Raw genomic sequence first — 57,671 nt, 5'->3', positions numbered from 1 at the left:
CGCCACTTTAATAAATTAGCATCATTATTTTGCCAATCTTTCATCATTGCTGCTGAAAATTCACCACTAATAATATCATCCATATGTTTTTCAAACAGAGGTGCAAAATGTTGCTTAATATGTTGTGATAAGGTGAAAGCACGTAATTTTGCTGAGTTAGAAAGGCGATCCATCATTAAAGTAATACCGCCTTGTTTTAAGGCTTCAGTAATGACTTCCCAACCATATTGAATTAATTTACCCGCATAGGCAGGCTCTTTACCTTCAGCAACTAATTTGTTATAACAAACAATAGAACCTGCTTGTAACATTCCACAAAGAATAGTTTGTTCACCCATTAAGTCTGATTTTACTTCAGCCACAAATGAAGATTCTAATACGCCTGCCTTATGACCACCAGTTGCTACTGCCCAAGCTTTGGCAATTTCAAATCCTTCTTCTTTAGGGTCATTTTCTGGATGAACCGCAATTAATGTCGGCACACCAAAGCCTCTTTTATATTCCTCACGAACTTCTGTCCCTGGACATTTTGGTGCGACCATCACAACAGTAATATCATCACGAATTTTTTCACCCACTTCTACAATATTCATACCGTGTGAATAACCAAGAGAAGCACCTTGTTTCATTAGTGGCATAATATCTGCAATTACACTGGAGTGCTGTTTATCAGGTGTTAAGTTAATGACTAAATCAGCTGTAGGAATCAATTGCTCATAAGTACCAACCTGAAATTTATGTTCAGTTGCTCGTTGAAAAGATAAACGTTTTTCATCAATAGCGGCTTGGCGTAAGGCATAACTAATATCTAAACCAGAATCACGCATATTTAACCCTTGGTTTAAACCTTGAGCTCCACAGCCAATAATGACAATTTTTTTACCCTTTAAAACATTTACACCATTTGCAAACTCATCACGCTCCATAAAACGACAGTGACCTAATTGATCTAACTGTTGACGTAAATTTAATGTATTAAAATAGTTACTCATTTTTTTCTCCTGTTAAAAGATTTGTTATTTGTTATAGATATATAGAAAATATCGTACAAATGTTGTGTTGTAAACAATAAAAGTGATTAAAACACAGAAATTTGTTTAATAACACAACAACACTAAATTTGAATGAGAGAAAATAAAAGAGTAATATTGAGAAAAACTTTCTAAAAAATAAAATGAAACCAACGATTTTAATTTATGATTCGGGAATGGGTGGTTTAACCATCTATGATGAAATTCGAAAAAAATTACCTGATGCATACTATGTGTACTGTTTTGATAATGCTTATTTTCCCTATTCTGAAAAATCTGAAATAGAGCTTATTGAAAGATCAATTCAAATAGTGCAAAAAATAGTACAAAAGATACCGCTTGATTTAATAGTTGTGGCTTGTAATACAGCAAGTACAGTGGTGCTACCTGCATTAAGAACAACATTTGATGTAGATGTAGTGGGAACTGTTCCAGCAATTAAACCTGCCACTCAGATTTCAGAAACTAAAACGATAGGATTATTGGCAACAAAAGGAACAGTAACAAGACGTTACGTGATGGATCTTATACAACAATATGCCAAAGAATGCATTGTTGAAAAAATAGGTTCTACAGATTTAGTTAAATTAGCAGAAGAAAAATTGCATAACGATAGTGTAGATATGGATATGTTACAAAAAATAATTAAACCATGGCAGAATAACCAAAGATTAGATACTATTGTTTTAGGCTGTACGCACTTTCCTTTTGTAAAAAAGGAGTTACAACAACTCCTCCCTAACGTAAAATACTTTATAGATTCAGGAAAAGCGATTGCAAATAGAGTAGAATATCTGCTAAAAGAGAAAAAAACAGCAGAAAAAACAGTTATAACTAACCTCGCCTATTGTACTCAACTTAATCAAGATACAAAAAAGAAAGAAAAAGTAATGAAACAAAAAGGCTTTAAGCGGTTAGATTTGCTCTAAAATTTACAAAAAGTATTCGAATTGAATTAAAAATGGTCGATTAAAAGAAATTTTAAAAAATTTTGCAAAAAGTACTTGCGTCGCCTTTAAAAATCTCTATAATACGCCACACACAACGACGCACTGTTGTGAAACAAAGTTTTAACTGGTGCGTCGTTGTTTTTTGCTCTTTAACAATTTATCAGACAATCTGTGTGGGCACTTGTTGATTGACTTATTTAAAAATATATATTGATTTTAAAGTCTTAATAAGTGTCACTGAAAATTTATTTAATAAAAATTCTATGTCAGTTTATTGAGCGATTAAACTTTTAATTGAAGAGTTTGATCATGGCTCAGATTGAACGCTGGCGGCAGGCTTAACACATGCAAGTCGAACGGTAACAGAAGAAAAGCTTGCTTTTCTTGCTGACGAGTGGCGGACGGGTGAGTAATGCTTGGGAATCTGCCTTATGGAGGGGGATAACTACGGGAAACTGTAGCTAATACCGCGTAATGTCTTTGGACTAAAGTATGGGATCTTCGGACCATATGCCATGAGATGAGCCCAAGTGAGATTAGGTAGTTGGTGAGGTAAAGGCTCACCAAGCTGACGATCTCTAGCTGGTTTGAGAGGATGACCAGCCACACTGGAACTGAGACACGGTCCAGACTCCTACGGGAGGCAGCAGTGGGGAATATTGCACAATGGGGGAAACCCTGATGCAGCCATGCCGCGTGAATGAAGAAGGCTTTCGGGTTGTAAAGTTCTTTCAGCGATGAGGAAGGGTTTGTATCTAATAGGTACAAACATTGACGTTAGTCGCAGAAGAAGCACCGGCTAACTCCGTGCCAGCAGCCGCGGTAATACGGAGGGTGCGAGCGTTAATCGGAATAACTGGGCGTAAAGGGCACGCAGGCGGTTGTCTAAGTGAGATGTGAAAGCCCCGAGCTTAACTTGGGAATTGCATTTCAGACTGGGCAACTAGAGTCCTCTAGGGAGGGGTAGAATTCCACGTGTAGCGGTGAAATGCGTAGAGATGTGGAGGAATACCGAAGGCGAAGGCAGCCCCTTGGAGAGAGACTGACGCTGAGGTGCGAAAGCGTGGGTAGCAAACAGGATTAGATACCCTGGTAGTCCACGCTGTAAACGATGTCAATTTGGGGGTTGGACTTTAAGTCTGGCGCCCGTAGCTAACGCGATAAATTGACCGCCTGGGGAGTACGGCCGCAAGGTTAAAACTCAAATGAATTGACGGGGGCCCGCACAAGCGGTGGAGCATGTGGTTTAATTCGATGCAACGCGAAGAACCTTACCTACTCTTGACATCCATAGAAGAGTTCAGAGATGAACTTGTGCCTTCGGGAGCTATGAGACAGGTGCTGCATGGCTGTCGTCAGCTCGTGTTGTGAAATGTTGGGTTAAGTCCCGCAACGAGCGCAACCCCTATCCTTTGTTGCTAGCAGGTAATGCTGAGAACTCAAAGGAGACTGCCAGTGATAAACTGGAGGAAGGTGGGGATGACGTCAAGTCATCATGGCCCTTACGAGTAGGGCTACACACGTGCTACAATGGCGTATACAGAGGGCGGCGAGCTAGCGATAGTGAGCGAATCTCAGAAAGTACGTCTAAGTCCGGATTGGAGTCTGCAACTCGACTCCATGAAGTCGGAATCGCTAGTAATCGCGAATCAGAATGTCGCGGTGAATACGTTCCCGGGCCTTGTACACACCGCCCGTCACACCATGGGAGTGGGTTGTACCAGAAGTAGATAGCTTAACCTTCGGGAGGGCGTTTACCACGGTATGATTCATGACTGGGGTGAAGTCGTAACAAGGTAACCGTAGGGGAACCTGCGGTTGGATCACCTCCTTACCTGAATAAGCGACAATGAGTGCTCACACAGATTGTTTGATAGAGAAATAAGAGACAAAAAAGAGATAAGAGTATCTCTAAATGTTGTCCCCATCGTCTAGAGGCCTAGGACATCGCCCTTTCACGGCGGTAACGGGGGTTCGAATCCCCCTGGGGACGCCATTTAAAGATATTTATTATCTTATTGTTCTTTAAAAAATTGGAAACAAGCTGAAAACTGAAGACTTTCAAGTTTGATGTTTAAATTATTATTTATTAGTAAGTTAAATATTAAATCTTTATGAAGTCTGAGTAAGAAACTAAAAAATAGTATGTTGAACAAAAGCAACATACGAACTTGAGTTGTTTAATTGCAACTTTAAGTGTGAAAGCACTTGAGGTTGTATGGTTAAGTGACTAAGCGTACACGGTGGATGCCTTGGCAATCAGAGGCGATGAAGGACGTGCTAATCTGCGATAAGCTTGGAAGAGTTGATAAGAAACGTGATAATTCCAAGATTTCCGAATGGGGAAACCCAATAGGTGAAGAACCTATTATTAATGACTGAATACATAGGTCATTAAAGCGAACCGGGAGAACTGAAACATCTAAGTACCCCGAGGAAAAGAAATCAACCGAGATTCTGTGAGTAGCGGCGAGCGAAAGCGGAAGAGCCAGTTAGTTTTAGCAGTAGTATTAAGAGAATGAGTTGGGAAACTCAATCAAAGAGGGTGATAATCCCGTATCTGAAAATACAATTGTGGAACTAAGCTAACGATAAGTAGGGCGGGACACGTGATATCCTGTTTGAAGATGGGGGGACCATCCTCCAAGGCTAAATACTCCTGATTGACCGATAGTGAACGAGTACTGTGAAGGAAAGGTAAAAAGAACCCCTGCGAGGGGAGTGAAATAGAACCTGAAACCGTGTACGTACAAGCAGTAGGAGCCCCATCACTCAAACATATTGAGTGGTGAGGATGATTCAGCACACAAAAGTAGTTAACCACTTATGAATGAAATGAATAAGTGGGTCAACCGCTAAATAAACAGTGTGATTGAGTGATGGGGTGACTGCGTACCTTTTGTATAATGGGTCAGCGACTTATATTTTGTAGCAAGGTTAACCGAATAGGGGAGCCGTAGGGAAACCGAGTCTTAACTGGGCGTGTAGTTGCAAGGTATAGACCCGAAACCCGGTGATCTAGCCATGGGCAGGTTGAAGGTTGGGTAACACTAACTGGAGGACCGAACCGACTAATGTTGAAAAATTAGCGGATGACTTGTGGCTGGGGGTGAAAGGCCAATCAAACCGGGAGATAGCTGGTTCTCCCCGAAATCTATTTAGGTAGAGCCTTGAGCGGACACCTTTGGGGGTAGAGCACTGTTTCGGCTAGGGGGCCATCCCGGCTTACCAACCCGATGCAAACTCCGAATACCAAAGAGTGATACTCAGGAGACACACGGCGGGTGCTAACGTTCGTCGTGAAGAGGGAAACAACCCAGACCGCCAGCTAAGGTCCCAAAGTCTATATTAAGTGGGAAACGAAGTGGGAAGGCTTAGACAGCTAGGATGTTGGCTTAGAAGCAGCCACCATTTAAAGAAAGCGTAATAGCTCACTAGTCGAGTCGGCCTGCGCGGAAGATGTAACGGGGCTCAAATATAGCACCGAAGCTGCGGCATCAGATGTAAATCTGTTGGGTAGGGGAGCGTTCTGTAAGCGGATGAAGGTGAATCGAGAGGTTTGCTGGACGTATCAGAAGTGCGAATGCTGACATAAGTAACGATAAAACGAGTGAAAAACTCGTTCGCCGGAAGATCAAGGTTTCCTGTCCAACGTTAATCGGGGCAGGGTGAGTCGACCCCTAAGGCGAGGCTGAAAAGCGTAGTCGATGGGAAACAGGTTAATATTCCTGTACTTGTAATAACTGCGATGTGGGGACGGAGAAGGTTAGGTTATCAGGGTGTTGGATTACCCTGTTTAAGCCGTTAGGTGGGAATTTTAGGCAAATCCGGAATTCCATTAACACCGAGAAGTGATGACGAGACTCTAAGGAGTTGAAGTAACTGATACCACGCTTCCAGGAAAAGCCACTAAGCATAGGTTATTATAAATCGTACTGTAAACCGACACAGGTGATCAGGTAGAGAATACTCAGGCGCTTGAGAGAACTCGGGTGAAGGAACTAGGCAAAATAGCACCGTAACTTCGGGAGAAGGTGCGCCGGCGTAGATTGTAGTACTTAGCGTACGAAGGTTGAACCGGTCGAAGATACCAGCTGGCTGCAACTGTTTATTAAAAACACAGCACTCTGCAAACACGAAAGTGGACGTATAGGGTGTGATGCCTGCCCGGTGCTGGAAGGTTAATTGATGATGTAATCGAAAGAGAAGCTTCTGATCGAAGCCCCAGTAAACGGCGGCCGTAACTATAACGGTCCTAAGGTAGCGAAATTCCTTGTCGGGTAAGTTCCGACCTGCACGAATGGCATAATGATGGCCAGGCTGTCTCCACCCGAGACTCAGTGAAATTGAAATCGCCGTGAAGATGCGGTGTACCCGCGGCTAGACGGAAAGACCCCGTGAACCTTTACTATAGCTTGACACTGAACCTTGAATTTTAATGTGTAGGATAGGTGGGAGACTTTGAAGTAGCAACGCCAGTTGTTATGGAGTCAACCTTGAAATACCACCCTTTAACGTTTGATGTTCTAACGAAGCACCCGAAACGGGTGTTCGGACAGTGTCTGGTGGGTAGTTTGACTGGGGCGGTCTCCTCCCAAAGAGTAACGGAGGAGTACGAAGGTTTGCTAATCACGGTCGGACATCGTGAGGTTAGTACAATGGTATAAGCAAGCTTGACTGCGAGACGGACATGTCGAGCAGGTACGAAAGTAGGTCATAGTGATCCGGTGGTTCTGAATGGAAGGGCCATCGCTCAACGGATAAAAGGTACTCCGGGGATAACAGGCTGATACCGCCCAAGAGTTCATATCGACGGCGGTGTTTGGCACCTCGATGTCGGCTCATCACATCCTGGGGCTGAAGTAGGTCCCAAGGGTATGGCTGTTCGCCATTTAAAGTGGTACGCGAGCTGGGTTTAGAACGTCGTGAGACAGTTCGGTCCCTATCTGCCGTGGGCGTTGGAGAATTGATTGGAGCTGCTCCTAGTACGAGAGGACCGGAGTGGACACATCACTGGTGTTCCAGTTGTCTCGCCAGAGGCATTGCTGGGTAGCTACATGTGGAATAGATAAGCGCTGAAAGCATCTAAGCACGAAACTAGCCAAGAGATGAGTTCTCCCAACTTTAGAAGTTGTAAGGGTTGTTTGAGACTAAGACGTAGATAGGCAGGGTGTGTAAGCGTTGTGAGACGTTGAGCTAACCTGTACTAATTGCCCGAGAGGCTTAACCATACAACGCTCAAGTGTTTTTGGAAAGACGAAGAGATAGAGAAAGTAGAAGTTAGAAGCTTGTTTTTGATTAAAGAATAAAGAAAAGATTAGATATAGATATCGAGAGATTTTCCTGATGGCTATAGTGCAACGGAACCACCTGATTCCATACCGAACTCAGAAGTGAAAAGTTGTAACGCCGATGGTAGTGTAGGGTTTCCCTATGTGAGAGTAGGACACCATCAGGGTTTTATTAAGGAAGAGCCGTAACTAGAGATAGTTACGGCTTTTTTGTGTGTGAAGAAAACTGAAAATAAATAGAGTTGAGTAGAATTATACCATTCCCCCCTTTTTTACTATATGAAGCGGTTACATTTAAGCATTTTTTTGCAAATGAGTAAACTTACCAAGTAACTGTAATAGAAAGATAATCGAGAAGAAAAGCTTATGCCTAAGTTTACAAAATGTAATTAAAAAGTTTATAATCGATTAAATCTCAGTTAATTTTTATGAAGAGGAAGGTATGCAACTTATTATTGGCGATAAAAATTATTCCTCTTGGTCTCTTCGCCCATGGCTGTTGATGACATATTTTAGATTAGCATTTGAGGAAATTTGCATACCTTTGTATTCACCAAAGACATCATCATTAATTAAGGAGTATTGTCCATCTAATAAAGTACCAGTACTCAATGATGGCAATTTAGTCATTTGGGATTCGTTAGCCATTTGTGAATATATAAATGAAAAATATTTGAGCGGTAGGGCATATCCAAATGATATTGAACAACGAGCTTTAGCAAGAGCATTAGTTGCAGAAATGCATTCTGGTTTTGTTAATATTCGTAGCCAAATGAGTATGGATATTCTAGCAAGAGATAAGGTTTTTGATAAAAAAACTGTTGAATTAGTGAAAGAAATTGAACGTATTGATGAGATATTTTCTAATGCTAAAGGTGAGTTTTTGTGTGGCGATTTTGGTATTGTTGATTGTTTTTTTGCACCTATTGCGTTTCGTTTTCGTTCTTTTAATGTTCAGTTGTCTGATAAATCACTACAGTATCAAAAAACATTATTAGCATTGCCTTCAGTGCAACAATGGGAGCGTGGTGCATTTGAAGAAATGACAATATTATCTAAATTAGAGTAGAATATTATTCAATAGTGAGTACAACACATAATTGCTAAATAAGGAGTAAATTATGAACATTCCATTTTGCCTACCAGAAGATATAACACCAGAGATTTTTTTGCAAAATTATTGGCAGAAGAGACCGCTTGTTATTCGTAATGGTTTACCACAAATTGTGGGATTATTTACTCCTGAAGATATCATTGATTTAGCTAAGGAAGAAGATGTTACTGCTCGATTAGTGAAAAAATATTTCAATAATGATGAACAACAATGGCTAGTAAAAAATGGTCAATTAAATGAAGAGGATTTTGAAGATTTACCTGAGCACTGGTCTGTTTTAGTTCAAAATTTAGAGCAATGGTCACCTGAATTAGGTGAGTTATGGCAGGCATTTGGGTTTATTCCTCAGTGGCAACGTGATGATATTATGGTTTCCTATGCACCTAAAGGTGGATCTGTTGGGAAACATTATGATGAATATGATGTTTTTTTAGTACAAGGGTATGGTCATCGTCGTTGGCAGTTAGGAAAATGGTGTGATCCAAGTACTGAGTTTAATCCAAATCAACCAATTCGTATTTTTGATGATATGGGAGAATTGGTATTCGATGAAGTGATGTATCCAGGGGATGTGCTTTATGTTCCTTCACGTATGGCTCACAACGGTATTGCTGAAGATGATTGTTTAACATTTTCCTTTGGATTACGTTTTCCAAATGGGGTAGAGTTACTTGAAAATTTATCTAAGGTACTATGTTATCAAGATGATTCAATGAGTAGTTCACAATTTAATATACCATTTCGCTTATCTGCGAGTGAACAACCTACAGGAAAGTTGGATATTAAAATGGTGAATAATTTGAAATTGCAATTAATCAATTTATTACAAAACTCCACCCAGTTTGATGATCTTTTTTTGCATAGTGTTGCAAAGACTGTTAGTTCTCGCCGTTATGAGCAACTTGAGGTAAATGAAGCTTTTTATCCTGATGAGTTGCAGATTATTTTGGAAAATGGTGGTTGGGTTCAACAAGATGCTAACGTGAAAATTATTTATACTGAGGATCCATTCCGTATTTATGTGAATGGTGAGTGGATTGATGAATTAAATGATGCGGAAGCAAATTTACTGATGCGAATTGCTAATGGTGATGCTATTTCTTGGAATAAGCTTGCATCTAAATCATTGCGACAAGATGAACTGGAACTTTTGTTAGATAGTCTTTGTGACTGGTTAGAAAATGGTTGGATTTTACTTAGTGAAAGTGAGATAGAATAAAAAAATATCAAATTTAAGCGATTGATAAGTAGATTGCTCTTGATTTATTTTAAAATACTAGGTAAAATCGCCACTCTTTTTTATGGTTAATTATTTTATTAGGTAGATAAACAATGAAACGTACTTTTCAACCATCTCGATTAAAGCGTGCTCGTTCACACGGTTTTCGTACTCGTATGGCAACTAAGAATGGCCGTCAAGTTTTAGCTCGTCGTCGTGCTAAAGGTCGCAAAAGCTTATCTGCATAATTTGCAGTGATATTCCTTCGTGAATAGGCTAAAATTTTCTCGGGAGCTACGTTTGTTAGCTCCCGTTCAGTTTAGGGCGGTGTTTGAGTCTCCTCAGCGAGCCTCATCACCCCATATTGTTATTCTTGCTCGTCCAAATTCTGTTGACACTCCCCGTCTTGGTTTAACCGTTGCTAAAAAGCATTTAAAGAGAGCTCATGATCGTAATAGGATCAAACGTGTTGTGCGTGAGAGTTTTCGATTAATGCAACATCAGCTACCCGCATTAGATTTTGTTTTTATTGCTAAAGGTGGTATCGGTAAACTGGATAATAAAGAAATTTTTGTAGTATTGGATAAATTATGGCAACGTCATATTCGTCTTGCAAACAACGAAAAATAGGTTATTTTGCTCGATTTTTTATTTTGGTAATAAAATTTTACCGTTATTTTATTAGTCCTATGCTGATGCCTCGTTGTCGTTTTAATCCTACTTGTTCACAGTATGGTTTAGATGCTGTACAGACTTATGGTGCAGTAAAAGGTGGCTGGTTGACTTTAAAGCGCATTGCAAAATGTCATCCTTTGCATCAAGGTGGTGAAGATCCTGTCCCTTTAAAATCTGATAAAGAAAATAAGTAAGCGGTCACTTATTTATTAAAATTTGCAAATTTTGTCTAATAAGTATCCGCTAGTAGATAAAATTGGTTGGATTGAGTGCCAACCTATTATAAAATACTCTTCTTTAGTTACGGGGATGTTCCCTTTTTTCAATTAATCACAGAGAAACCAAAATGAATTCAAATCGTAGTTTACTCGTTATAGGGCTGTTTCTGGTGTCATTTTTAATTTTTACGCAATGGCAGGCAGATCACAATCCAGTACAATTACCAGTAGAGCAAAAAACGACAGCAACAAATGCTTCTAGTGATGTTCCTGCATCTTCACAAAGTGTAACAACGATCAATCAAACAACCACTACAGGTAAGACAATTATTGTTGAAAATGATGTTTTACGTTTAGTTATTGATACTTTGGGTGGCGATGTTGTTGAGTCTGATTTGTTAAAACATAATGCAACATTAGATAGTAAACAACCATTTAAACTATTAGAAAATAATGCAAAAACAGTTTATGTCGCACAAAGTGGCTTAGTTGGAAAAAATGGTATTGATAGTAAATTGGCTCGTCCACAATATCAGGTAACGGCAGATAAATTTGTTTTAGCAGAAGGACAAGATAGTTTAATGGTTCCTCTTCATTTTGAAAAAGAGGGTGTTACATATACTAAACAATTTATTTTAAAACGTGGTAGTTATGATATTGGCGTTGACTTTGTGATCAAAAACCAGTCAGCACAACCTATAGAAGTTGAACCTTATGGGCAACTTAAGCATACTTTAGCTGACAGTTCGGGTAATTTAACAATGCCAACTTATATGGGAGGCGCTTACTCTTCATCTGAAGTTAATTATCAAAAGTATCCTTTTGATGAGATGAAAGAAAAAAATCTATCAATTGGTACAAAAGCGGGTTGGGCAGCAATGTTACAACATTATTTTGTATCAGCATGGATCCCAAATCAACAAGCTCAAAATACTATTTATTCTAATGTAAATAATAATGGGACGGCATCTATTGGTTATAGAGGTCCAGTTACTGTTGTTGCACCAAACTCACAAGAAACTATTACGAGTAACCTATGGACAGGGCCTAAAAATCAAGAAGAGATGGCACAAGCAGCAGAGCATTTTGATTTAACAGTTGATTACGGTTGGGCGTGGTTTATTGCAAAACCGCTATTCTGGTTATTAACTCATATTCAAAAATTAGTTATCAACTGGGGATTGGCGATTATCTGTGTGACTATTGTAGTAAAAACCTTGCTCTATCCATTAACCAAAGCACAATATACTTCAATGGCAAAAATGCGTATGTTGCAACCAAGATTGCAAGAGATGCGTGAGCGTTATGGTGACGATCGTCAAAAAATGAGTCAAGAAACAATGAAATTGTATAAAGAAGAAAAAGTAAACCCAATGGGTGGATGTTTACCGATTCTGATTCAGATGCCAATTTTCATTGCATTATATTGGACATTTATGGAAGCTGTAGAACTTCGCCATGCACCATTCTTTGGTTGGATTCAAGATCTATCAGCACAAGATCCATATTATATTATGCCATTATTAATGGGTGCCTCGATGTTTTTATTGCAAAAAATGTCACCTACTCCAGTAGCAGATCCAATACAGCAAAAAGTAATGATGTTTATGCCAGTAATTTTTACAGGTTTCTTCTTGTTTTTCCCTTCTGGGTTGGTACTTTACTGGATTACGTCAAACTCAATTACTATTTTCCAACAATGGTTAATTTATCGTAATTTAGAGAAAAAAGGGCTACATTCTCGCAAAAAGTAAAAGATAATAAGTAAAATGAAGCGGTAAGATATGTTGCAAAATTTGCACTCTTACCGCTTTTTCTTTTTGGCGTGTGTTATTATTAAGCAAATTTGATTTTATCTGTTGCTATTTAAAATAGCTTGTAAATTTGGATTATTTCTCTCATCAGTGACATAGTTACCATCGAATATACTGGTTTCAAACTGTGTTAGATTAGGATTTAAATTTGTAATAGCCATTTTTAGATCGGCTAAATCTTGGAATAAAATACCATCTGCTCCAATGGCTTTACCGACGCTCTCATCATCTAAATGATGGCTGATAAGTTCATCTGTCGTTGGCATATCAATACCATAGATATTAGGATAACGTACTGCTGGAGCTGCGGAGGCAAAATAAACTTTTTTTGCTCCCATTTCTCGGGCCATTTTGATAATTTGCTTTGATGTTGTTCCACGTACAATAGAATCATCTACGAGTAAGACATTTTTTCCCTCAAATTCGCTACGAATAGGATTGAGTTTACGTCGCACAGATTTTGTACGCACAGTTTGGTTTGGCATAATAAAGGTTCTACCGATATAATGATTTTTCACAAATCCTTCTCGTGCAGGAATGCCAAGTATTTTTGCCATTTCATTGCCTGCGGTGCGACTGCTTTCAGGAATGGGAATGATGACATCAATATCATGATCTGCCCATTCTCGCTTTAACTTTTGGGCTAATTTGACACCTTGTGCCATACGAGAATGATAGACCGATACGCCGTCTAAAATAGAATCAGGGCGAGATAAATAAATATATTCAAATAAGCATGGTGATAATTGTGGTTTTTCAGCACATTGCTTGGTAAAACATTGACCGTCAGTGGTGATAAATATTGCCTCACCCGCCTCAATATCTCGCTCCAAAGTAAATCCACAAATATCTAATGCAGCACTTTCTGATGCTATCATATATTCTTTACCATTTGGTGTTTCACGGCTACCGTAAACAAGTGGGCGAATACCGTAAGGATCACGGAATGCGACAATTCCATAGCCTGTGATTAAGGCAACGACGGCATAACCACCTTTGATACGTTTATGAACATTAGCAACAGTAGTAAATATTTCTTTTGCAGTTGGATTTTTAGCTCCTTGTATTTGTAATTCATGGGCAAAAATATTGAGTAATACTTCTGAATCTGAATAGGTATTTAAATGTCGCAAATCATTTTTATGAATTTCATCAACAAGTTGTGCGGTATTATTCAAGTTACCATTATGAGCTAAAGCAATACCATAAGGAGAATTGACATAAAAAGGTTGAGCCTCTGCCTCATTCGTTGTGCCAGCAGTAGGATAACGAACATGACCGATACCAATATTTCCTGTTAATTTTTTCATATGGCGAGTACGGATAACTTCTCTGACTAATCCATTCTCTTTCCGCATATAAAACTTTCCATTATCGCCAGTAACTATTCCAGCTGCATCTTGCCCACGGTGTTGTAATACTGTTAGGGCATCAAAGATAATTTGGTTTACATAATTTTGAGCAACTACGCCAACAATACCACACATTTTTAATATCCTTTTATCTAAAAGTAATTGACCAATATCATTACGATAATACATTCCTCTAAAAGTAATGTTAGTAACGTTTTGATATGCTTTCTCTTTTGCTTTTTCTAGGCTACTCGCTATTCCTACGATATTAAGCACCCTTCCACCATTTGTGTAGTAGAGATGTTCTTTTTCTTGAACACCTGCGAAAAAAATTTGGCAATCTTTTTTTTCAATGCTTTCTGCTATTCCTGAGATTTTGTCCCCTCTTTTATATTTGACAGGGTAACCCTCTGAGGTAAGGACGACACAACAAGTGCTAGCGTTATGCCATTGTAGAGTGATAGTTTCTAACTGTTTATCTAAGGATTTTTGAATAAGCTCCAGTAAATCACTCTCCAAAAGTGGTAAAACGGCTTGCGTTTCAGGATCGCCAAAACGCATATTGTATTCAAGTAAATAAACACCGTCAGTACACACCATCAAGCCAAAGAAAATGATACCTGCAAAGTCCATTTTTTCTTGCTGTAAACCCTTTAATGTTGGTTGCAGAATATCAGTAATAAACTGTTGTTCTACTTCTGGAGTATAATGCGGATTAGGAGCAACAACTCCCATACCACCAGTGTTTAAACCCGTTTCACCCTCACCAATTTTTTTGTGATCTTTGGCAGAGATAAAAGGTAAAATCGTTTTACCATCTGTGATTGATAAAATAGAAACTTCCACTCCTTTTAAAAATTGTTCGATAACAATGGTATCACCAGCATTAGTGAAGACTTTTTTAACCATCATATCATCAATGGCTTGTTCAGCCTCTGTATGTGTTTGACAGATAACTACACCCTTACCTGCGGCTAAACCACTGGCTTTAACTACAAGAGGATATTGCATAAATTTGATATAATCTAACGCAAGTTTAGGATCATTAAAACTTTGTGATTTTGCTGTTTTCACACCATATTTCTGCATAAATTGCTTAGCAAAGGATTTAGAACCTTCTAATTTAGCTGCTTTTTTATCAGGTCCAAAAATAGTTAAGTTATTTTGCTGAAATAAATCAACGATACCTGCTACTAATAATTCTTCACTACCAACAATTGTTAAATCTATTTGTTGCTCTTTGGCAAAAGCAAGGATTTCTTGATTTGTTGTTAAGTTTACATTTTCGCAATTAGGTAACAAAGTATCATAGGCATTACCAACTGCTGCGTAAATCTTTGTTACTCGTGGATTTTGAGCTATCTTCCAGGCGATAGCGTGTTCACGACCACCTGCTCCTATAATTAATATTTTCATTTAGGTTACCTTAATATTTAAAATGTCTTAATTGACTAAATACCATCGCAATATCTTTTTTATTGCAGACATCAATAGAGTCTTGATCACGAATAGATCCACCCGGTTGAATAATTGCGGTAATAGCATTTTCTGATACTAATTTAACCACATCACTAAATGGGAAAAATGCATCAGAGGCAAGCACCATATTGGTTTTACCAAAAATATTGGCTCTTTCAATGGCTTTTTCTGTTGCCCAAATACGACTGACTTCACCACCACCAATTCCAAGTGTTTGCCCATCTTTGGCAATCACTATTGCATTTGATTTCACATATTTAACTACTTTTAAAGCAAATAATAAGTCTTTGTTCTCAATATCACTTGGTTGTTTATTTGTGACCACTTTAGCATTATCTAGTAAGGTATTATTTACATCTTGCACTAACAAACCACCATCTACTTTGATATATTCTTTACTGTCTTGTGGTTTTTGATTGCATTTGATGACTCTTAAGTTTTTCTTTTGTTTAAGAGTAGTAAGAGCATCATCGCTAAAGCTAGGAGCAATAACAATTTCTAGGAAAATATCTTTTAATTTTTTTGCTGTACTTTCATCAACTTCACGGTTAAAGGCAACAATGCCACCAAAAATTGATACGGGATCGCATTCGTAGGCTTTGTTATAGGCTGTTTCAACACTATCAGCAATGGCAACACCACAAGGTGTTGAGTGCTTAACTGCACAACAAGCGATATCTTCAGTTTCATTAAATTCACAGACTACTTTCCACGCTAAATCCATATCACGAATATTGTTAAATGATAAGGCCTTACCGTTTAATTGGGTAAAATCTTTCATTGCCCCATCATTCATTTTATCAACATAATAAACGGCTTTTTGATGTGAATTTTCACCATAACGCATTTCACTTTCTTTTTGATAAGAAATGGTTAAAAACTCAGGGCAATCATCATCAAGTAGGAATTGGGAAATAGCGGCATCATAACAAGCGGTTAGATTAAATACTTTTTTTGCAAAAAATTTCCTTGTTTCATAACTAATAGTTTGATTGTTGTTTAGTTCATCAATAACGGTCTGATAATCTTTTTTATCAGTAATGACTACCACATCTTTAAATGATTTGGCAGCACTGCGGAGCATTGTTGGACCTCCAATATCAATAAATTCAATAGTATCATCAAAAGGTAAATTTTCTTTCACTTTATCAAAGAATGGATAAAGATTCACAATTACAAAATCAATGGTGGCGATATTTTTTTCTTTTAAAGTTTGCATATGTTCTGCATTGTCACGTATTGCCAAAATACCGCCATGAATATGTGGGTGGAGTGTTTTTACTCGACCATCTAGCATTTCATCAGATTCAATCACTTGGCTGACTTCTAGTACAGGTACACCGTTATCTAATAAGTGTTGATAAGTTCCACCTGTGGAAATAATCTCTATATTGTTTTTAACCAATTGTTCAGCTAATTCAACAATACCTTCTTTATCATAAACAGATATTAATGCTCTTTTCATTTTTTCATTTCCTGATTTTTACTTTAAAATAAGTTTTTATTACAAATATATTGTAAAGATAAGGCATTCTTTCTTTACGTAAATGAATATTTAATTAGGTCTTTAACTACCATTGGTAATAATACCCACTCTTTTTCTAATACCAATTTGGCAATTTCTTCAACACTGCTAGCATTACTGATATCTACTTCTCTTTGAGCGATAATATCGCCAGTATCTATACCTTCATTCACATAATGCACAGTGCAACCGCTGATGGTATCACCACTTTCGAAGACAGCTTTGTGCACATTTAAGCCATACATTCCAAGCCCACCATATTTAGGTAGTAGCGAAGGGTGGATATTAATGACGGTATAGCAGTCAGTGAGGTCTTTATCTAAAATAGATAAAAATCCAGCCAGTACCACTAAATTAATTTTGCGTGTAGCTAAAATTTCACAAATTTGCTGTGAACAATCTTCTCTTGTTACCTGAAAAGTGGTGATATGGTGTTGTTCAGCGAGAGCGGTAGCTTTACAACTTCTATCTGCAATAACGCAATCGATTGCAATTTTATGTTTAATTAATTGCATCATATTGCTACCGCCACCAGAGACTAAAACAGCAATTTTGACAGAATTTTTAGATGTTATTTTAGACACAATTGATTATCCCCTTGTTCAATATGTCCAATCACATAAGCAGGTTCGCCAATGCTGGCTAAATAATCAATAACATCATCAGCCATATTAGGATTAACCACAAGGGTAAAACCTACACCCATATTAAAAGTGCCAAACATCTCATCTTCACTGATATTGCTTCGTTGTTGTACTTCGGCAAAGAGTGGTAGTGATTGCCATAGCGGAGTGATGTTATTTTTGAATACTACAGGTGATAAGTCTTTATTCATACAACGAGGTAGGTTCTCAATCAAACCACCACCAGTAATATGTGCCATTGCGTGAATATCAAACTTTTCTAATAGTTGTAAAATCGGCTTCACATAGATTTTGGTTGGAGTTAGTAGCCAATCACTTACACTTTTGTCTTCAATAACTTCATTATAATCGGTAAAAATTTTGCGTAGCAGAGAAAAACCATTACTATGAAAACCACTAGAAGGTAAGGCAATAATACTATCGCCAACACATACTTTATCACCATTAATCAATTGTGATTTTTCTACGACACCGACACAAAATCCAGCAATATCGTAATCACCAATTTGATAAAATCCTGGCATTTCAGCAGTTTCTCCACCAATTAAAGCTGCTCCAGCTTGTAAGCAGCCATCAGAAATGCCTGATACTAATTCAGCGGCAACTTCAGCCTCTAATTTGCCACACGCCAAATAATCTAAAAAGAACAGTGGTTTTGCACCGTGACATAAAATATCATTAACACACATCGCCACAGCATCAATACCGACCGTATCGTATTTTTTCTGCGTTAAAGCGATTTCTAATTTTGTGCCTACACCATCGGTGCCTGATACTAAAATGGGTTCTTTATAGTTTCCTAAGGCGTACATCGCCCCAAAACTCCCCAAGTTTGTTAGCACTGATGAATTATGCGTTTTTTGCACTTTTTGTTTCATCAACTCAACGGCTTTGTAGCCTTCTTCTTTATCTACGCCTGCTTGTTTGTATGTACTTGTGGTCATTTTTTCTCCACTTTGTTAATTTCAACTTAATAAATTCGTAATATACTTATTACAATAAAATGTTTAAAACATTCTTCCAAATGCTATTTCCCAGTGTTTGCCTATCATAAGCTGACCTGCCATATCTATATGTTTATAATCACGAGTTTTTAAATATCGTTGGCATAATTTACCCACATCAGTATTTTGTAAATCATCAGAAAGTTCTTTCCAAGAAGAAGTATCACTACGAGAAAGGGCATAAACAGCAAGTGCAAGGTCATACCATTCTGATTTACTTAATTCTGCTAATTTTTTCATATTCTTTTTATTTTGCTAAACGCTGAAAAATTTCCAAATAGGCATCTTCAATATCGCCTAAATCTTGACGGAAACGGTCTTTATCCAATTTTTTACCTGTTTCTTTATCCCAGAAACGACAGGTATCAGGGGTGATTTCATCGGCAAGAACAATTTCGCCATCAGTATTTTTACCAAACTCAATTTTAAAATCAACAAGGGTAATGCCGAGTTTATCGAATTTTGTTTTTAGTAACTCGTTAATTTTTGCGGTAATGTCATAAATTTTTGTAAGTTCTTCATAAGTTGCTAAACCTAATGCGACAGCGTGGTGATCATTAATCAATGGATCGCCATATTCATCATTTTTATAGCAAATTTCAAAAATGGTATTATTTGGTTTTGTACCTTCGGTAATACCCACTCGTTTTGCCATTGAACCTGCAATTACGTTTCTAACGATGACTTCTAGAGGAAAGATTTTAACTTTTTGGCATAGCTGTTCACGATCGCTTAATTTTTCAATAAAGTGCGTTTTGATACCATTTTCTTCCAACAATTTAAAAATTATTGTAGTAATTTGGTTATTGAGTACGCCTTTATCTTTGATTGTTCCTTTTTTTGCACCATTACCAGCCGTGGCATCATCTTTGTAAAAAATAATCACTTGCTCAGCATTACTGGTTGCATAAATTTGTTTGGCTTTGCCTTCGTAAATAAATTCTGTTTTCATTGTTTTTCTATCGTTTGGATAAAATAATTAATGGTTATAGTTCTACATTCATATTTTGCTTAAAATCAGCCTTCATTTGTTGTCTGAAATCTTGCAATTTAGTTTGTAATTCAGCATTGTTTGTTGCTAATATCTGTACCGCAAGCATACCAGCATTATAGGAGTTATTAATCCCCACAGTAGCCACAGGAATTGATTTTGGCATTTGCACAATAGACAGTAATGCGTCTAAACCGTCAAGAGCAGCATTTATCGGTACACCGATAACTGGCAAAGTGGTTTTAGATGCAATAACGCCAGATAAGTGAGCAGCAAGTCCAGCACCTGCAATCACAACACCATAGCCTTCACGTTCAAATTCAGCTAGTTTTTCAACCAGTAATTCAGGCACACGGTGTGCTGATAATACGTGAGCTGAGTATGTCACACCAAATTGTTTAAGACAATTTGCTGCTCCCTGCATTACTTCTAGGTCAGATTGACTACCGAAGATAATTCCTACTTTCATTTTTGCTCCTATATGAGTTTTTATACAACTAAAATAATGTTATTTGACATTTGTTCTTAGCAATTGATTCTTACCATTAGCATTAAGCTATCTAAAATAATTGATACCATTAACAAAAATATTTTGGTCATTATCACCAGAAATATTTTTGAATGTTCCTTCAGAATAGCGCTCGGAATGCCCCATTTTTCCTAAAATTCTGCCATCAGCTGACAAATACCTTCTATGGCTAGGCTTGAACCATTAGGGTTATAAATAAATTCATTAGTTGCTCTACCAGATAAATCAACATATTGTGTCGCAATTTGCCCATTGGCAATGAGTTGTTGTAAGGTCTCTTCACTTGCATAAAAACGTCCTTCGCCATGGGAGACGGGAATATTAAAAGTTTGCCCCACAGCAAAAGAAGATAACCAAGGTGATTGGTTATTCACTATTTTTGTTGTTACCATTTGAGAAATGTGGCGGCCGATCTTATTAAAAGTCAGCGTTGGTGATTGTGGAGTAATTTGACCAATATTAGCATTTGGTAACAAGCCTGATTTAACAAGAGCTTGGAAGCCATTACAGATACCTAAAATCAAGCCATCTCTTGCTAGAAATTCATTAATACTCTCTTTTAATTGTGGGTTTTGTAAGATAGCAGCAATAAATTTACCTGAACCATCTGGCTCATCACCTGCACTAAAACCGCCAGGTAATACAAAGATTTGTGCTGTTTTAAGTTTATGGCACAGTTGATTAATAGAATCACGAATATAATTTGAGGTAATATTTCTAAATAATAGTATTTCCGCACATCCTCCATTGCGATTAAATGCGTTATACATATCGTATTCTGAATTACTACCAGGGAAAGTGGCGATTAATACTCTAGGTTTTGCAACCTTAACACCTTGTATTGAATGTGCTATTTTATTTGTTGCCACAGATAAATCTGTCAGAATAGCCGGTTGTTCATCCGTTTTTACTGGAAAAATTTTTGCTAGTTTTCCTAGCCATACTTCTTGCAAAGTAGTTAGATTAATATGTTCGTTATCAATAATAATAGAAAATTCATTAATACTTCGCCCTAATAAAATCGCATTAGGTTGATTGATTATTTGCTGACTTTCAATAACAATACTGGCGGGTTTAATAGTAAAATAATCAGTGTCATTATTATTGAGTCTAACACCGATACGATTACCGAAACTCATTTTTGCCAAAGCTTCCGCAATACCACCGTGTTTTACTGTCATTGCTGATAATATAGTGCCTTCTTCAATACCTGTCAGCACTGTCTCAAAATTATTTTTAAGGGTATGGGCATCATATTGCCCCTCATTATCTAATGGATTATCCAGTAGATAGATATATGAACCAACTTGCTTAAATTCAGGAGAAATAATGTTATTAATATTACCAGAACTTACTGCAAAAGAAATAAAAGTCGGTGGTACGTGCAAATCGTTAAATGTGCCACTCATCGAATCTTTACCACCAATAGCAGCAACGTGAAAATTACTTTGAGCCTTGATTGCTCCCAGTAGTGCTAAAAAAGGTTTTGACCAAGCGACACTATCCTGCCCCAGTTTTTGAAAGTATTCTTGGAACGATAAGCAAGCTTTCTTATAATCAATACCTACTGAAACTAATTTAGCGAGAGAATCAATGACGGCATACATTGCACCGTGATAAGGTGACCACGATAATAGATAAGGATTACACCCCCAAGTAATGGCAGAAACGGTTTGTGTTTCTTTATTAAGCACTGGCAATTTAGCAACAGAAACATCTATTGGGGTCATTTGGTAACGTCCACCAAATGGTATTAATACTGTTCCTGCTCCAACAGTAGAATCAAATATTTCGCTTAAACCTTTTTGTGAGGCGATGTTTAAATCACATAAATTTTCTTCCCACTGTTTTTGTAAATTATCACCTGAAACCACCCGCTTAAAGGGTTGTTGTTTATCAATATCGGTAATGGTAATATCAATTTGTTGTCTCACACCATTAGTGTTTAAAAACTCACGTTGAATATCGACAATATTTGTCCCTTTCCACGTTAGTAATAAACGACTATCATCTGTTACTTTACCAACGACTGTTGCTAATAAATTTTCTTCTTGGGCATATTGTAAAAAGGTTTGGCTGTCTTTTTCAGACACAATCACGGCCATACGTTCTTGTGATTCAGAAATAGCAAGTTCAGTACCGCTTAAACCTTCATATTTTACAGGAATTAAATCAAGATTAACTTTAACACCATCGGCAAGTTCACCAATCGCAACACAAACCCCACCTGCACCAAAATCATTACATTTTTTAATTAATTTAGTTGCGTTAGCATTTCTGAATAAACGTTGAATTTTACGCTCTTCTAGAGCATTACCTTTTTGTACTTCTGCTCCACAAAGTAGTAAAGAGCTATCATTATGTTCTTTGGATGAACCTGATGCACCACCACAGCCATCGCGTCCTGTTTTGCCACCGAGTAAAATAATGTGATCATTGGGTTGTGGTTTAGCTCTAATTACATTTTTAATTGGAGCAGCAGCAACCACAGCACCTACTTCCATACGTTTAGCTTTATAACCTTCGTGATACAACTCTGATACCAATGAGGTAGCAATACCAATTTGGTTACCATAGGAAAAATAACCTTCAGCAGCTTCAGTGGTGATTTTTTGTTGGCTTAATTTACCAGCAAGAGTATCTTCGATTTTTTCCAGTGGATTAGCTGAACCTGTCACGCGAATTGCCTGATAAACATAAGCTCGCCCAGATAATGGATCTCGAATAGCACCGCCTAAACAAGTAGAGGCACCACCAAACGGTTCAATTTCTGTTGGGTGATTGTGAGTTTCATTTTTGAACATCAACAACCATTTTTCAAGGTGTTTTTCCCCTGAAAAATCGCTAGTTTCCACATCCAAATAGACAGAACAGGCATTGTTTTCATCAGAAATTTCTAAATCATCTAAATATCCAGTTTTATGTAAATATTTTGCCATCACTGTTGCCATATCCATTAGACACTGAGACTTATTTGCAGCTACTTTTGATTTAATGTCTAAATAATGATTGAATGCTGACTGTATTTGTTGTCCAAAAGGCGAATCAGGAAAGCTGATATGTCTAATTTGTGTTTCAAAAGTGGTATGGCGACAATGATCTGACCAATAGGTATCAAAAACTTTAATTTCAGTTTCAGTAGGATTTCTACCTAGTTGTTGATAATGTTGATGAATAGAATGTAAATCTTCGTAGCCCATAGCAAGATTTAGTTCATCTTTTAATTGATCGAGTTGGTTATGATTAAGACTGAGGAAGTTATCATAGATAACTACGCTATCATTAATAGTAATGGGTGTTTTAGCAAAGAGAGATAAATCTTTCTCTTTGCTATCAACAGGGTTTATATAGAATTGTTTAATTTTACTGAGGTCAGCGAGGTTAACACTTCCTTCAAGAATAATAATTTTAAAAGATTTAACGGTAATATTAAGTTTTTTTGATAAAATAATTTCAATACATTGTAAAGCAGAGTCTGCTCGTTGGTCGAATTGCCCATCTAAGCATTCAACAGCAAAGTACGTTTTATTTGTTAATTTTAATTCATCAATAACTTTATCACTAACAAGTTCTGATAAAATTCGATATTTAATTTTAGCAATCTCTTGGACACTTGCTTCTAGATCAAAAATATCATAACCATTGATTACCTTTAAGGATTCTAATCCTTGAATATGTAATTCTTGTTTAAATTTAGCACATAACTGCTTCGCCTCTATATCAAAACCAGACTGCTTTTCAATGAAAAAACGTAGATTTGTCATCTTATCCTCAAAGTCATTTTAAAAATGTTAGAAACAAAAAAAGCCTAGATGCACGCATCTAGGCTGAATAATACAGATAAATTATTTTGTGATTTATACAAGTGCTTTATTCTCATCACAAAATACCATAGTTTTACGAAAACAACGCAAGGAGTACGGAATTAAATTCAGTACTTTTTGTAATAAGAGTTATTTTCGTAGTAGTTAATTTAAGGTTAACTGTAGAGACGCTCAACCATATCTTGAGCATATACGATTAAAAATTTTGTGCAATTGTACAACACTTTTTTTGTAAAGTAATCCTCTTTTTTTAAATAAAAATTAATTGTTTTTAAAATAGCGTTGTCCTTTCACTTCTTTACTACTTTCAATTAAACGATGATAATTTTCAAAGCGAGTTCGGTTAATTTTGCCTTCTTCTACAGCTTCTCTAATTGCACAGTTTGGATCGGTGTTGTGTTTACAATCACGGAATTTGCATAAACCTAAAATAGATTGAAATTCTATATAACCTTGAGTGATTTGCTCCACCTCTAAATGCCATAAGCCAAACTCACGAATACCTGGAGAGTCAATTAGTTTACCACCTTGTGGTAATTGATATAAATAGGAAGCGGTAGTCGTGTGTTGCCCTAACCCTGAGTTAGTACTCACTTTATTAGTGAGTATATTGCTCTCTGGAAGTATTTGGTTGATTAAGCTTGATTTTCCGACACCAGATTGTCCTACAAAAATAGACGTACCTTGTGAAAGATAGCGGTCTAATTTTTCCATTCCCTCTCCTGTTTGAGCAGATAAACAAAGGCTTTGATAACCAATGTTACGATAGATATCGAGTTGTTTTTCAACTTCTTGTCGCTCATCATCATTTAATAAATCAATTTTATTTAACACAATTAAGGCTGGAATTTTTGCATTTTCACAAATCACCAAATAGCGATCAATAATATTTAATGACAATTCAGGCAATACGGCAGATACAATAATAATTTGATCAATATTTGATGCCATTACTTTGATTCCGTCATAATAATCGGGGCGAGAAAGTTCATTTTTACGAGGATAAATTGCCTCGATCACACCGCTAATGCCTTGCAATTGTTCACTACCTTTTCGCCAAGATACTTTATCACCGACTACCACAGATTTTAGCGTTCTACGTATATTGCAACGAAAAACTTCACCGTTTTCAGTTTCTACATCTGCGTGTTTGGCGTGTCTTGCAATTACCAGTCCATTGTCAAAGTGACCTAACATATCATCTTGCCATTCAATATTTTTTTTATTAATTTTATTATAATGATTAGATTGAATGCGACGCTTCTGATTTTTGGTTAATTTACGTATTTTAGCCAAAAGAATACCTATCTTAGTTAATTTTGTCAGATTATAGCATTAGTGTTAGTTTCTTGCTCCAAAAATTGCACTGCCAATACGAACCATTGTGGAACCACATTCAATTGCACTTTGCATATCATCGCTCATTCCCATTGAAAGAGTGTCAACATCTGGCACAAGCTGTTTGAGCTCTTGAAATAATATTTGCATTTTATTTAATGCAATTTTTTGTTGTTCAGGCTCTGTTTCTGGTTTAGGGATTGCCATTAAGCCTCTTAATTTTAAATGAGGTAACTGAATGATTTCGTTAGCGAAGCTTTGCATCTCACTTGGATTAATACCTGATTTCGATTCTTCATCACTAATATTGATTTGAATAAGTACATTAAGTGGAGGCATATCTGTAGGGCGCTGTTCATTGAGTCGAGTCGCCACTTTTAAACGATCGAGGGTCTGTACCCAGTCAAAATGTTCTGCAACGAGGCGAGTTTTTTTAGATTGTAAAGTTCCGATAAAGTGCCATTCTAGCTCTTTATGATCTTTAAAATAAGTAATTTTTTCTACACCTTCTTGTACATAATTTTCACCAAAAGCTCGTTGTCCACAGGCGATAGCTTGTTCAATATCTGAGACAGGTTTTGTTTTTGTGACTGCAAGAAGTGTTATTGTATTAGGTAAGCGGTCACATTGTTGTGAAAATTTGCAAATTTGTTGATGAATATATTTTAAATTTTGTTCAATAGACATTCTTATTCCTCAAAACTAAGTTATAATCCAGTAATATTAAGATGTAGTTTAATTTAAATCAATGAAAAAATGAGGAATATATGAAGCAGTTAACAAAAATCAAATTAGTAATTAGTGATGTTGATGGTGTTTTAACTGATGGCGGTCTGTATTACAACGAGAAAGGTGAAGAATTAAAAAAATTTCACGTAAAAGATGGCTTAGGGATAAAGATGCTTTTAGCTACAGGAGTAAAAGTTGCGATTCTTTCTGGTGGGGATTCACCTTTATTACGTAAACGCATTGAGGTATTAAAAATTCCTTATTTTTTATTGGGTAAAATGGAAAAACGTACTGCTTGTTTAACATTGATTGAAGAGGCGGGTGTCACTCCTGAAGAAACCGCTTATATTGGTGATGATACCTTAGATTTACCTGCTTTTGAGGTTTGCGGTTTGTCCGTTGCTGTAGGTGATGCTCCTGAGTATATTCAAAAACAAGCTGATTTAATATTAAAAAAAGGGGGAGGACAAGGGGCATTTCGTGAACTTTCTGATATGTTGTTACTCTCACAAGGGAAAGAAGAGGTTTATAGTTCTGCTGAAGGTTTTATGAAAGTGGTGGATCAAATGGCACAGTAATGTAAACAATGCGTAATTCATAAAAACAAGCGGTTAGATTTGTGATAAAATTTGCAATTAATCAAAAAATATATGCAAGCATATAGCATACTAGGTTTTCTAAGAGTATGTTTAATATAAAAGGATAGAAAAGTGGAAATAAATTTAGTTGAATTTTTAAAGAGTACCTTAGCTGATTTAAAAGCTGAGAATATACAAACCATTGATGTAAAAGGTAACTCTAGTATTACAGATACAATGATTGTATGTACAGGAACATCAAGCCGTCACGTAGCCTCAATGGCAGATAATTTAACCGAAGAAAGTAAAAAAGCGGGTATTGAAGTCTTTGCCTCTGAAGGGAAAGTGACAGCAGATTGGATAGCGGTAGATTTTGGGCAAGCAATAGTACATATTTTGCAACAAGATAGCCGTGAATTGTATCAATTAGAGAAATTGTGGCATAAATGAAAATTCAGTTAGTTGCTGTTGGTACAAAAATGCCAAAATGGGTAACAACAGGTTTTGAAGAGTATCAATGTCGTTTTCCTAAGGATATGCCGTTCGAATTGGTCGAGATTCCAGCAGGGAAGCGAGGTAAAAATGCCGATATTAAACGAATTTTAGATCAAGAGGGTTATGCGATGTTAAACGCCTGTGGGCGTAATCGCATTGTTACTTTAGATATTCCGGGTAAGCCTTGGACAACTGGGCAGTTAGCTCAGCAATTAGAAATATGGAAAAATGATGGACGAGATGTGAGCTTATTGATAGGAGGCCCTGAAGGACTTGCTTCTGAATGTAAACAACGGGCAGAGCAGAGCTGGTCTTTATCTCCGTTAACTTTACCTCATCCCTTAGTGAGAGTGGTTGTGGCTGAAAGTTTATATCGAGCATGGTCATTAACGACTAATCATCCTTATCATCGAGAATAATGAAAAAAGTATTTAATCAGAAGCACCATTTTAAATCACTAGAAAACAATAGTGTAAGAAATAGCAAAGCTGAATCAAATCTCTTTGCTCGTCGAGCATTGGTTGGGTTTCTTGGTGTTTTAATTTTAACAGCCGTTTTGTTGGTGAATATTTATCATCTGCAAGTATCTGATTATAAAACTTATCAAACTCGCTCTAATGGTAACCGTATAAAATTATTACCTGTACCTCCTGTAAGAGGGTTGATTTATGATCGCAAAGGTAGGGTATTGGCTGAAAATTTAACTTATTTTGGGCTGTATGTAGTGCCTGAAAAAGTGGATAATCTTGAGAAAACGTTAGAGAAATTAAAAGAGATTGTTGGGTTAACGGATAAGGATATTGAAGAGTTTCATAAAGAGCGCAGAAGAGCTTCTCACTACACGCCTATCTTTCTTAAGAAAAATTTAACGGAAGAGCAAATTGCTCGTTTTGCTGTTAATCAATATCTGTTTCCAAATATTGATGTAAAACCCTATTTTAAACGTCATTATCCTTATGGTGAGTCGTTAACACACATTATTGGTTATGTGGCAAAAATTAATGATAAAGATCAGAAAAAATTAAAAGAAGAAGGGAAATATCAACAGTATGCGGGTATGCATAATATAGGTAAGCGTGGAATAGAAAAATATTATGAAGACCAACTACACGGTATAACAGGGCTTGAAGAAGTTGAAATTAATAATCGTGGTAAGGTTATTCGCAAATTACGAGAGAAAACCTCTGTTGCAGGAAGTAGTATCCAATTAACACTTGATGTTGATTTACAGAATTATATTTCTAATTTACTTGAAGATAAGAAAGGAGCGGTGGTTGTTTTAGATGCAAGGGATAGCAGTATATTAGCAATGGTGACTAAGCCAAGTTACAATAATAATCTATTTGTAGATGGTATTTCTTATGATAATTATACGAAATTGTTGAACAATCCTAATCGTCCACTTTATAGTCGAGCAACACAAGGTGCCTATCCGCCAGCTTCTACTATTAAACCTTTTATGGCTGTGGCAGGGCTAACCGAAGGTGTTATTACTCCTCAAATGACAATTTTTGATCCAGGTTATTGGGTTGTGCCTAATACAAGTCGTAAATTTAGGGATTGGAAAAGAGTTGGGCACGGTCATACTAACTTAAACAAGGCGATAGCGGAGTCTTCAGATACTTATTTTTATCAATTAGCATTTAATTTAGGGATTGATAAAGTATCAAAATGGATGAAAAAGTTTGGTTTTGGTATGCAAACAGGAATTGATATTTTTGAAGAGTCATCAGCTATTATGCCGAGTCGAGAATGGAAGCAAAAACGTTATAAACAATCTTGGCTACAAGGTGATACAGTTTCTATTGGTATTGGACAGGGTTATTGGATTGCAACTCCTCTACAGTTAGCGAAAGCATTGGCGGTATTGGTTAATAACGGTAAAGTAAATACGCCTCATTTAATGAAAGAAATTGTTGGGGAGAAGATGCAATCATATCAGGATCCAAAGCTATATGATGATATTAAAAATGTTCCTAAGCATTTTTGGAAAGAGGCAAAGCAAGGAATGTATAGTGTAACAAATGCACTGAATGGAACTGCTCGTAAAGCTTTTTTAGATACTCCTTATCATATAGCGGGAAAATCAGGTACCGCCCAAGTATTTAGTTTGGCAGAAAACCAAGAATATGATGCTAAAGAGTTAAAAAAAGAACTTCATGATCATGCGTTGTTTATTAGTTTCGCACCTTATGAAGATCCTAAAGTTATCATTTCTATCATTTTGGAAAATGCGGGTGGAGGCTCCAGTAATGCAGCACCAGTTGTGAGAAAGATTATGGATTATATTTTACTTAACTCAGATATATTTAAAAATATGCAATATATAGAAAATCAACCTCTCAAACAAGAGGAAAGACAATGAGTAAGCAATTTGTCACCTATATAAAAAAAATATTAGATATGGATATTTGGTTATTATTGGGACTGTTTGTAATCACAAGTTATGGATTATGGGTGCTTTATAGTGCAAGTGGTGCAAATGAGAGAATGTTTACTAATCGAATCATTCAGGTAACTCTTGGGTTTGGTGTTTTATTCTTTATGGCGTTATTACCTCCTCTATTTTATCAAAAAATATCACCACTACTTTATTGTGTGTGTCTTATTTTATTGGTATTAGTAGATGTCACTGGTGAAGTCAGTAAAGGGGCTCAACGATGGTTAAATTTAGGATTTGTGCGTTTCCAGCCTTCAGAGATAGCAAAGCTTGCGGTACCTTTAATGGTTGCAAGTTATTTGGGAAAACGAGCTTTACCTCCATCATTAAAAGATACAGCAATTGTATTGTTAATTATTATAGTACCAACGTTACTTGTTGCGATACAACCTGATTTAGGAACATCATTGTTAGTTTTTGCTGCAGGAATGTTTGTTTTATTTCTTGCAGGATTGAGTTGGAAATTAATTGGCTCTGGCATCTTAGCTCTAGCAGCTTTTATTCCTGTAATGTGGTTTTATTTGATGCACGATTATCAAAAAAGACGAGTAATGACGCTACTTGATCCAGAAAGAGAACCATTAGGTGCGGGTTATCATATTATTCAGTCTAAAATTGCAATTGGCTCTGGCGGATTTTATGGAAAGGGTTGGCTAGAGGGGACACAATCTCAATTGGAGTTTCTGCCAGAACCACATACGGATTTTATTTTTGCGGTATTAGGCGAAGAGCAAGGAATGGTTGGTGTATTAATTCTTCTTGCTATTTATCTTTTTATTATTGCAAGAGGGTTGATTATTGGGGTGAAAGCGAGCTCTGCTTTTGGACGCTTTATTTCAGGAGGAACGGCTCTGTTATTTTTCGTTTATGTCTTTGTAAATATTGGTATGGTTAGTGGTATTCTTCCTGTGGTTGGTGTACCATTACCCCTTTTTAGTTATGGGGGAACATCTTTTGTGACTTTGATGGCGGCGTTTGGTTTAGTTATGTCTACTTACGTACATCAGGCAAAACAGAAAGATACAAATCCTTACAATAGAAAATTTACAGGTAAACAAAGAACAATTTAATTAAAGGGATATTATGCAATTTAGAAGAATTATTAGTACGTTATTAGTAACGATGATGGTGATGTCGGTCTTACCTGTCACAGCAAAATCATCGATACAAAAAATGGGATTAAAAGGAGCGGAGTTACATCCTTCAAAAGTCTCAACCAAAAGATATAGTTATCGTGATAGAGGGAAAAAATATACAACCTTAGGAAAAGAGGCCTCTGCTCGTTATCATGCTGTGGGAATGGCAAGCTATTATGGCGGTAAGTTTAATGGGCGAAAAACAGCAAATGGTGAAATTTTTAATGAAAACCATTTTACAGCAGCACATAAAACCTTAGCTTTTGGTACTTATTTACTCGTGGAAAATCTTCGTAATGGACGTAAAATTATCGTAAGGGTAAATGATCGAGGCCCATTTAGTAAAAAACGTATTTTAGATCTTTCTAAGCGAGCTGCACGTTCTTTAGGTATGCTTAAATCAGGTGTTGCAAAAGTAAAAATGGAAGCATTACACGTAGATAAAAATGGCTATATTTCAGGAAAAGGCACGGCTTCTTTATTAAAAATAGCTAAAAAATCAGGATTGTCTCTTAAAATTAAGGGAAATCAAAAAAGAGTATATAAAATTGAGAATTTAAGCCCAACGGTTGTCAAAGTACTTGGATTTAAGTCCCAAAAAAGTGCTCAAGAAATTATTCGTGCAGTGAGACCAAAGGCGATAATTAAGAAGCAAGGAAAATATTACGATGTGTTAATTTCAGCAAAAAATGCTGCACATGCACAGACCTTAAAAAAACAGCTAGCTCTTTTAACACACCATAAGGTTTATACATATTCTAGTAAATAAACAGGGGTAGATATGTTACAGATTAAAAATCATTTATATAAATTAGGCGTATGTGTAATGGCAATGTCATCTCTGACTTACGCTAATAATGAGGTGGATTTTACCTCGACATTACCGTCATTAAAGGCTAAAACATATATATTGATGGATTATAATTCTGGACAAGTTTTAGCAAGTTTAAATCCAGATCAACGTCATTATCCTGCAAGTTTAACTAAAATGATGACAAGTTATGTTGTTGGTTCAGCAATCAAGCAGGGACATATTAGCTATGATGATATCGTCACTGTATCCAATGATGCTTGGGGTTATAAGTTTCCAGGTTCATCCAAAATGTTTTTAAATTTAAACCAAAAAGTATCAGTTGAACAACTAAATCGAGGCATTATTATTGCTTCAGGTAATGATGCTTGTGTGGCAATGGCTGAGCACGTGTCTGGCTCTCAAGAAGGCTTTATTAATATAATGAACCAATACGTTAAAAAGTTTGGTTTGAAAAATACACATTTTGCAACAGTACACGGCTTAGATAATCCAAAACAATATTCTTCAGCTCGAGATATCGCTATTATTGGTTCGCATATTATTAGAGACTTACCTGAAGAATATAAAGTTTATTCAGAAAAAGAGTTTACTTTCAACAAAATTAAACAGCGTAATCGCAATGGTTTATTGTGGGATAAATCAATGAATGTTGATGGTATGAAAACAGGCCATACTGATGAAGCGGGTTATAATCTAGTTGCTTCTGCAACCAATGATAATATGCGTCTAATTTCTGTTGTAATGGGAGTCTCTACTTATAAAGGCAGAGAAAGAGAAAGCAAGAAATTATTGAGATGGGGATTTTCCAACTTTGAAACCTTTAAATTGTTAAAGGCGGGTGAAGCGTTGGTAGATCAAAGTGTTTATTATGGAACACAAAATAATATTAAGTTAGGTTCATTTAAAGATCACTATATTACTGTTCCTAAAGGTAAAAAATCAGAGTTAAAAGCACATTATAAGCTGGAAAGTAAAGCACTTAAGGCACCTCTTGTAAAAGGTCAAGTGGTTGGTAAAATTATGTATCAGCTAGAAGGCAAAAACATTTCTTCCGTTGATTTACAGGTAATGTCAGATGTGGCGGAAACAAATATATTTGGGCAAGCTTGGGATTGGGTTGTGTTAACTGTAAAAGGATTTTTTGAATAAGTTATGGAACAATATAAAAAACGTCGTCGGAAAAAAGATCCAAATGCACCTTTTGTTCGTCCACAACTAGAATTACCAAATGGGCATAAAAAGTTATTATTGCATTCTTGCTGTGCACCTTGTTCAGGGGAAGTAATGGAAGCCATTTTGGCATCAGGGATAGAGTTTACCATTTATTTTTATAACCCAAATATTCATCCATTAAAAGAATACTTAATTCGTAAAGAAGAAAATATTCGTTTTGCAGAGAAATATAATATTCCTTTTATTGATGCAGATTATAATCGTGCAGATTGGTTTGAGCGAGCAAAAGGAATGGAAGATGAACCAGAACGAGGTATTCGTTGTACAATGTGCTTTGATATGCGTTTTGAAAAAGCGGCACAGTATGCACACGAAAATGGTTTTCCAGTCTATACTAGCTGTTTAGGAATTTCTCGTTGGAAGGATATGCATCAAATCAATGGTTGTGGTCATAGAGCGGCGGAACCCTATAGTGACGTTGAATATTGGGATTATAACTGGCGTAAAGGTGGTGGTTCACAGCGAATGATAGAAATTAGTAAACGCGAGCAATTTTATCAACAAGAATATTGCGGTTGCGTGTACTCATTGCGAGATTCTAATCGATGGCGAGAGGCAAGTGGTCGTCAAAAAATAGAAATAGGTAAACTTTATTACTCAATGGGATAATAAGCTTACAAAATATTTTTTAAGCGGTATGATCGGTAACACTTTTTGCAAATAATTTCTGTTTTTGGATAAATTCCCCTCAATCAGTAAAAAAATGCAAAAAAATGCTAGACAATAGCTTATAAAATCACTAACATACGCTCTCGCAACGACGCAGTACTTAAAGGCGTTCGTAGCTCAGTTGGATAGAGCGTTGGCCTCCGGAGCCAAAGGTCGCAAGTTCGAATCTTGTCGAGCGCGCCAGACGTTAATGCTAATACAACAAAAAAATAGACAATGGTGGCTATAGCTCAGTTGGTAGAGCCCCGGATTGTGATTCCGGTTGTCGTGGGTTCAAATCCCATTAGCCACCCCATTTTTTGTCTAATTCAAATTAAGATCGGCGAGTAGCGCAGCTTGGTAGCGCAACTGGTTTGGGACCAGTGGGTCGTAGGTTCGAATCCTATCTCGCCGACCACTTCTTTTTAATTCAATTTTAAGGCATAGTAGACAAAATAGTTGGTAAAAAATGGGTTAAAGCTTTATATTACTGTGCTTTAGCCCACTTTTTTGAAAATGAATAAAAAACTTGTCCTTTTTGTCATAAAACGAATATTCACAAATATGGTACCCAAAATAATGTTCAACGTTATAAATGCTCTATTTGTAATAAAACTTTTACCTTCAAAAAATCCTTAAATTCAAGCCAAATTTGGCTAGATTACACAGAAGGTAAACAAACCTATAAGCAACTAGCAATTAAATATAATTGCTCTGTTAGAACTATTCAAAGATATGTTTTAAAAGCCCCTAAAACGCCATTAAATATCCCACAAAATAATAAATTGAACTTAATGATGGATACCACTTTCTTTGGTCGAAATTTTGGTGTTCTCGTTTTTATGGACACTTTATCAAAGAAGGTAATTTATCATCAAATTGTGACAACAGAAAAAAATCTTTATTATCTATTAGCAATGAATAAATTAAGAGAAAAAGGCTATATTATTCAATCTATTACTTGTGATGGAAGACGAGGATTATTAAGAGATTTTTTAAATACGCCTGCACAACTTTGCCAATTTCATCAAATAACAAATGTAATAAGGAAATTAACAAGGAACCCTAAATCTGAAGCGGGAAAAGAGCTAAAAATATTAGTTAAAACATTAAAAAATAGCTCTAAAAACGAGTTCTATATTAATTTACATTATTGGTATTTAAAACATAAAGAATATTTAAATGAACGCTCCGATAAAATAAATGAAAAGGGTAAATATCCTTTTAAACATCGTAATATAAGAAGTGCTTACAGGAGCTTAAAATATAATATGGATTATTTATTTACTTTTGAAAAATATCCTGAATTAAATATAGAAAAAACAACAAATAGGCTTGAAAGTTTATTTGGAGAACTTAAACGAAAACTATCTAATCATAATGGTTTAACCAAATACCATAAGATTATGTTTATAAAAGATTTTCTAAATAAAAGGAGTTGGTAATTATTTATAAAATAATAAAAACCAACTCATTTGTCTACTATGGGCATAGCTCCTCAAAATTACCAACTATTTTGTCTACTATGCCAATTTTAATCAAAAAAATACCCACAGTAATTAATTACTGCAGGCATTTGTTTTTAAATCAGAAATGATTATTCAACAGTTAATGTTTTACCATCATAACTCATCGTTTTAACCTCTGTTAATGCTTTATTACCCGTAGTTTTACCACCAGCAATAATCACTTTATCACCATAAGTAACAGAAACTGCTCCTGCCGTACCCACAGGTAATTTACCTACAATTTTCCACGAGCCTGTTTTCATATCTAAAGCATAAACGTCAGAACGGAATGTTTTACTTGCTTTTGCTTTACGATGATCGTTGACACCTTTTTTGTAATTTTCAGCGACACCTGGGAAGTTTGCACCACCAGTCACTAAATACGTACCGTGACTAACACCACTCATTACAGCAGCAATACCTTCTTGATATTTATCGCCTTTTGGAGCTGGAAGTTTTTGCATTGCTTTCCACTCAATACCTTTATCACCTAGTGTTCCCACTTCTGTGGTATCCGTACGAAGTCCTGCTTTAAGTTCACCATTTGCAACTACAAATTTACCATCAACAACGGCAAAGGCTGCTCCAGCACGTCCACCATAAGGGAAGTAGCCTTGATTTGCCCAGTGATTGGTTTTTGGTTCATAACTGGTTACAATTGAATTAAATAAGAAATCTTCTGCAGACATATCAAAATATTTATCAAAGACTTTGCCCTTGCCTTCTTTTCCTGCTGCTTTTGCATCTTGGAATAAACCATCCCAAATATTTTGGTTTACGCCACCAAAGAAGTAAATTTTACCTTTATAAGTTGTCACACTGGTACCTGCACTTGGGCCAAATGGTGAGCGAGTTGTTAATTTTTGCCATTTTTTATCAGTAGGATTATAGCTATAGGCATCTTTTGCCGTTTGGTTATCAGCAACCTCTGTATTATGGAAACCGCCAAAAACATAAAGTTTACCATCAACACCTGCCGCTACAGCTTGATTTCTTTTACCACCAGGGAATGCAGGAACAGCTTCCCATTTAGCCTCTTTTTCTTTTAAATTTAATGAATAGAATAAGTCAGAACCTGAACCTAACCCCACATAAAGGGTATCACCCACTAATGCACCTGTTCCTGAACCCGCAATCACTTCTGGTAAAGCAGGGTATGATCCAGCAAATGCACCTTGAGTTAAAGCGAGGGTTGCAATTGCGATAGATGATTTAAAAAAAACTTTTTTCATTGATAAACTCCTTATATATTTAACAAAGATAGAAACAGTTAAATAGAGAGTAAGTGAGAAAATATTGTTCCTAATTATTAGGAGCAATTAATTTAGATATTACATTTACCCTATATTTAATTAACTGAAGAAAAACTTCAAAATTTGGAGTTAATTTGAAATTAACTTCTAAAAAGTGATTATATTCAAGACGATTTATTTTAGGAATAAAAAAAATTCAATTTTGCTAGTTAGTTCACAAAATTGAAATTTTTATAAAAATATCTAAAAGGATTGGGATCTTGCTAACTTATTGAAAAGGTTAGATTATGGATAAAAAAGTCAAAAAGACCACCAAATTAGTTTTACTTCTAAGTAGTTGTTTTTTTTAGAAAACTAATATTATTTGAGCTCATTGTTTGAATTAAATACAAATTGGGAGCAGAAAATGAAAAGATCATTACTTAGTCTTTTAATATTAGCATCGTCTTATACAAATGCACAAAGTGTTGATAATCTAAATATTCAAGAAAGTAGTGGCAGACCTGTTTACATAACAGGTTATGACTTAAATAATAAATATATTACACTTAACTTTAAAGTTACTGATAGTATGAATGTCTGTTGGTATGGTTCAGGTGAAAATATCCCTTTTATCATTGATGATAATCCAAAAAAATCATCTTTAGTTGGTCTTGATAATGTCACTTATTGCCCTGAAAGAATGTCAATGAGTTCAGGCGACACATTCTCGGTTAAGTTTATTGCTCCTAGTGATAATGCTAAAACATTTAGTTTATTTGAAGGTGAATGTGCCTTGAATTACAAAAAAGGTTGTTGGCGTTTTAAAAATATTCCACTTAAGCATCAATCTAAAAAATCAGAATATTCTGTAACCAAAAAAGACTTCTTCTACATTGAAAACAACAAACTCACTAAAGCCGATTTAAAAGACTATTCCAAAGGGCAATTACGCCTATTAAGAAACTACTTCTTTGCTAAAAAAGGCTTTACCTTTAAAGAAGGCTCAGATTTAGATACGTTCTTCAAAACATTCTCGTGGTATTCCCCAAAAGAAATTACATCAACAGATATTTATGAAAATCAACTGACAGAACAAGAGAAAAATAATGTCAGTTTGATTTTGGCTATGGAGAAAGGAGAGTCTGCGGAGCAGGTGAGTGAAAATAAAGAAAAATCTAATATTCAAAATACTGAAACTAAAACACCCAAAAGTACAGTAACGGTGAATGAAGAATCTAAATCATCAGAAAGTAATACTGTTAAAAAAGTAGCGAGTATTGACACAGAATTAAGTTTAGCAAGAAAAGATGGTCATTATGGCTTTATAAACAGTAATGGGGAAATAATTATTCCATTTGAATATATTAGAGCTAAGCCATTTATGAAAAATGGTTTGGCTTTGGTTAAAAAACGTGGGGGAAAATATGGATTTATAAATAAAAAAGGAAAATTTGTTATTCAGCCACAATATGATAAAGCGGTATCATTTTCAGAAAATGGTTTAGCAGCAGTTAGAAAAGAAGGTGGATGGGGTTTTATCAATAGTAAAGGAGAAGAAGTTATTCCATTACAATATAGTTGGGCTGATTCCTTTTCAGAAAATGGTTTAGCTCCTGTTAGTAAAGATGGTAAAAAAGCATTTATTAATCGTAAAGAAGAAATCATTATTCCATTAAAATATGATTATGTAAGCTCATTTTCAAAAAATGGTCTAGCTCCTATTGCAAAAGATTGGAAATGGGGGTTCATTAACAGTAAAGGAGAAGTTGTTATTCCATTACAATATGATAAAGCCTATTCCTTTTCAGAAAATGGTCTAGCAAGAGTTCAAACAGGATATAACAAGTGGGAACTTATTAATACGAAAGGAGAGAGTGTTGTATCATTAGAATGTGATAAAATTTATTCTTTCTCAGCTGATAATTTGGCGAGAGTTCGAAATACTTTTCGTCAATGGGGAGCGATAAATAGCAAAGGGGATATTGTTATACCATTTGAATATAGTTATCTTGCTCCATTTTCAGTGGTTGGGTTAGCAGAAGCCAAAAAAGGTGGTTCATTAGGTTTCATCAATACTAAAGGCGAATTCTTTTATGGCTTAGTACCTTATTCTGATAAAAATACATTAAGTGTGGTTCATAATGAACAAGGTAAATATGGCTTTGTGAATAGTAAAGGGGAAGTGGTTGTTCCGTTGGAATATGATAAAGCTTATCCGTTTTTAGAGAATGGTTTAGGTGTAGTTAAAAAAGATGGGAAGTTGAGTTTTGTTAATATCAAAGGAAAAATAACGTCATTTGAATACCAATACATATATAAATTTGGTTATAGTTATATTATTGAGCAAGAAATTTTTAAATATTTAGTGATTGATAGTAAAGGAAAAATTACAGAATATAAGGATATAGGCTGGCTTGATCGTGATATAGACTCCTTTGATAAAGATAAAAGCGAGCTTATATTAGCGTATCCAGAAGGATCATTAGCCGTTAAAAAAGATGGAAAATGGGGTTTTATAGATAAAAAAGGAAAAATTGTTATTCCATTACAATATGATGGTGCATACTCATTTAGTGAGGGTTTAGCTAGAGTTGAAAAAGATGGAAAATGGGGTTTTATAGATAAAAAAGGAAAAATTGTTATTCCATTACAATATGATGATGGTGCATACTCATTTAGAGAGGGTTTAGCTAGCGTTGAAAAAGATGGAAAATGGGGTTTTATAGATAAAAAAGGAAAAACTGTTATTCCATTACAATATGATTACGCATACTCATTTATAGAGGGGTTAGCTCAAGTTAGAAAAGATGGAAAATATGGTTTTATAGATAAAAAAGGAAAAGCTGTTATTCCATTGCAATATGATGATGTAGGCATATTTATAGCGGGTTTAGCTAGAGTTAAAAAAGATGGAAAATGGTTTTCTATAAATAAAAAAGGTGAATGCGTTGAAGATTGTAACTAAATTTTAAGCGGTTAGATTTCTAATAAAATTTAACCGCTTGCATTTTTGTTTATTCATCTTCTCTCTAAGGGATAAATTAGAGAGAAGATTTTTTTGTTTTGTTTGTAATATATTTCACAGAAAATTTGATATCGAGCAACGGTCGGATATACGCAAACTATGTTTGCTAATGCCGACCCTACGAAATATTATAACTTATTGATATATAATAATTATTGTAGGGGAGTATTAGCAAACGTAGTTTGCGTATATGCTCCCGTAATGCACAGGGAAAGAATATGGCAACAATATGCTTTAACCTATTTATAAAAATTTGCAAATTTTTGATCGAATGTTACCGCTTGTTTTTTGTTTATTCATCTTCTCTCTAAGGGATAAATTAGAGAGAAGATTTTTTTGTTTTGTTTTGTTTTTAATTATATTTTGTGGAAAATTGGATATTGAGCAACGGTCGGATATACGCAAACAAGTTTGCTAATGCCGACCCTACAAAATATTGTAACTAATTGATATATAATAATTATTGTAGGGGAGTATTAGCAAACGTAGTTTGCGTATATGCTCCCGTAATGCACAGGGAAAGAATATGGCAACAATATGCTTTAACCTATTTATAAAAATTTGCAAATTTTTGATTGAATGTAACCGCTTGTTTTTTGTTTATTCATCTTCTCTCTAAGGGATAAATTAGAGAGAAGATTTTTTTGTTTTGTTTGTAATATATTTCACAGAAAATTTGATATCGAGCAACGGTCGGATATACGCAAACTATGTTTGCTAATGCCGACCCTACAAAACATTGTAACTAATTGATATATAATAATTATTGTAGGGGAGTATTAGCAAACGTAGTTTGCGTATATGCTCCCGTAATGCACAGGGAAAGAATATGGCAACAATATGCTTTAACCTATTTATGAAAACTTGCAAATTTTTGATTGAATGTGACCGCTTGTTTTTTCTTATTAGTAATTTTCCCTTTAGCTTATAAATTAGAAAGACGATTTTTTGTTTAGCCAACCATAAATAGTGTGTTTTTTATTCTTTAATAGAGCAAATAATCTATATTCATCACAAAAAAATCCCTTTTTAACCAAATTAACCTTATCAATCATTAGTATTTTTTATTATTATCATTTATAATTCTAATCTAAAATAATAAAATTAATTCTATATTTCATATAAATTGATATAAAAATCAAAATAAATTGGCTTTTTTGAAATATAAAAGTGGGAAGGGGTGTTATGTTATATGATAAAAATGAAGTGCGAGAAAACTGTGGGTTTGGGTTAATCGCAAATATTGAGGGTGAGCAAAGTCATAAAGTAGTGCGTAATGCCATTTTAGGTCTCTCTCGTATGCAACATCGTGGGGCGGTGTTATCAGATGGAAAAACAGGGGATGGCTGTGGGTTACACTTGCAAATGCCAAAACGTTTTTTTCGTTTTATTGCTGAAGAACAAGGGTTTAAATTGGCAAAAGAGTTTGCGGTGGGGCAGATTTTTTTTCCTGCAGATCCTGAATTAATCGAGCAATATACACAGATTATTAAACAAGAATTAACCAAAGAAACCTTAACCATTAGTGCGTGGCGTGATGTGGCGATCAATCCAGCGATATTAGGTTCAATTGCCTTAGCGAGCTTGCCCGCTATCAAACAGGTGTTTATCAATGTGCCTCCGGGTTGGGGCATTAAGGATATGGAACGCCGTTTATATATGGCACGTCGTCGCATTGAAAAACGCATTGAGCAAAGCGATTTCTATATTTGTAGCCTGTCTTCGCAAACCATTATTTATAAGGGGCTGTGCATTCCAAAGGATCTCCCTAAATTTTATTTAGATTTGGCGGATTTACGTATGGAAAGTGCGATTTGTCTCTTTCATCAACGTTTTTCTACCAATACGCTACCTCAATGGAAATTGGCACAACCTTTTCGTTATCTAGCCCATAATGGTGAAATCAATACCATTTCAGGAAACCGTGCGTGGGCGAGGGCAAGGGCGTATAAATATAGCACGCCACTCATTCCTGATTTGCAAACTATCGCCCCTTTTATCAATGAAACAGGTTCGGATTCAAGCTCGTTAGATAATATGTTAGAACTTTTTGTGAATGGCGGAATGGATCTATTCCGAGCAATGCGTTTATTGATTCCACCTGCGTGGCAACATAATCCTGATATGGATGAAGATTTAAAAGCCTTTTATGATTTTAATGCTATGCATATGGAGCCTTGGGACGGACCTGCGGGAATCGTGTTGAGCGACGGTCGCCACGTTGCTTGTAATTTAGATCGTAATGGCTTGCGTCCTGCTCGTTATGTGATTACGCAAGATAAGTTAATTACCATTGCCAGTGAAGTAGGGATTTGGGATTATGCCCCTGATGAAGTGATTGAAAAAGGGCGTGTTGGACCAGGGGAATTGTTAGTGATAGATACTGATAATGGTCGCTTAATTCATTCCGCAGAAATTGATGCTGAAATTAAAGATCGCCACCCATATCGAGAGTGGTTAGAGAAAAATGTATTACGTTTAACCCCTTTTGAAAAGGTGTCTGATACTGAAGTTGGTGATATTGAGGTCACGCCTGAGCAACTACTCACTTATCAAAAGCAGTTTGGTTATACAAAAGAAGAGCTTGAAAATATCATTCAAGTATTGGGTGAGAACGGACAAGAGCCAGTAGGGTCGATGGGTGATGATACCCCATTTGCGGTATTGTCTGAAAAGCCTCGTGTTATTTATGATTATTTTCGTCAATATTTTGCACAGGTTACCAATCCGCCGATCGATCCTTTGCGAGAAGCCCACGTGATGAGCCTTGCCACAAATATTGGGCAAGAGGTGAGTGTCTTTTTTGAAACAGAAAGCACCTCCCATAGAGTGAATTTTAAATCGCCAATATTAGTTTATTCTGATATGCAACAAATATTGGCATTGCCTCAGCAGTGGTATAAACATATATTTTTAGATGCGACTTATAATCGTGATATTACCGATTTAAAAAGTGCCATTGCTGATTTGTGTGATCAAGCGGAAGAAGCCGCAAGAAAGGGTTGTGGTTTAATTGTGGTGTCTGATCGTTTGATTAGTAAAACAAATTTACCTATTCCTGCGGCATTGTCAGTAGGGGCGATACAGCAACGTTTAGTTGAGAAAAATTTACGTTGTGATGCCAATATTATTGTGGAAACAGGCTCAGCACGTAACCCTCATCACTTTGCAGTGTTAATTGGGTTAGGTGCAACAGCGGTCTACCCTTATTTAGCTTATGAAACATTGGGGCAGCTAGTCAAACTAGGTGCAATGAATAAACCATTACGAGAAGTTATTGCGAATTTCCGTAAAGGGATTGATAAAGGGCTGTATAAAATAATGTCTAAAATGGGTATTTCGACTATCTCCTCTTACCGTTGTGCTCATCTTTTTGAAGCGGTAGGATTAAGTAAAGAAATTACCAATTTATGTTTTCCTCGTATTACTTGTCGTATTGGTGGTGCTTCCTTTGAGCATTTAAACCAAGATAATATAACGCTCAACCGCTTAGCGTGGCGTGTTAGCCAACCATTACCAATGGGGGGAGAGCTTAAATATAAACCACAAGGTGAATATCACGCTTATAATCCTGATGTAGTGAATTATTTACAACAAGCCGTGAATTCAGGGGATTATCAGATTTATAAAAAATATACCGAAGTGGTAAATAATCGCCCTGTCACCAATATTCGAGATTTATTACATCTAAATATAGACTCACAAAAGTCTATTCCTCTTGAACAGGTTGAACCCGCAGAAAATTTATATAAACGCTTTGATAGTGCGGCGATGAGTATCGGAGCATTAAGCCCAGAAGCCCACGAAGCATTAGCAACTGCAATGAACCGTTTAGGTGGTTTCTCAAATTCAGGGGAAGGCGGCGAAGATCCTGCTCGCTATGGTACAGAAAAAGTGTCTCGTATCAAGCAAGTCGCCTCAGGTCGTTTTGGGGTAACGCCTGCTTATTTAATGAGTGCTGATGTTATTCAAATTAAAGTGGCACAAGGGGCGAAACCTGGTGAAGGGGGGCAACTTCCAGGGGATAAAGTGACGCCTTATATTGCAAAATTACGTTATTCCGTACCGGGTTCAACCTTAATTTCCCCCCCGCCTCATCACGATATTTATTCTATTGAGGATTTGGCACAATTAATTTTTGATCTAAAACAGATCAATCCAACGGCATTAATTTCAGTAAAACTGGTTTCCTTACCAGGCGTTGGCACCATCGCAACAGGCGTGGCAAAAGCCTATGCAGATTTAATCACTATTGCAGGGTATGACGGTGGCACAGGTGCAAGCCCTCTAACAAGTGTCAAATATGCGGGTTCACCGTGGGAACTTGGTTTAGCAGAGGCTCAGCAGGCATTGGTTGAAAATAATTTACGTCATAAAGTCCGTTTACAAATTGATGGTGGCTTAAAAACTGGTCTTGATGTGATTAAAGCAGCGATTTTAGGGGCAGAAAGTTTTGGTTTTGGTACAGGTCCTATGATTGCATTAGGTTGCCGTTATTTGCGTATTTGTCACTTAAATAATTGTGCGACAGGTATTGCCACACAGGATGAGACGTTACGTCAAAACCATTATCACGGCTTACCTGAAAAAGCGATGAACTATTTTAAATTTATCGCACAAGACGTACGAGAACTTATGGCTCAATTAGGGGTGACGCAATTAACGGATTTGATCGGTCGTACAGATTTACTGTCAGTGATTGAAGGGAAAACGGCAAAACATTCTAGTTTAGATTTAGCAAAATTACTTTATACACCAAAAGTGCCGAAAGGTGGTGCTTGCTATTGTATTGAAAGTAACCCTCCTATGGATCAAGGTTTACTGAATAAAGCGATAATGAAAGAAGCAGAGAGTACATTGCAATCTAATGAGCCTCGTCACTTAATAATGAATTTTGATGTAAGTAATTTAGATCGTTCAGTGGGGGCAACGCTTTCTGGCAAGATTGCTCAAAAATATGGAAATAAAGGCAATCCAACACAACGTTTTGATCTTAATCTTGTGGGGACAGCTGGGCAAAGTTTAGGAGCTTGGTTGTCAGGAGGGATCAATATTTGTTTAACTGGTGATTCCAATGACTACGTAGGTAAAGGTATGGCAGGAGGCAGAATTGTTATTCGCCCTCATACTGGCGTAGTTTTTAAACCAGAGCACTCAACTATTGCAGGCAATACCTGTTTATATGGTGCGACAGGTGGAACGCTCTATGCTTCAGGACGAGTAGGCGAGCGTTTTGCTGTTCGTAACTCAGGTGCAACCGCTGTTGTTGAAGGCATTGGCGATAATGGTTGTGAGTATATGACAGGTGGCGTGGTCTGTGTGTTAGGAAAAACAGGGATTAATTTTGGTGCAGGTATGACAGGCGGTTTTGCTTATGTATTAGATGTGGATAATCGACTTCAAGAGCGTATCAATGAGGAGTTAGTGGAAGGGTTATCTATTGTTGATTTAACAAGGCATCAAGCACATCTAAAAAGTTTACTTTCTCAATATCTTGAGCAGACAATGAGCCCATTAGCCACAGCCATTTTAGAGAATTGGGAAGAATATATTGCACGTTTTGTGCTTGTTAAACCCAGATCGAATGATGTTGATGGCTTGCTAGGACAAGATCGCCATACCATCAATGAACTTGGTGTAATTACCCAATAGTGAGCAATAACAAGCGGTAGGATAAAGATCAAAATTTGCAAATTTTTATCACTAAGTCACCGCTATCACCAAATTAAAGTAGGAAAGAATATGACAAGACAAGGCAATATTTATCAATTTATCGATGTAAATCGTAATGATCCACCTAAAATTCCCTTAATACAAAGGAAAGAGGATTTTATTGAGATTTATGAAGTGTTTAGTGAACCACAGGCACAGTCCCAAGCAGATCGTTGTTTAGCCTGTGGTAACCCTTATTGTCAACATAAATGCCCATTACATAATAATATTCCAGAATGGCTGAAACTAACCTATGAAGGGCGAATTATTGAAGCAGCAGAATTGGCACACGAAACGAATACATTACCTGAAATTTGCGGACAAGTTTGTCCTCAAGATCGCTTATGTGAAGGAGCGTGTACTTTAAATCCTGAATTTGGCGCCGTGACGATTGGCAGTATTGAAAAATATATCACAGAAACCGCCTTTGAAATGGGCTGGCGACCTCAAGTAAAAAATATTCCTCATTCAGGTAAAAAAGTCGCAGTAATTGGCTCAGGACCTGCTGGCTTAGGCTGTGCTGAGCAACTGATTAAAAATGGTGTGTCGGTCACGGTGTATGAACGTCAACCTGAAATTGGCGGATTACTCACTTTTGGTATTCCATCATTTAAGTTAGAAAAAAGTGTGATGAGCCGTCGCCGTGAAATTTTTAGTGAAATGGGGATTGAGTTCAAATTGAATATTGAAATTGGAAAAGATATTCAGTTGGAGGAAATCGTCAATGACTATGATGCTGTTTTTTTAGGGGTAGGAACGTATCAAAGCATCAAAGCCAATATCCCTAACGAAGAGGCTCAAGGGGTTTATTCTGCCCTTCCTTTTTTGATTGGCAATACAAAGAATGTGATGGGCTTAGAGACCGACGAATTTGTTTCATTACAAGGTAAGCGAGTGGTTGTGTTGGGCGGTGGTGATACGGCAATGGATTGTGTGCGTACTGCTATTCGTCAACAAGCAGCGGAAGTGAACTGTGCTTATCGTCGTGATGAAACCAATATGCCGGGTTCTAAAAAAGAGTTTGTTAATGCAAAAGAAGAGGGGGTTAAATTTCAATTTAATGTGCAACCTACGGCAATTCAAACCAATGAAAAGGGTGAAGTAACAGGTATTGAAATTGTACATACCCAACTAGGAAAACCAGATAGTAGTGGTCGTCAGCGAGCTGAGATTGTGGCAGGCAGTGAAACAATTATTGATTGTGATGCCGTGATTGTTGCCTTTGGTTTTTCTCCTTCAAAAATGTCTTTTTTAGAGCAAGTGGGTGTGAAAATAGATGATTACGGTAGAATTGAAGCAAAAGGAAATCATAAGCAACAAACATCTAATCAGAAAATTTTTGCAGGAGGGGATATTACCAGAGGCTCAGATCTTGTTGTTACTGCGATTGCAGAAGGACGAGATGCCGCCCACTCTATTTTAGATTATTTAGAGGTATGATGAGAAAACAAGCGGTAAGATAAACACAAAAATTTGCAAATTTTTGCATTAAAGTGACCGCCTATTAACAAAAACTTGATTTTATTTACAATAATGAATAAATTATATTAAAACTAACCAATAAGGACGCAATTATTATGTCAAATGAAGCAGTACAAAATGTATTTAATTTAATCGAAGAAAACGATATCAAATTTGTTCTTCTTCGTTTTACCAATATTCAAGGGAAAGAGCACGGCGTTTCTTTACCTATTAGTGCCGTAGATGAAGACCTTTTTGAAGAAGGTAAAATGTTTGATGGTTCATCAGTAGAAGGTTGGAAAGCTATTAATAAAGCCGATATGCTATTAATGCCAATTGCAGAAAGTGCTGTTGTTGATCCTTTTGCTCAAATTCCAACGCTCTCTATTCGTTGTAGTGTTTATGAACCAAGTACAATGCAATCTTATGATCGTGATCCTCGTTCTATTGCAATGCGAGCAGAGACTTACTTGAAATCAACAGGTATTGCAGATAGCGTATTATTTGGACCAGAGCCTGAGTTCTTCTTATTTGATGATGTGCGTTTTAGTAATAAAATGAATGGTAATTCTTATCTCATTGATGATATCGAAGGGGCGTGGAATACCAATAGAAAATATGAAGAGGGTAACAATGCTTATCGTCCTCTGGTTAAAGGGGGTTACTGTGCTGTTGCACCTAATGATACTGGACACGACATTCGTTCTGAAATGTGTTTATTATTAGAAGAAATGGGCTTAGTGATTGAAGCACATCACCACGAAGTAGCAACCGCAGGGCAAAATGAAATTGCAACCCAATTTAATTCTTTAGTATTAAAAGCGGATGAAACTCAAATTTATAAATATGTGGTACAAAATGTCGCATTAGAACACGGTAAAACAGCCTGCTTTATGCCAAAACCATTAGCGGGTGATAATGGTTCAGGAATGCACTGTAATATGTCACTAAGTAAAGATGGACAAAATATCTTTATGGGGGATAAATATGCAGGTCTTTCGGAAACCGCATTATATTACATTGGCGGTATTATCAAACACGCTCGAGCATTAAATGCTTTTACTAACCCAACAACTAACTCATACAAACGTTTAGTCCCAGGGTTTGAAGCGCCAGTATTATTAGCTTATTCAGCAAGTAACCGCTCTGCGTCTATCCGTATTCCAGCGGTCACAAGCCCTAAAGCAACACGTATTGAAGCACGTTTCCCAGATCCATTAGCAAACCCATACTTAGCATTCTCTGCGTTATTAATGGCAGGACTTGATGGAATTAATAATAAAATCCATCCAGGGGATGCAATGGATAAAAACCTTTATGATCTTCCACCAGAAGAACTTCAAGGTATTCCAGCTGTGGCGGGGTCACTTGGTGAAGCATTAGATGCACTTGAGCAAGATTATGAATTTTTAACTCAAGGCGGCGTATTCTCTAAAGATTTCATTGATACCTTTATTGGAATGAAGCGTAAGGACGTGGAATACTTAAATATGACACCACATCCTGTAGAATTTGAAATGTACTATTCTTAATAAATTGATTGTAAAAAAAGCCGAAGTGTTAAGCTTCGGCTTTTTATTCAGGTATATAGTGGACACATTAACTTAAAAATTTGCAAATTTTTGATCTAATGTGACCGCTATCTTTATTTAAACCTGCTCCCACTTTTCAATCACTCTGCTTGCTTCTAAAAGTGTTTTTACAAAAGTTGTTTTTTCTTTCAGATAGTCAGGCATATTGTGATATTCACCGTCACCGTGTTTATTTTCTACTAAAATTAAATGACAACCTGCATCGTAGCCTGCTTGCATATCTCTTTCATAATCGCCGATAAAAACTGCATCACTTGGTTTAACATTAAAGTGAGCTAACAGTTCTAATAACATTCCTGGATTGGGTTTACGGCGAGGGTCGTTATTATCAAAACTAGGGCAGTAAACAATTTTGTCAATATCACCACCGTTAGCTCGTAACTCTTTAAGCATTTTATCGTGAATAGCCTCTAAATCAGCGACAGTAAAACGTCCACGATCAATATGTGATTGGTTGGTAGCAATTGCTGTCATATAGCCTGCTTTTTTGAAGTTTGCTATTGCTTCAATGGCTCCATCAATAAATTCAAATTCTTCTGGATTTTCAACCCATTTTAGCTCTTTATTAATAACACCATCACGATCCAAAATAATTAATTTCATAATAAATCTCACTTAAATAACATCTAATCACATAAATTTTGTGAACTATAACACAAAATGTGATATTTTTTGTTGAAAATTGTGTTTTTTTTATTTATATTGCGACCATAAAATAGAAAATAAGTGTGTTAGTTTTTGAAGACATTTTAACATAAATTATATAGTGGCATAAAAATGAAAAAATCACCTGTACAACGTAGAGCCGAAATTCTTAGCCGTTTACGACAAGGCATTATATCTTCTCCAATACAACTTGCGGAGTTATTTGATGTTTCGGTAATGACGATTCATCGTGATCTGAAACAATTAGATGCTGAGGGATATTTAAGTAAACAATATGGCGGTGCGGTTGTTAATCAAAAATCGTTTCTTTCTACTCATATAGAAAAACGCACCACAATAAATGCACAAGCAAAAAAAAGAATCGCAGAATTTGCAGCGACACAGCTTATTGATCCAGAGTTTGATTCTATTGTGATTGATTCTGGTTCAACAACTTTAGCATTAGTTAATGCCCTACCTGATACGCCGATGACAGTAATGGTAAATGGAATTTCATCTTTAGCTATTTTATCTCAGCATGAGCAGACGAATGTTTATTCCTTAGGTGGCAGATTAAATTCTAATATTATGGCATTTGAAGGAACCGTTGCCTGCGATATGCTCAATAAATGTCATTTTACTAAAGCTTTTATTGGAACAGATGGGATTGATTTGGAAGCAGGTTTTTCTACAACGGATACGGCTAATGCACAATTAACTCGCCTAATGGCACAACAAGCAAAAGAAGTCTATGTTTTGGCAGATCTCTCTAAATTTGGTCAGTGTGCTTTTGCTTCTATTATGAATTTTGAAGATATTACTGGAATAGTAACAGAAAAAGGTGTCTCCGAAGAATTTCGTACTGTTCTAGAACAAAATAATGTACAACTTTTTGAGGTAGAAAATGATGAATGTTAATCCAATTCAACAACGTATTAATGACCATAAAGCAACGGGTAAAGGTGGAGTGGTTTCAGTTTGTAGTGCAAATCCTGATGTGATTATTGCTGCTGCAAAACTAGCAGCACAATATGATGATTTATTGTTGGTGGAATCCACATCAAACCAAGTTGATCAATTTGGCGGTTATACAGGAATGAAGCCTGCTGAGTTTGTCGCTTATGTAAAAAAACTATTGATCGATAACGGTTTATCAGCGGACAAATTAGTGTTAGGTGGCGATCATTTAGGCCCTAATGCGTGGCAAGATCAAGATAGCGTAACAGCGATGAACCATTCTGAGGAGTTAATCCGTCATTATGTGAGTGCGGGCTATCAAAAAATTCACTTAGATTGCAGTATGTCTTGTTCTGATGATCCTGTTCCTTTAACCGATGAAATTGTGGCAGAGCGTGCGGCTCGTTTATGTAAAATTGCAGAAGATACCGCAAAAGCAACCAATCAGCCACACGATATTGTCTATATTATTGGTACTGAAGTGCCAGTTCCAGGTGGTGCTCAAGAAGATTTAGATGTAGTTACCCCAACCACGCCAGAAGCGGCTCGCACGACATTCCAAGTGCATAAAGCAATTTTTGAAAAACACGGCTTAGGTGGTGTGTGGTCAAGAATTGTTGGCTTAGTAGTACAGCCTGCGGTGGAATTTGATCATCATAGCGTGGTGGATTATATCCCTGAAAATGCAGAAAAATTATCAGCCCTAGCAAATGAATTCCCAAATGCCACTTTTGAGGCTCACTCTACCGATTATCAAAAACCGCTTGCTTTCCAACATTTAGTGCGTGATCACTTTGCGATTTTAAAAGTAGGGCCAGCATTAACTTTTGCTCTACGTGAGGCTTATTTTGCTCTTGATCATATCGCACAAGATATGCAATTAGGGGTATCTTCATTTAAAGCAACCCTTGAAGAAATAATGATGGAAAAACCAAAATATTGGAAAAAATATTATTTAGGTAATGAACAAGAACAACGTATCGCTCGTGCATACAGCTTATCGGATCGTTGCCGTTACTACTTACCAGAACCAAAATTACAACAAGTTATCAGTGAAATGAAAACAGCCTTTGCAGGCAAGACCATTCCATTAGGATTATTAAAACAATATATGCCTGTGGAATTTGATGCCGTACGTGAAGGTAAAATTAAAGGGAACTTTGAAGATTTAGTACATTTTCATATTCAGTTGGCACTCTTGCCATACTATGAAGCAGCTAAAATTTAAGGGAGCTAAGAACAATGGATTATAAAACATTAAATAGCAATTTATATGAATTAAAACTCGATGGTGCTCAATACACCATCAACGAAGTGGCTCAACAACCAAATTGTTGGCGACAAATCGAGGACTTGTTAGATCAGCAAGATCCTGCGTTATATCAACTTATTGCAAAAACCTTAAACAATCCTACCGCTTACATAACATTCTGCGGTGCGGGAACGTCAGCTTATGTGGGTGATGTATTAGCAGATGCTATTCAGCAATTTTCCAAAGCACGAGTTCGCTCTGTACCTACTACAGATATTGTAAGTCGTCCTAACTATTATTTTGATTCAGAAAGTGAAGGGATTGTTTTTGCATTTGGTCGTTCAGGCAATAGTGCAGAAAGTGTAGATACCGCAGATAAAGTATCGCAACTTGCACCGAAAGTGCATCAAATAAACGTGACTTGTAACCCAAATGGTGAATTAGCAAAACGTAATGATAGCCACAACCACGTTTGTTTAATGCCACCAGAAACCCACGATAAAAGTTTTGTAATGACATCAAGTTTCTCAACAATGTTGTTATTTACATTCCAATTAGTCAACCGTGCTGCAGGTCGTCCGTTAGCTGATTTAAATTTGGTAGCAGATTGTGCAGAAGACTGGTGTAAGCGGTTACTTTCTTCAGGCTTTTTGCAAAAAATTCCAACTTCAGAACGTTTAGTTTATTTAGGATCTAATACCTTATTTGGTGCAGCAAAAGAGTCTGCATTAAAAGCTTTAGAAATGACAGGTGGAAAAGTTGTCACCCTTTCTGAAACTTCTCTTGGCTTTAGACACGGTCCTAAATCTATTGTTGATGAAACCACTACAGCTTGTGTTTTTGTTAGTAATAATGAATACACCTCACGTTTTGACCGTGATATTGCAATTGAATTGCTTTCAGACAACAAATGTAAGCAAGTGATAGTGATTGCAACACAACGTATTGCAGATCAATTATTGCAAAAATTTGGTCACAACTCACCGCTTGAGTTGATTGTTTTACCAGATAATTTGGTTGATGCTGATGATGTATTACTTGCACCACTTGGTGTATTAGTATCTCAAATTATCGGCTTAACATTAAGTGTTACCTTTGATATTTCACCAGATAATCCTTGCCCAACTGGAGAGGTAAATCGAGTGGTTCAAGGTGTTACATTGTACGAATTCAAATAATAAATAAAAAAAGGAGGTCGATAATGCCAAATATTTTAGCAACTCGAATTGATAACCGTCTTGTTCACGGACAAGTTGGAATGACTTGGACAAGCTGGTTAGGGGCTAATTTAGTACTTGTTGCAGATGATATTCTTGCAGAAGATAAAGTGCAACAAAATTTAATGGATATGGTGTTAGCTGATGGTGTGCAATCTCGTTACTTTAGTGTTCAAAAGACTATTGACGTGATTCATAAAGCATCACCAAAACAAAAAATATTTCTTGTTTGTCGTACACCACAAACAGTATTAGCCTTAGTAGAGGGAGGTGTTCCAATTACTGCAGTAAATGTGGGTAATCTTCACTTTGCTGAAGGCAAAAAACAAATCGATAAAACCATTAGTGTGACAGAAGACGATATTCGTTGCTTTAAGGCACTGGTGGAAAAGGGTATTCCTTGTACTATTCAAGGTATTCCTGCCGATGCTAAAAAAGACATTTTGTCATTACTTTAATTTTAACTTAATCTTAACTTTTAATTAGGAGAATGCTATGGAAGTTGTTACTGACGTCAGTTTGATGCAAGCTTTACTGATAGCGATTTTTGCAGGTATTGCGGGTATCGATTTATTTAACGTACTTACACATATCCACCGTCCAATTATTACAGGTCCAATTGTGGGTTTAATTCTAGGTAAACCAGAAGCAGGTTTAGTTGCTGGTGCAACCTTTGAATTAATGTGGATGGGACTTGTTCCTCTTGCGGGAGCTCAGCCACCTAACGTAGTACTTGGCGGTATTATCGGTACTGCATTTGCTCTTGTAACAGGGCAAACAGCAGAACAAGCAATTTTAGTTGCTGTACCATTTGCTATCTTTGTACAAATCTGTATCACTTTATTGTTTACCGTTTATTCACCGTTAATGAGTGTGGCGGATCGTTATGCAAAAAATCTTAACTTTGCGGGTATTGCAAACCTTAACTATTTAGGTATGACAATCCTATTCTTCTTCTACTCAATTATTGCTTTTGCAGTAATTTATTTTGGAGCAGAAGCAGCACAAGGTTTTGTGAAGTTAATTCCTAAATGGGTAACTGATGGTTTAGGTTTTGCAGGTGGTTTAATGCCAGCTATCGGTTTTGGTATCTTATTGAATATTATGCTTAAAAAACAATATGTTGCTTATTTCATCTTAGGTTTCTTATTGTCAGCATACTTCAAACAGCCATTGCTTGCAATTGCACTAATTGGTTTAGTATTCGCATTAATCGAATTCTTTATCCGTGGAGATGCACCAGCAGAAGGTAGCCATTCAACTGAAACAGAAGAAGAGGGAATTTAAGATGACAGAGATGAATAAAACTGTTGATCCAGATGTTTATGAAGATCAAACTAAACAAAAAGTCATTACTAACAAAGATATTTCTAAAATGGCTTGGCGTTCACTATTCTTACAAGCAAGTTTTAACTATGAGCGTATGCAAGCAAATGGTTGGTTATATACTATTTTACCAAGTTTACGCAAAATTCATAAAAATGAAGAAGACTTGAAAAAATCAATGGGAATGCACCTTGAGTTCTTTAATACTCACCCATTCTTAGTAACATTTATTTCTGGTCTTGTACTTGCAATGGAAGAATCAAAAGAACGTGTTTCAACGATTCGTGCAATTAAAATCTCAACAATGGGACCAGGTGGTGGTATCGGTGATGCGGTATTCTGGCTAACCTTACTTTCTATCTGTGGTGGTGTGGGGGCTTCCTTCTCACTAAATGGTTCTTGGCTTGGTCCTATTTTCTTCTTAGTGGCATTTAACCTTGTACACTTCGGTTTACGTTTCGGTTTAGCGAGCTATGGTTATAAAATGGGGGTTTCAGCCATTGCTAACCTCAAAGAGCAAACCAAACGGCTTGGTCACGCCGCATCCATTGTGGGGTTAACTGTAATCGGTGCGATGACTGCAAGTTATGTTCGCTTAGAAGCTGGATTACAAATGATTCGCCATGTACCAGGGGTTGAAAAACCTTATATATATACTTTACAAGGTGACTTAATTGATCCAATTATGCCTAAATTATTACCATTATTATGGACACTAATGATTTTATGGCGTATTAAGAAAGGGGATAGTGCATTACGCTTAGTAATGTTTACTGTAATCTTTGGTCTAGTTTGTACCTTAATTCCAGTGTTAGTGAAAATGATGTTTGGTGTTGATATTATCGACCCAGCAGTGTTAGCAACACGTATGAGTTAATCTTAGCGAGTAAGTAATAAAAAAGGGGTAAATGATGAGAATCTTTTTCCCCTTTTTCAATTTTAAACAAAATAAACTTTTTATTACGGGAGCAGAATATGACAATCGGTATTATTGTTTGTGGACACGGGCATTTTGCAACAGGGATTACTTCAACATTAGAATTAGTTGCAGGTGAGCAAGAAAATTATAAAGCAGTAGATTTTGATGGAAGTTGTGATTTTGGTGTATTACTCAAGCAAGCCATTGAAGAATTAAATTGTGAAAAATTAATTTTCTTCACAGATATTCTAGGAGGAACACCATTCAGACAAGCTTCAATGATTGCTGCTCAACGAAAAAATTGTGAAGTTGTGACTGGCACAACAGCACAAATGTTAATTGAAGCTTGCCTAGAAAGGGATGATTATGATAATTTAAGTGATAGTATCAACACGCTTATTGATAGTGCTCGCCAAGGAATAACAAGTTTTGCACTACAAATGAGCAACAATCAAAATAATCAAACTGATGATGACGGTATTTAACTAACGGATGGAAAAATAATGATTTACTATCAAAATGCAGCCATATTTGATGGCAACAACTTATTATATGGGCATAGTTTGGCGGTAGAAGGTGATCGCACTATTGCTGTTATACCTAATGAAAACGTTCCTCAAGATGCTAAAGTTATTCAACTAAAAGGCGGAATTCTTACACCTGGTTATGTTGAATTACAAGCAAATGGTGGCGGTGGCGTACTATTTAATGATGAGCCAAATATTGAAGGTTTAAAAACAATTATAGCAGCACACCGTAAATTTGGTACAGTGGCTATATTACCCACTTTTATCACAGACACCCCTGAAAAATTAGAGCAAGGTTTGACCGCTATTCAAGAAGGGATTAAACAAAATTTACACGGCTTAATCGGTGGACATTTTGAAGGTCCTTTTATCAGCTTAGAGAAAAAAGGGACGCACCAACCTGCTTATATTCGCAAACCGACTAAAGAAGACTACGATCGTTATGCAAAAGAAGGGTTAGGTAATAGCCTAGTCACTGTTGCACCAGAACAAGTCCCTGCTGACTTTATCAAGCATCTTGTTGATCACGGTTTCAAAGTCAATGCAGGTCATACAATGGCACAAAAAGAAGATATATTGCGTGCATATAGTATGGGGTTAAGTGGAGTAACGCATTTATATAATGCAATGCCCCCACTTCAAGGCAGAGAGCCCGCCGTAATTGGTACAGCGTGCACATTAGGCTTATATTGTGGCGTGATCGTGGATGGTATTCACAGTGATCCATTCTCATTAAAAACGGCTTATAAATTGCTTGGAAAAGATCGTTTACACCTTGTGACTGACAGTATGCACACTATCGGTGTAGAAGGCATTGAATCTTTTGATCTAATGGGACAAAAAGTGTTTGTACAAGGTAATAAATTAGTGAATGAAAATGGTTCACTCGCAGGTGCACACGTCACAATGGAAGAAAATGTGAAAAACGCACTAAAATTTATGCAAGCAAGTGTAGTTGATGTTTTAACAATGGCAATAACTACTCCAGCTAAACATATTGGTCGAGAAGATTTAGCCACTATTATTAACCGAGAAATGCGTGATATTTTGTACTTAGATGATGAATTAAGTTTACAAGAATTGCCAAATTAAATTTAGCATAAAAAGATAGCCTTTCAAGTATAAATTGAACGGCTATTTTTTATTTTTAAATCAAAATTATTCAAAAGTGACAAAACGAGTAAGGTTTTTTGTGGTTGGGAGGCGCTTGCTGCATTTATATTCCTTGCTTTTTTGCAAAAAATCCTTATAATCTCACCGCTTGTTTTCTATTTTTTAGACAAGCAAAATACACGCCCTCACCTCGAACGAGGGTTTCTTTTTACTATCAATTATTTAGAGGAAGGTTATGGTAACCATTCGTTTATCTCGTGGCGGATCTAAAAAACGCCCATTTTATCAAATCGTTGCAGCGGACAGCCGTCGTGCACGTGACGGTCGTTTTATTGAAAGTTTAGGTTTTTTCAACCCAATGGCAGCTGGTAAAGCAGAGCGTTTACGCGTGAATGTTGAAGGCGTAGATGCGTGGGCTGCTAAAGGTGCTTCACTTTCAACACGTGTTGCAACTTTAGTGAAAGAAGCACGTAAAGAAGCTTAATTCACAATTTTATTAAATGTAGGTGGATAGAATGAGCGAACAAAAAATTACAGCGGTAGGAAAATTAGGGTCAACCTATGGTATCCGTGGCTGGTTACGCCTTTATTCATCAACAGAACAACAAGAAAGTATTTTTGACTATCAACCTTGGTTTTTAAAAGTTAAAGAACAATGGCAACCAGTCGAACTTGAAAGCTGGCGTTATCACAAAAATGATTTAATTGTGAAACTAAAAGGTACAGAAGAACGTGAATCTGCTCAGCTACTTACCAATGCAGAAATTGGTGTGGATTTAAGTGTCTTTCCTCAATTAGAAGAAGACGATTTTTATTGGCACGATTTAATTGGTTGTGAGGTTGTTAACACCTCTGACTATCAAATGGGTACAGTGGCTGAGATAATGGAAACAGGTTCAAACGATGTTTTAGTTGTTAAAGCTAAAAGTAAAGATGCTTTCGGAAAACAAGAGCGGTTAATTCCGTTTTTATACGAACAAGTAGTTAAAAGAGTCGATCTCACCACTAAAATTATTGAAGTGGAGTGGGACGCAGGTTTCTAACCTCAGGTATGCATAACCGTAATCAAAAGAGCTTATTATGTGGATAGGAATTATTAGCTTATTTCCTGAAATGTTTAAAGCAATTACGGAATATGGCGTAACAGGAAGAGCCGTAAAGCACAATCTTTTGCAAATTCAATGTTGGAATCCTCGTGATTTTACCTTTGATAAGCATAATACGGTCGATGATCGCCCTTATGGTGGTGGACCAGGTATGTTAATGATGGTGCAGCCGTTGCGAGATGCAATTCACGCAGCGAAAAGTGCTGCATTAAGCGAAGATGAAACAGCGGAAGTAAAGGTAATTTACCTTTCACCGCAAGGACGTAAACTTGATCAGCAAGGTGTAAAAACCTTAGCAACAAACCAAAAAATGATTTTAGTTTGTGGTCGCTATGAAGGCATTGATGAACGCTTAATTCAAGCGGAAGTTGATGAAGAATGGTCAATTGGAGATTACGTTTTAACAGGAGGGGAACTTCCTGCAATGACATTAATTGATGCTGTTGCAAGATTTATTCCTAAGGTATTAGGCAAACAAGCTTCCGCAGAAGAAGATTCTTTTGCAACAGGATTATTAGATTGCCCACATTATACTCGCCCTGAAGTGCTTGATGGTGAACCCGTACCCGAAGTGTTGATGTCTGGACATCACGAAAATATTCGTAAATGGCGATTAGAACAATCCCTTGAACGAACGTGGTTAAGACGCCCTGAGCTATTAGACGATCTAGCTCTGACTGACGAACAAGCGACGTTGTTAAAGAAAATTAAACAGCGTTATACATAGATTCAGTTATTTCTAGAATTATATAAGGTTTATTATTATGAGTAACATCATTAAACAAATTGAAGAAGAACAGTTAAAGAAAGACTTACCTAGCTTCCGTCCGGGTGACACATTAGAAGTTAAGGTATGGGTTAAAGAAGGTAGTAAAAGCCGTCTGCAAGCGTTCGAAGGCGTGGTTATTGCAATTCGTAACCGTGGCTTGCATTCAGCATTCACACTACGCAAAATTTCAAATGGCGTAGGTGTTGAACGTGTATTCCAAACTCACTCACCTGTAA

General features: G+C 36.5%; 44 protein-coding genes, 4 tRNA genes, 3 rRNA genes, 1 pseudogene and 1 riboswitch (2 of these 53 only partly in view). Of the genes and pseudogenes, 39 read left to right on the top strand and 13 right to left on the bottom strand.

Annotated elements, in window-relative coordinates:
* Positions 1-992: the 5' portion of a ketol-acid reductoisomerase gene (gene ilvC, locus A6B44_RS10310; RefSeq protein WP_090923367.1), read on the bottom strand. 490 nt of this gene lie to the left of the window's left edge; the window shows 992 of its 1,482 coding nt (coding positions 1-992); the start codon lies at positions 990-992; its stop codon lies off the left edge, out of view.
* A gap of 182 nt (positions 993-1,174) precedes the next feature.
* Here ilvC and murI point away from each other — a divergent pair, with 182 nt between their 5' ends.
* From murI to yidC, 11 genes are all read left to right on the top strand, one after another.
* Positions 1,175-1,960 (top strand): glutamate racemase, encoded by a 786-nt coding sequence (murI, locus tag A6B44_RS10305; protein ID WP_090923378.1) that lies wholly within the window; start codon positions 1,175-1,177, stop codon positions 1,958-1,960.
* Between the two features lie 312 nt (positions 1,961-2,272).
* Positions 2,273-3,815, top strand: a 16S ribosomal RNA gene (locus A6B44_RS10300).
* Positions 3,816-3,901: 86 nt separating this feature from the next.
* Positions 3,902-3,977: transfer RNA gene (locus A6B44_RS10295), tRNA-Glu, on the top strand.
* Between the two features lie 224 nt (positions 3,978-4,201).
* Positions 4,202-7,212, top strand: a 23S ribosomal RNA gene (locus A6B44_RS10290).
* 111 nt (positions 7,213-7,323) lie between these two features.
* A 5S ribosomal RNA gene (gene rrf, locus A6B44_RS10285) occupies positions 7,324-7,439 on the top strand.
* Together the 16S, 23S and 5S rRNA genes with 1 tRNA gene alongside form the textbook arrangement of a ribosomal RNA operon.
* Before the next feature lie 275 nt (positions 7,440-7,714).
* On the top strand, positions 7,715-8,341 hold the full coding sequence (locus A6B44_RS10280; protein WP_090923031.1) for a glutathione S-transferase family protein: 627 nt from the start codon (positions 7,715-7,717) through the stop codon (positions 8,339-8,341).
* A gap of 52 nt (positions 8,342-8,393) precedes the next feature.
* Positions 8,394-9,605: a ribosomal protein uL16 3-hydroxylase gene (locus tag A6B44_RS10275; protein ID WP_090923033.1), complete on the top strand. Its 1,212-nt coding sequence runs from the start codon at positions 8,394-8,396 to the stop codon at positions 9,603-9,605.
* A 113-nt stretch (positions 9,606-9,718) separates the two neighbouring features.
* The gene (gene rpmH / locus A6B44_RS10270; RefSeq protein WP_090923035.1) at positions 9,719-9,853 is read left to right on the top strand and encodes a 50S ribosomal protein L34; all 135 of its coding nucleotides are present in this window, start codon (positions 9,719-9,721) and stop codon (positions 9,851-9,853) included.
* A gap of 19 nt (positions 9,854-9,872) precedes the next feature.
* A complete protein-coding gene (gene rnpA, locus A6B44_RS10265; RefSeq protein ID WP_090923037.1) occupies positions 9,873-10,235 on the top strand; it encodes a ribonuclease P protein component in 363 nt (120 codons plus the stop codon).
* Positions 10,196-10,474 (top strand): membrane protein insertion efficiency factor YidD, encoded by a 279-nt coding sequence (gene yidD / locus A6B44_RS10260; protein WP_090923040.1) that lies wholly within the window; start codon positions 10,196-10,198, stop codon positions 10,472-10,474. Before rnpA ends, yidD begins: the two co-directional genes overlap by 40 nt.
* 152 nt (positions 10,475-10,626) lie before the next feature.
* Positions 10,627-12,252: a membrane protein insertase YidC gene (gene yidC, locus A6B44_RS10255; protein WP_090923042.1), complete on the top strand. Its 1,626-nt coding sequence runs from the start codon at positions 10,627-10,629 to the stop codon at positions 12,250-12,252.
* Between the two features lie 98 nt (positions 12,253-12,350).
* Here the strand turns inward: yidC and purD are convergent, their stop codons facing one another.
* The 10 genes from purD to A6B44_RS10200 all read right to left on the bottom strand — a co-directional run bounded on the left by purD (position 12,351) and on the right by A6B44_RS10200 (position 25,685).
* Positions 12,351-15,080, bottom strand: coding sequence for a phosphoribosylamine--glycine ligase (gene purD, locus A6B44_RS11000; RefSeq protein WP_090923044.1), 2,730 nt, complete (start codon positions 15,078-15,080; stop codon positions 12,351-12,353).
* A 10-nt stretch (positions 15,081-15,090) separates the two neighbouring features.
* Positions 15,091-16,608, bottom strand: a complete 1,518-nt coding sequence (gene purH / locus A6B44_RS10240; protein WP_090923046.1) for a bifunctional phosphoribosylaminoimidazolecarboxamide formyltransferase/IMP cyclohydrolase — start codon at positions 16,606-16,608, stop codon at positions 15,091-15,093.
* A gap of 74 nt (positions 16,609-16,682) precedes the next feature.
* Positions 16,683-17,252, bottom strand: coding sequence for a phosphoribosylglycinamide formyltransferase (gene purN, locus A6B44_RS10235; RefSeq protein WP_218061375.1), 570 nt, complete (start codon positions 17,250-17,252; stop codon positions 16,683-16,685).
* Entirely contained in the window at positions 17,240-18,256 is a 1,017-nt protein-coding gene (gene purM / locus A6B44_RS10230) for a phosphoribosylformylglycinamidine cyclo-ligase (RefSeq protein ID WP_090923048.1), read from the bottom strand. The genes purN and purM overlap by 13 nt, the downstream gene beginning before the upstream one ends.
* 63 nt (positions 18,257-18,319) lie before the next feature.
* Positions 18,320-18,556, bottom strand: a complete 237-nt coding sequence (locus A6B44_RS10225) for a hypothetical protein (protein WP_090923050.1) — start codon at positions 18,554-18,556, stop codon at positions 18,320-18,322.
* A 7-nt stretch (positions 18,557-18,563) separates the two neighbouring features.
* Complete coding sequence (purC, locus tag A6B44_RS10220; RefSeq protein ID WP_090923052.1) at positions 18,564-19,268, bottom strand: phosphoribosylaminoimidazolesuccinocarboxamide synthase; 705 nt, start codon at positions 19,266-19,268, stop codon at positions 18,564-18,566.
* Positions 19,269-19,302: 34 nt separating this feature from the next.
* Positions 19,303-19,776, bottom strand: coding sequence for a 5-(carboxyamino)imidazole ribonucleotide mutase (purE, locus tag A6B44_RS10215; RefSeq protein WP_090923055.1), 474 nt, complete (start codon positions 19,774-19,776; stop codon positions 19,303-19,305).
* Between the two features lie 191 nt (positions 19,777-19,967).
* Complete coding sequence (locus A6B44_RS10210; RefSeq protein ID WP_218061373.1) at positions 19,968-23,600, bottom strand: phosphoribosylformylglycinamidine synthase; 3,633 nt, start codon at positions 23,598-23,600, stop codon at positions 19,968-19,970.
* Positions 23,601-23,778: 178 nt separating this feature from the next.
* A riboswitch (purine riboswitch) is annotated at positions 23,779-23,876 on the bottom strand.
* 45 nt (positions 23,877-23,921) lie between these two features.
* On the bottom strand, positions 23,922-24,956 hold the full coding sequence (gene rsgA, locus A6B44_RS10205) for a small ribosomal subunit biogenesis GTPase RsgA (RefSeq protein WP_090923056.1): 1,035 nt from the start codon (positions 24,954-24,956) through the stop codon (positions 23,922-23,924).
* A gap of 45 nt (positions 24,957-25,001) precedes the next feature.
* Entirely contained in the window at positions 25,002-25,685 is a 684-nt protein-coding gene (locus tag A6B44_RS10200) for a YggS family pyridoxal phosphate-dependent enzyme (protein WP_090923059.1), read from the bottom strand.
* Between the two features lie 80 nt (positions 25,686-25,765).
* On the opposite strand from A6B44_RS10200, the gene A6B44_RS10195 reads away from it, so the two are divergent.
* The 12 genes and pseudogenes from A6B44_RS10195 to A6B44_RS10140 form a co-directional block, all read left to right on the top strand.
* On the top strand, positions 25,766-26,305 hold the full coding sequence (locus tag A6B44_RS10195; protein ID WP_090923061.1) for a KdsC family phosphatase: 540 nt from the start codon (positions 25,766-25,768) through the stop codon (positions 26,303-26,305).
* A 132-nt stretch (positions 26,306-26,437) separates the two neighbouring features.
* Complete coding sequence (gene rsfS, locus A6B44_RS10190) at positions 26,438-26,755, top strand: ribosome silencing factor (RefSeq protein ID WP_090923064.1); 318 nt, start codon at positions 26,438-26,440, stop codon at positions 26,753-26,755.
* Complete coding sequence (gene rlmH / locus A6B44_RS10185; protein ID WP_090923066.1) at positions 26,752-27,219, top strand: 23S rRNA (pseudouridine(1915)-N(3))-methyltransferase RlmH; 468 nt, start codon at positions 26,752-26,754, stop codon at positions 27,217-27,219. The genes rsfS and rlmH overlap by 4 nt, the downstream gene beginning before the upstream one ends.
* A complete protein-coding gene (mrdA, locus tag A6B44_RS10180) occupies positions 27,219-29,165 on the top strand; it encodes a penicillin-binding protein 2 (RefSeq protein ID WP_090923068.1) in 1,947 nt (648 codons plus the stop codon). Before rlmH ends, mrdA begins: the two co-directional genes overlap by 1 nt.
* Positions 29,162-30,310 (top strand): rod shape-determining protein RodA, encoded by a 1,149-nt coding sequence (gene rodA / locus A6B44_RS10175; RefSeq protein WP_090923071.1) that lies wholly within the window; start codon positions 29,162-29,164, stop codon positions 30,308-30,310. Before mrdA ends, rodA begins: the two co-directional genes overlap by 4 nt.
* Positions 30,311-30,323: 13 nt before the next feature.
* A complete protein-coding gene (locus tag A6B44_RS10170; protein ID WP_090923073.1) occupies positions 30,324-31,145 on the top strand; it encodes a septal ring lytic transglycosylase RlpA family protein in 822 nt (273 codons plus the stop codon).
* Between the two features lie 12 nt (positions 31,146-31,157).
* Positions 31,158-32,339: a serine hydrolase gene (locus A6B44_RS10165; RefSeq protein ID WP_090923075.1), complete on the top strand. Its 1,182-nt coding sequence runs from the start codon at positions 31,158-31,160 to the stop codon at positions 32,337-32,339.
* A 3-nt stretch (positions 32,340-32,342) separates the two neighbouring features.
* The gene (locus tag A6B44_RS10160; RefSeq protein WP_090923077.1) at positions 32,343-33,032 is read left to right on the top strand and encodes an epoxyqueuosine reductase QueH; all 690 of its coding nucleotides are present in this window, start codon (positions 32,343-32,345) and stop codon (positions 33,030-33,032) included.
* 166 nt (positions 33,033-33,198) lie between these two features.
* A tRNA-Arg gene (locus A6B44_RS10155) sits at positions 33,199-33,275 on the top strand.
* A gap of 36 nt (positions 33,276-33,311) precedes the next feature.
* Positions 33,312-33,387 (top strand) — tRNA-His (locus tag A6B44_RS10150).
* A gap of 25 nt (positions 33,388-33,412) precedes the next feature.
* Positions 33,413-33,489: transfer RNA gene (locus tag A6B44_RS10145), tRNA-Pro, on the top strand.
* Between the two features lie 121 nt (positions 33,490-33,610).
* Positions 33,611-34,516, top strand: a pseudogene (locus tag A6B44_RS10140) (IS256 family transposase, variant Zn-binding type); the annotation flags it as partial.
* 152 nt (positions 34,517-34,668) lie between these two features.
* On the opposite strand, the gene A6B44_RS10135 reads toward A6B44_RS10140, so the two are convergent.
* A complete protein-coding gene (locus A6B44_RS10135) occupies positions 34,669-35,811 on the bottom strand; it encodes a YjhT family mutarotase (protein ID WP_090921355.1) in 1,143 nt (380 codons plus the stop codon).
* Positions 35,812-36,238: 427 nt separating this feature from the next.
* Between A6B44_RS10135 and A6B44_RS10130 the strand changes: the two genes are divergently transcribed.
* The 4 genes from A6B44_RS10130 to glnA all read left to right on the top strand — a co-directional run bounded on the left by A6B44_RS10130 (position 36,239) and on the right by glnA (position 47,544).
* The gene (locus A6B44_RS10130; protein WP_090921356.1) at positions 36,239-38,779 is read left to right on the top strand and encodes a WG repeat-containing protein; all 2,541 of its coding nucleotides are present in this window, start codon (positions 36,239-36,241) and stop codon (positions 38,777-38,779) included.
* 1,245 nt (positions 38,780-40,024) lie between these two features.
* Positions 40,025-44,491 carry a glutamate synthase large subunit gene (gene gltB / locus A6B44_RS10125; RefSeq protein WP_090921357.1) on the top strand — a complete coding sequence of 1,489 codons (4,467 nt, stop codon included), beginning with the start codon at positions 40,025-40,027 and terminating at the stop codon, positions 44,489-44,491.
* A 90-nt stretch (positions 44,492-44,581) separates the two neighbouring features.
* Positions 44,582-45,991 carry an FAD-dependent oxidoreductase gene (locus tag A6B44_RS10120; RefSeq protein WP_090921358.1) on the top strand — a complete coding sequence of 470 codons (1,410 nt, stop codon included), beginning with the start codon at positions 44,582-44,584 and terminating at the stop codon, positions 45,989-45,991.
* A gap of 137 nt (positions 45,992-46,128) precedes the next feature.
* Positions 46,129-47,544, top strand: a complete 1,416-nt coding sequence (gene glnA / locus A6B44_RS10115) for a type I glutamate--ammonia ligase (protein WP_090921359.1) — start codon at positions 46,129-46,131, stop codon at positions 47,542-47,544.
* Positions 47,545-47,661: 117 nt separating this feature from the next.
* Here the strand turns inward: glnA and A6B44_RS10110 are convergent, their stop codons facing one another.
* Positions 47,662-48,207, bottom strand: coding sequence for a D-glycero-alpha-D-manno-heptose-1,7-bisphosphate 7-phosphatase (locus tag A6B44_RS10110; RefSeq protein WP_090921360.1), 546 nt, complete (start codon positions 48,205-48,207; stop codon positions 47,662-47,664).
* A gap of 174 nt (positions 48,208-48,381) precedes the next feature.
* On the opposite strand from A6B44_RS10110, the gene A6B44_RS10105 reads away from it, so the two are divergent.
* From A6B44_RS10105 to rplS, 12 genes are all read left to right on the top strand, one after another.
* Positions 48,382-49,167: a DeoR/GlpR family DNA-binding transcription regulator gene (locus tag A6B44_RS10105; protein ID WP_090921361.1), complete on the top strand. Its 786-nt coding sequence runs from the start codon at positions 48,382-48,384 to the stop codon at positions 49,165-49,167.
* Positions 49,154-50,434: a class II D-tagatose-bisphosphate aldolase, non-catalytic subunit gene (locus A6B44_RS10100; protein WP_246253114.1), complete on the top strand. Its 1,281-nt coding sequence runs from the start codon at positions 49,154-49,156 to the stop codon at positions 50,432-50,434. The genes A6B44_RS10105 and A6B44_RS10100 overlap by 14 nt, the downstream gene beginning before the upstream one ends.
* Positions 50,435-50,448: 14 nt before the next feature.
* Complete coding sequence (locus A6B44_RS10095; RefSeq protein ID WP_090921363.1) at positions 50,449-51,636, top strand: SIS domain-containing protein; 1,188 nt, start codon at positions 50,449-50,451, stop codon at positions 51,634-51,636.
* A 23-nt stretch (positions 51,637-51,659) separates the two neighbouring features.
* Positions 51,660-52,133 (top strand): PTS N-acetylgalactosamine transporter subunit IIB, encoded by a 474-nt coding sequence (gene agaV, locus A6B44_RS10090; protein WP_090921364.1) that lies wholly within the window; start codon positions 51,660-51,662, stop codon positions 52,131-52,133.
* 37 nt (positions 52,134-52,170) lie between these two features.
* Complete coding sequence (gene agaW / locus A6B44_RS10085) at positions 52,171-52,962, top strand: PTS N-acetylgalactosamine transporter subunit IIC (RefSeq protein ID WP_090921365.1); 792 nt, start codon at positions 52,171-52,173, stop codon at positions 52,960-52,962.
* Between the two features lies 1 nt (position 52,963).
* The gene (locus A6B44_RS10080; RefSeq protein WP_246253113.1) at positions 52,964-53,878 is read left to right on the top strand and encodes a PTS system mannose/fructose/sorbose family transporter subunit IID; all 915 of its coding nucleotides are present in this window, start codon (positions 52,964-52,966) and stop codon (positions 53,876-53,878) included.
* A gap of 98 nt (positions 53,879-53,976) precedes the next feature.
* Positions 53,977-54,405, top strand: coding sequence for a PTS galactosamine/N-acetylgalactosamine transporter subunit IIA (gene agaF, locus A6B44_RS10075; RefSeq protein WP_090921367.1), 429 nt, complete (start codon positions 53,977-53,979; stop codon positions 54,403-54,405).
* An 18-nt stretch (positions 54,406-54,423) separates the two neighbouring features.
* Positions 54,424-55,539: an N-acetylglucosamine-6-phosphate deacetylase gene (gene nagA / locus A6B44_RS10070; RefSeq protein ID WP_218061372.1), complete on the top strand. Its 1,116-nt coding sequence runs from the start codon at positions 54,424-54,426 to the stop codon at positions 55,537-55,539.
* Between the two features lie 256 nt (positions 55,540-55,795).
* Entirely contained in the window at positions 55,796-56,044 is a 249-nt protein-coding gene (rpsP, locus tag A6B44_RS10065; protein ID WP_090921369.1) for a 30S ribosomal protein S16, read from the top strand.
* A gap of 31 nt (positions 56,045-56,075) precedes the next feature.
* Positions 56,076-56,603, top strand: coding sequence for a ribosome maturation factor RimM (rimM, locus tag A6B44_RS10060; protein WP_090921370.1), 528 nt, complete (start codon positions 56,076-56,078; stop codon positions 56,601-56,603).
* Positions 56,604-56,640: 37 nt separating this feature from the next.
* The gene (gene trmD / locus A6B44_RS10055; RefSeq protein WP_090921371.1) at positions 56,641-57,393 is read left to right on the top strand and encodes a tRNA (guanosine(37)-N1)-methyltransferase TrmD; all 753 of its coding nucleotides are present in this window, start codon (positions 56,641-56,643) and stop codon (positions 57,391-57,393) included.
* 37 nt (positions 57,394-57,430) lie between these two features.
* On the top strand, positions 57,431-57,671 hold the 5' portion of the coding sequence (gene rplS, locus A6B44_RS10050) for a 50S ribosomal protein L19 (protein WP_090921372.1). Its footprint extends 113 nt past the window's final position; the window shows 241 of its 354 coding nt (coding positions 1-241); the start codon lies at positions 57,431-57,433; its stop codon lies off the right edge, out of view.

This window comes from Pasteurella skyensis (assembly GCF_013377295.1).
Lineage (GTDB): Bacteria > Pseudomonadota > Gammaproteobacteria > Enterobacterales > Pasteurellaceae > Phocoenobacter > Phocoenobacter skyensis.
The sequence above is the reverse complement of the archived record's forward strand: the minus strand, read 5'-3'. Positions and strand labels throughout refer to the sequence as shown.

Excerpts from the sequence above, each read along its gene's own strand:
- murI (WP_090923378.1), top strand. The coding sequence starts at position 1,175 with ATGAAACCAACGATTTTAATTTATGATTCGGGAATGGGTGGTTTAACC.
- A6B44_RS10280 (WP_090923031.1), top strand. The coding sequence starts at position 7,715 with ATGCAACTTATTATTGGCGATAAAAATTATTCCTCTTGGTCTCTTCGC.
- A6B44_RS10275 (WP_090923033.1), top strand. The coding sequence starts at position 8,394 with ATGAACATTCCATTTTGCCTACCAGAAGATATAACACCAGAGATTTTT.
- rpmH (WP_090923035.1), top strand. The coding sequence starts at position 9,719 with ATGAAACGTACTTTTCAACCATCTCGATTAAAGCGTGCTCGTTCACAC.
- yidD (WP_090923040.1), top strand. The coding sequence starts at position 10,196 with ATGGCAACGTCATATTCGTCTTGCAAACAACGAAAAATAGGTTATTTT.
- yidC (WP_090923042.1), top strand. The coding sequence starts at position 10,627 with ATGAATTCAAATCGTAGTTTACTCGTTATAGGGCTGTTTCTGGTGTCA.
- purD (WP_090923044.1), bottom strand. The coding sequence starts at position 15,080 with ATGAAAATATTAATTATAGGAGCAGGTGGTCGTGAACACGCTATCGCC.
- purH (WP_090923046.1), bottom strand. The coding sequence starts at position 16,608 with ATGAAAAGAGCATTAATATCTGTTTATGATAAAGAAGGTATTGTTGAA.
- purM (WP_090923048.1), bottom strand. The coding sequence starts at position 18,256 with ATGACCACAAGTACATACAAACAAGCAGGCGTAGATAAAGAAGAAGGC.
- A6B44_RS10225 (WP_090923050.1), bottom strand. The coding sequence starts at position 18,556 with ATGAAAAAATTAGCAGAATTAAGTAAATCAGAATGGTATGACCTTGCA.
- purC (WP_090923052.1), bottom strand. The coding sequence starts at position 19,268 with ATGAAAACAGAATTTATTTACGAAGGCAAAGCCAAACAAATTTATGCA.
- purE (WP_090923055.1), bottom strand. The coding sequence starts at position 19,776 with ATGAAAGTAGGAATTATCTTCGGTAGTCAATCTGACCTAGAAGTAATG.
- A6B44_RS10210 (WP_218061373.1), bottom strand. The coding sequence starts at position 23,600 with ATGACAAATCTACGTTTTTTCATTGAAAAGCAGTCTGGTTTTGATATA.
- A6B44_RS10200 (WP_090923059.1), bottom strand. The coding sequence starts at position 25,685 with ATGTCTATTGAACAAAATTTAAAATATATTCATCAACAAATTTGCAAA.
- A6B44_RS10195 (WP_090923061.1), top strand. The coding sequence starts at position 25,766 with ATGAAGCAGTTAACAAAAATCAAATTAGTAATTAGTGATGTTGATGGT.
- rlmH (WP_090923066.1), top strand. The coding sequence starts at position 26,752 with ATGAAAATTCAGTTAGTTGCTGTTGGTACAAAAATGCCAAAATGGGTA.
- mrdA (WP_090923068.1), top strand. The coding sequence starts at position 27,219 with ATGAAAAAAGTATTTAATCAGAAGCACCATTTTAAATCACTAGAAAAC.
- rodA (WP_090923071.1), top strand. The coding sequence starts at position 29,162 with ATGAGTAAGCAATTTGTCACCTATATAAAAAAAATATTAGATATGGAT.
- A6B44_RS10170 (WP_090923073.1), top strand. The coding sequence starts at position 30,324 with ATGCAATTTAGAAGAATTATTAGTACGTTATTAGTAACGATGATGGTG.
- A6B44_RS10165 (WP_090923075.1), top strand. The coding sequence starts at position 31,158 with ATGTTACAGATTAAAAATCATTTATATAAATTAGGCGTATGTGTAATG.
- A6B44_RS10160 (WP_090923077.1), top strand. The coding sequence starts at position 32,343 with ATGGAACAATATAAAAAACGTCGTCGGAAAAAAGATCCAAATGCACCT.
- A6B44_RS10135 (WP_090921355.1), bottom strand. The coding sequence starts at position 35,811 with ATGAAAAAAGTTTTTTTTAAATCATCTATCGCAATTGCAACCCTCGCT.
- A6B44_RS10130 (WP_090921356.1), top strand. The coding sequence starts at position 36,239 with ATGAAAAGATCATTACTTAGTCTTTTAATATTAGCATCGTCTTATACA.
- gltB (WP_090921357.1), top strand. The coding sequence starts at position 40,025 with ATGTTATATGATAAAAATGAAGTGCGAGAAAACTGTGGGTTTGGGTTA.
- A6B44_RS10120 (WP_090921358.1), top strand. The coding sequence starts at position 44,582 with ATGACAAGACAAGGCAATATTTATCAATTTATCGATGTAAATCGTAAT.
- glnA (WP_090921359.1), top strand. The coding sequence starts at position 46,129 with ATGTCAAATGAAGCAGTACAAAATGTATTTAATTTAATCGAAGAAAAC.
- A6B44_RS10110 (WP_090921360.1), bottom strand. The coding sequence starts at position 48,207 with ATGAAATTAATTATTTTGGATCGTGATGGTGTTATTAATAAAGAGCTA.
- A6B44_RS10105 (WP_090921361.1), top strand. The coding sequence starts at position 48,382 with ATGAAAAAATCACCTGTACAACGTAGAGCCGAAATTCTTAGCCGTTTA.
- A6B44_RS10100 (WP_246253114.1), top strand. The coding sequence starts at position 49,154 with ATGATGAATGTTAATCCAATTCAACAACGTATTAATGACCATAAAGCA.
- A6B44_RS10095 (WP_090921363.1), top strand. The coding sequence starts at position 50,449 with ATGGATTATAAAACATTAAATAGCAATTTATATGAATTAAAACTCGAT.
- agaV (WP_090921364.1), top strand. The coding sequence starts at position 51,660 with ATGCCAAATATTTTAGCAACTCGAATTGATAACCGTCTTGTTCACGGA.
- agaW (WP_090921365.1), top strand. The coding sequence starts at position 52,171 with ATGGAAGTTGTTACTGACGTCAGTTTGATGCAAGCTTTACTGATAGCG.
- A6B44_RS10080 (WP_246253113.1), top strand. The coding sequence starts at position 52,964 with ATGACAGAGATGAATAAAACTGTTGATCCAGATGTTTATGAAGATCAA.
- agaF (WP_090921367.1), top strand. The coding sequence starts at position 53,977 with ATGACAATCGGTATTATTGTTTGTGGACACGGGCATTTTGCAACAGGG.
- nagA (WP_218061372.1), top strand. The coding sequence starts at position 54,424 with ATGATTTACTATCAAAATGCAGCCATATTTGATGGCAACAACTTATTA.
- rpsP (WP_090921369.1), top strand. The coding sequence starts at position 55,796 with ATGGTAACCATTCGTTTATCTCGTGGCGGATCTAAAAAACGCCCATTT.
- rimM (WP_090921370.1), top strand. The coding sequence starts at position 56,076 with ATGAGCGAACAAAAAATTACAGCGGTAGGAAAATTAGGGTCAACCTAT.
- trmD (WP_090921371.1), top strand. The coding sequence starts at position 56,641 with ATGTGGATAGGAATTATTAGCTTATTTCCTGAAATGTTTAAAGCAATT.